Below are 52,443 nucleotides of genomic sequence, written 5' to 3'. Positions count from 1 at the left end.
ACAACGGCAACCTCGGCGCCGGAGCCTCCACGAGCTTCGGCTTCCAGGTCAGCCGCCCCAACGGCAACACCGCCACCCCGTCCGGCTACACCTGCGCCTCACCGTGACGGGCGCGGGGCCGCGCGCCGGTGCGGCGCGCGGCCCCGCCGCCGGGGTCGGCGCTCGATCAGCGCTCGATCGCGACCACGTCGTACGGCGTGTCGGGCGCCGGCGTGGTGGTGAAGCGGGCGTTGGGCAGGTACAGCCGGTCGCCGAACGCGGCGACGGTGGTGGGCACGTCGAAGCGCGGGTCCGTCAGCCGCTCGGTCACCCGGCCGGAGCGCCCGTCGCGGCTCATCTTGATCACGGCCACGGTGTTGAGCCGGTTCTGCACCACGTAGAGCGTGCGGCCGAGCAGCAGCAGCCCGTCGCCGTTGACCAGCGTCTCGCCGCCGAGGTCCACCTTGGCGGCGGCGCCGGTGTCCGGGTCCACCCGGAACAGGGCGCCGGTGTTGGACTGCACGATCAGCAGCGCCCGGCCGTCCGGGGTCTCGGCGATGCCGTTGGCGTTGATGCCGGCGCCGTACGCGATCTCGCCGGTGAGCGGGGTCTGCACCGGCGCGGCCGGCAGCGTCCCCTTGCTGCCGAGCGGCAGCTTGGACAGCACCGGGTTGGTGGAGTCGGTGAAGTAGGCCGCGTCCTTGGTCAGCACCACGTCGTTGACGAACGCCGCACCGGTGGCCAGCCGGTACGTCGCCAGCACGGCCCCGGTGCGCGCGTCCAGCACCCGCGCGTCGCCGCCGCTGCCGCCCGCGACGAACAGCCGTCCCCGGGCGTCGGTCTTCATGCCCAGCGAGGGGGTGCCCGGCCCGGGGTTGACGATCCGCCCCGCACCGGTGCGCAGGTCGGCCCGGTAGACGGCCCCGGTGGCGCGCGAGCCGAAGTACGCGTACGGGCCGGGCCCGATCGCGATGCCCTCGGGCTGGAACCCGGCGGGCAGCGGGAAGCTACCGGGGAAGGGCGCGGACTGGGACGCCTGCGCGGGGGCGGCGGCGAACACGGAGATCAGTGACAGCAGGACGATCGTGATGAACGTTCTGGATCGTGGTCTCATGCCGTTCACGATCGCGCGGAAAGCCCTCGGAGCGGAAGACCCACCGCAAAGTGCCCGTAAATCCCAAAACACCACATTGGTTCGCCACGCTCTGGGTATGACGCGCGCGAGCGACGGACCGGGGGCGCACGAGAGCCGGATCGACGGACGGCGAGCCCAGCGCCCGGAGGGCTCCGGGGACGACGCACGCGAGCGACGGACCGGGAGCGCACGAAACCGGGATCGACGGACGGCGAGACCGGCACCCGGAGGGCTCCGGGGACGACGCACGCGAGCGACGGACCGGGAGCGCACGAAACCGGGATCGACGGACGGCGAGACCGGCGCCCGGAGGGCTCCGGGGACGACGCGCGCGAGCGACGGCGAGAGCACGTGAGAACGGGATGACGAACGGCAAGCGGGGCGGGCGGAGGCTGGCGCGGCTGCGGGCGGGCGCGCGCGAGCGGTGGCAGCGGCTGGTCTACGTCGCGCCCACCATCGTGCAGACCGCCGTGGCGGCGGGGCTGGCCTGGGTGGTGGCGCGCGAGGTGGTCGGCCACCCGCGGCCCTTCTTCGCGCCGATCGCCGCGGTGATCTGCGTCGGCGTGGCCACGGGCCGCCGGCTGCGCCGCCTGGCGGAGCTGATGGCCGGGGTGACCGTGGGCGTGGGCGTGGGCGACCTGCTGATCTCGATGATCGGCTCGGGGGCGTGGCAGATCGCGCTGGTGGTGGCGCTCGCGATGGGCACCGCCGCGCTGCTGGACGGCGCCCCCCTGATCTCGCTCCAGGCCGGCTCCTCGGCCGTGCTGGTGGCCACGCTGCTGCCGCCGTCGGGGACCGGCGGGCTGGACCGCATGGTGGACACGCTGGTCGGCGGGGTGCTCGGCATCGCCATGGTCGCCCTGCTGCCCACCAGCCCGGCCGCGCTGGCGCACCGGCACGCCTCGGCGGTGCTGGAGGCGTTGGCCGACGCCCTGGAGCGTACGGCCGACGCCATCGAGGACGGCGACCCGGAACTCGCCGAACTGGCCCTGCGCGAGGTCCGCAAGACCCAGGGCGTGATCGACGAGTTCGAGGAGGCCGTGCGCACCGGCCGCGAGATCGCCACCATCTCCCCGCTGCGCTGGCGCCGCCGGGCGCAACTGCTGCGCTACGACGCCACCCGCGTCCCCCTGGACCACGCGCTGCGCAACACCCGGGTCCTGGCCCGCCGCACCACCGCCGCGCTCAAGGGCGGCTCCGACGTCCCCGGCCCGCTCGTGGACGCCCTGCACGCCCTGGCCCGCGCCTCCCTGCTGCTCCGCGACGAGCTGGCCACCGGCCGCGACCCGGAGACCGCCCGCCAGGCCGTGCTGAACGTGATCCCCCGCCTGCGGGAGATCCCCACCGGCCCCACCAGCTTCTCCGTCAACGTCATGACCGCCCTGCTCCGCTCCCTGATCGTGGACCTGCTGACCGCCACCGGCGCCGACCGCGAGACCGCCGCCGAGTCGCTGCCTCCCCTCGCCCCCTGACCGGCACATGCCCGCTGACCGGCACATGCTCCCTGACCGGCACATGCTCCCTGACCGGCACATGGCCCCTGACCGGCACATGGCCCCACTGACCGGACCCCCTGACCGGCACATGCCGCCCGGGCGGCCGGGATTGGCCGGATGGCACTACTGGCGTGACCCGGGCGGCGCCTAGCGTCTGGGGCTGTCCGGCAGGTCAGCAAGGAAGGCGGCGTGAGATGACGGCGTGGCTGGTGCGGTTCGGGGCGGTGTGCGGGTTCGTGCTGGGGTTGTGCATCGGGGTGCCGGGGGTGGTGGAGGCGTTCACCGGAGAGACGACGGCGACGAGCCTGGTGATCGGGATCGGCGGGACTCTGGGCGCGCCGGTCGTCACCGCGCTGTATCTGGCGCAGGGCGGCGGCCGGGGGTTCCACACCCTCGCGTTCGCGGTCAACATGATCGGGCTGTCGCTGTTCGGCGGCGTGGGGTTCATGCTGAACGTGGCGCTGTTCCACCTCGATCCCGCCGTGGCGGCCGAGGTGCTGGCCGGGCCCGCGCGGATCGCGGTCTACGGCGGCATGGGGGTGTTCGTGGCCGGGACGATCCTGTTCTGCGTGTCCATGGCGCGCGCCCGGGTGCTGCCGGCCGTGCCGGTGCTGGGCTACGGGGTGGCGCTGGTGCTGCTCGCCGCGCTCGCGCCGCTGCCCGACACCCCGCTGACCAGCCTGGTGCACCTGCTGGTGTGCGTGTCGCTGGTCTGGCTGTCGGCCGCGGCGCTGCGCGGCCCGGCCGCCGCCCCGGCGGTGCGCCCGGCCACGGCCGCGGCCGGGGATGCCCGGTAGCGGGCGGGCACGCCGGGAGGGGCGCGGCGCGCGTACGCTGGCGGTCGTGTCCCTCTCCCGGCCCGTCCCGTGGGTGTCGGCCGTGCTGTACGGCGCGGTGCTGGCCGCGGGGCTGTACGCGTGGTCGCGCGGGCTCGGCGCGACCAGCCTGCCGCTGTTCGCGGGCGGCCTGGCCGCGCTGCTCGCGCTCGACCTGGCCGAGTGGCGCCGCCACCCCGAGGGCGCGCCGCGCGCCACGGCGGCGGCGCTGCTCGCCGCCCGGGTGGCGCTGTACGTCGTGGTGGCGACGGCCGACGGGTCGGGGCTGGCGCGGGCGCTGTTCGTGCTGGTCCCGTTCACGGCGTACTTCGCCTTCGGCCGCGCGGCCGCCGTCGCGCTGGCCGTGGCCACGCTCGGCCTGGTCTTCGCGGGCTACGAGCTGGGCGCGCCGCGCTGGTACGCCGACATCGAACGGGTCTCCGACCTGCTGATGTTCGCGATCGGGCTGGTGCTGACCATGGCGATGGCCGCGGTCGCCGTCGAGGAGCGCCGCGCCCGCGCCCGGCTGCGCGAGTCGGGCGAGCGGCTGGCCGAGTACGCGGGGCGGGTGGCCGAGCTGTCGGCCGCGGCCGAGCGCAACCGGGTGGCCCGCGACATCCACGACGACCTCGGGCACGACCTGACCGCCATCGCCGTCCTGCTGGAGAAGGCCACCGCCTTCCGGGGCCGCGACCCCGGCACCGCCGACGCCGCGGTCGCCGAGGCCCACCGCGCGGCGCGGCGGGCGCTGGAGGGCGTGCGCCGCTCGGTGCGCATGCTGCGCGCCGGCGCCGAGGCCGAGCGGGTCCCCGAGGACCGCTTCGAGCTGGCCGCCGCGCTGCGCGACCTCGTCTCCCGCCAGGTGGACGACGGCAGGCTGACCGTGACGCTGGACTTCTCCGGCGACGAGCACGGCTACCCCGCGCCCGCGCTGGCCGCGCTCTACCGCGCCGCGCAGGAGGGGATCACCAACAGCAGGCGGCACGCGGCGGCCACGAAGGTGGTGGTGTCCGCGCACCTCGGCGATGACGCGGCCCGGCTGGTGGTGGCCGACGACGGGCGCGGCTTCCCGCCCGGAAGCGAGGGCTTCGGGCTGCTCGGCATGCGCGAGCGGGTGCGGCTCGCGGGCGGCCGGGTGGAGATCACCAGCGGGAGCGGCGAGGGCACCCGGCTGACGGTGACGATCCCGCGGGGGGCCAAGTGAGCGAGGCGGAGGTCCGGGTGCTGGTCGTGGACGACCAGCGGCTGATCAGAGAGAGCATCGCCTCGCTGCTGGACATCCAGCCCGGCATCGCCGTGGCGGGCACGGCCGGCGACGGGCGCGAGGCCGTGGAGCGGGCGCTGGAGCTCGACCCCGACGTGGTGCTGATGGACGTGCGGATGCCCGGCATGGACGGCGTCGAGGCGGTGGCGGTGCTGCGCGAGCGGGCGCCGCGGTGCCGGGTGGTCATGCTGACCACCTTCGACGACGAGGAGTACGTCGTGCGGGCGCTGCGCGCGGGCGCGGCGGGCTACCTGCTGAAGGACCTGCCGGCCCGCGAGCTGGCCGCGGCGGTGCGGCTGGCGCACGCGGGCGTGGCCCAGTTCGACCCCGCCGCGACGGCCCGCCTCGCCGCCGCGCTCGCCCGCCCCGCCCCGGCCACGGCCACGACCCCGCCCACGGCGACGGCCTCCCCCGACGGCGTGCTGACCGCGAGGGAGGCCGAGGTGCTCCGGCTGGTCGCGGGCGGCGCGACGAACCGGGAGATCGCCGCCAGGCTCCACCTGAGCGAGGGCACGGTCAAGAACCACATCTCCCGCATCCTCACCCGGCTGGACCTGCGCGACCGCACCCAGGCCGCCGTGTACGCCCGCGACCGCGGGCTCATCTAACCGGTCACGCCGCCGCCTTCTCCTCGCCGGCCACGGTCACCTCGCGCCGCTCGGTGACCCCGTTGACGGTGACCGCGATCGTCACCTGGCCGGGGCGCAGAGCGGTGAGCGTACCGGTGGCCGGGTCGAGGACCGCCGCGTGGCGCGCCTTGGCCCCGCTCCGCGAGCCGATGTGCAGGTTCGGCGAGCCGGACCAGCCGGCCGAGACCGGGTACGCCGCCGGCACCGTCCTGCTTCCCTGCGTGATGGTCGCGGCGACCCGGGCCGAGGCGCCGGGCCGGAGCGAGGCGGGGGCGTCCAGGGCGAGCCCGTCCACGTGCGGGCGCAGCTCGGCGGAGATCCACGGGGACGCGGCGCCGAAGCGGTCGCGCCGCACCCGCTCGGCCTCCCTTGCCGTGACCGGGTCCACGCCCCACAGCGACCAGCCGGTGAACCCGCCGTCGTCCGCGGGGGTGGACGGGGTCTTGGCCGAGTTGCCGTTGATCACGTACGGGACGGCGTCCACGCGGGAGGCGTGGAAGGTGCCGACGTGCGCGCCCACGAACGCGGCGCCCTTGCCCGTCTCGCGGCGGAACTCCGCGAGCCAGTCCTCCACCAGCGCCGCCTCCTTGCGGTCGCCTAGCCGGCTGGCCTTGGCCGGCGTCGGGTCGCGCGGCGGCACGTGGAAGACGACGACCACCGAGCCGACCCGGGGGTCCTTCTCGGCCGCGTCCAGCCGGTCGCGGAGCATGGCGACCTGGTCGAAGCCGCCGCCGCGCAGGTTCAGCCTGGAGGTGTCCAGGGTGATGAACCGGGTGCCCTTGTGGTCGAACGTCCCGTACGTCGCGCCGAAGGCCGCCTTGAAGTTGTCGATCGCGCCGCCCATGACCTCGTGGTTGCCCGGCACGTAGTGCACCGGGAAGGCGTCGCCGACCTCCTCCTCGATCACCCGCTTGGCCAGCGCGAAGTCCTCGGGGGACGCCTCGTCCACCAGGTCGCCGTTGATCAGCAGGAAGTCGGGGCGGGCGGCCTTGATCTCGCGCAGCGTGCGCCGGGCGCCCGCGACCAGGTCGCTGTCGGGGGCCCTGGCAACGAACTGGGCGTCCGACATCACCGCGAACCGCCACGGCATCGCGGCCACGTCCGCGCCGTCCGCCACCACCGGGTCGCTCACCCGGGGCCCGGCCGGGGCGGTGATCGAGGGCGCCACCTTGGCGGTCAGGCCGTCGATCACGATCTCGTTGGTGTAGGAGGCGGCGGCCTTGGTCTCGGCGACGTAGAACCGGCGCAGCCGCAGCGGGTAGGACACGCCCGCCGGGACGGTGAACTCGACCTGCCGCCAGCCGGTCCAGGTCAGGTAGGGGCCGCGCAGGATCTGCGACTGGCCCTGCCCGTCGTAGAACTCCAGGCTCGGCCACTCCCCCTTGCCGGTGGAGTTGATCCACAGCGAGAACGCCTGCGGCTGGCCGGGCACGGTGATCTGCTGCGGCGGGCTCGCGTACGCGGCGCGGGTGGCCGTGGACTGGGTGAAGTCGTAGGACAGCTTCAGCCCGCCGCCGCTCTGCCCGGGGACGGCCGACAGCGAGCCGGTCGCGCGGGCGGCGGCGAACCTCCAGGACGCGGCGTCGTCGAAGGCGGCGACCGGCACGTCCTCGTACCCGACCGTGACCGGCACCGACACGCTCGCCCGGCCGACCTTCGCGGTCACCAGCCCGGAGCCCACCGCCTTCTTGGCGGTGACGGTGAAGTGGCCCTGCGCGGAGGCGGTGACGTCGAGCAGCGTCTCGTCGTAGTCGAGCGTCACGTCGGCGGGCTCGATCGGCGCGGTGTTGCCCTCGCGGTCGTAGCCGACCACGCCGAAGGTGCCGCGCGCTCCCGCGCCGCCCAGGCCGACCCGGTCGGTGGTGGCGCCGATCCTGGTCAGGGGCTGCAGCACGGTGAGGCCGATCTCGCCCTTGGCGGCGCCGCGGAAGGCGGTGGCGGTGACCGTGCCGGGCGTCAGGGCCCGGAAGGTGCCGTCGGCGGCGACCTTGCCGCGGGCGGCGCTGCTGGTGCGCCACTTCGCCGCGCCGGACGCCGGGCCGTACGTCTCGTCGTAGCCGGCGGCGGTCAGCTTGCGGGTCAGGCCGGGGAAGACGCGGTCGGTGCGCCCGCCGGTGACCGGGCCCGCGCCCGGCGCCTTGACCGGGTCGATCGCGGTCTCCACCCAGTAGCCCTTGAGCCTGCCGCTGCCCTCGGGGGCGTACAGGGCCAGGCCGTTGGGCACGTGCCGCTCGCCGCCGTCGGACGGGCTGTTCTCCACCTGGGCCGTGCCGGAGCCGGGCTCGCGGGCCAGCATGGTGGAGGAGCCGCCGCCATCCAGGTTGAGCGCGTTGTGCGCGCCCAGCTCGGCCATCATCCGGCCCAGCTCGGTCAGGGTGACGCCGCGGCTGTCCACCTGACGGCCGTCCACGGTGAGCATGTACATCTTGCGGCCGTCCTTGGAGAAGCCGACCGCGGTGCGGGGGTGGGCGGCGGTGTCGGAGGAGACCTGCGGCACGCCGTCCCTGACCACGACCTGCGCGCCGCCGACGGCCGCGTGCACCGCGCCGCCGTCGGACGCCTTGGGCGCGTACGCGATCTCCACCCGGTCGCCGGTCTTGAGCGCGGCGAGCGCGGCGGCCCCGGCGTCGCGGCCGAGCAGCACGGTGGTGCCGGCCGGGATCGGCCCGGTGCCCGCCGTGGTGGCGACGCCGGTCACCTTCCCGTCGGTCAGCGTGACCTCGGTGACCGCGGACGCGCCCTCGACGGCGCGGGCCCGGGTGTAGGAGCCCCACAGCGAGGTGAACAGGCCGACGCCGCCGGACTGGACGATCTGGTTGAACTGGGTGAGCTTGATCGGGGCGCCGCCCTCGGGGGTGGCGGTGCCGTCGAAGGCCATGGACACCACGCGGCCCACGCCGTCAGGGGAGATCGCCACCGCGTTGGGGTGCCCGGCGACGGGCGACTGCACCAGGTTGCCGCTCTGGATGCCGATGCCCTGCGCGGCGCCTGAGTTGTTGATGTCGAAGAAGTCGCCGTTGACGGCCGCGACGGCCCGGGTGCGCCCGGCGGGGCCCGACAGCGGCTCGGTGCGGGACACCTCGCCGGAGAAGACGTAGTCGGCGCGCACTCCGTCCTCGCCGCCGCCGAGGTCGGCGGTGACGGCGTCGGCGCGCAGCCAGCCGGCGGCGTCGTAGCGGTCGAAGGAGGTGAGGGTGACGCCGGGCGCGACCGGCCGGGTCCGCCTCGCGGTGTCGAGGTGGGTCGCGCCGGGCGCGACGAGCAGCGTGGAGGGCTCGCGCAGCGACGACTCGGGCGGCGCGTCCTCGGCGACGGCGGTGGGCGCCGGGGTGGGCGCGGGCTCGGCGCGTACGGGCCCGGCGACACCGGCCGCGAGCACGAAGGCGAGCGAGACCACGCCCAGGGGGCGAAGTGCAGAGATCACGCCCGAACTCAACCGCGCCCTGGTTACTCCTTTCAATCTACAAAGATGTAGTGAAAGGAAATTTCACCTGTCCGCCACATGACCATCGGCAGGGTACATGCCCATTCCGCTATATACTTCTTAAGGCATACAAAGGAGGCCAGGATGCTGGGAGACCTCGTCGCCACCGACGACGGCCGGTTCGCGGTACGGTTCGAGCGGGTGCTCGACCACCCGCCGCAGAAGGTCTGGCGCGCGCTCACCGAGCCCGGCCACCTCGCCGCCTGGTTCCCCGTGCTGGTGGAGTTCCACGCCGTGGCGGGCGCCGCGCTCCGCTTCGAGCTCAAACCCGAGGCCAAACGGCGCTTCGACATCGCCGAGGACGAGGACACCGCGTCGTACGGCGAGGTGATCGCCGCCGACCCGCCCCGCCTGCTGGAGTACACCTGGGGCAACGAGATCCTGCGCTGGGAACTCCAACCGCACGGCGACACCGCCTGCCGCCTCGTCTTCACCAACGTCTTCGACGAGCGCGACACCGGCGCCCCCGCCGCGGCCGGCTGGCACGTCGCCCTCGACCTCCTCACCGCCGCCCTGGACGGCCGCGAGGTCCCCTGGTCCCCCTGGGACCGCGCCGACGAACTCACCGCCCAGTACGCCGCAACGCCCTACCGCTGACCGTCCCACCCGGTGTCCTCCCCGCAGGGATCGCCAGACACGGCCGGGCAGCACCCGCGCCAGGGCCGGAGATCAGACCGGGCGGAGTGCGGCGAGGGTGAGCGCCAGGTGGGCGCGCATCCGGCCGGCGGGCGAGGACAGCGAGAACCCGAGCGCGTCCTCGGCTCGCGCGATCCGGGCGGCGAGCGAGCTGTGGTGCAGGTGCACGGAAGCCGCGGCGCGCCGCACCGTGCCCTCCTCGCACAGCGCCCGTACGGCCTCCAGCGCCTCGGCGCCGTGCGGCCGTCGCGCCAGCTCCCGCACCGCCCGCACGTCGGGGAGGGCGGCGATGGCCTCGTCCGGCACGTGCTCGGCGATCAGCGCGAGGGCCCCGAGGTCGGCCCAGCGCACCACCTGAGCGCCGGGGCTCGCGCCCGCGAAGCGCAGCGCCGTACGCGCCCGTTCCCAGGACTCCGCCAACCCCGCCCCTGAAGCCACGACAGGACCCACCCCGGCCCGCCACCCGCCCGGCGCGCCGCACCGATCGGAGGAGACGCCCCCGGCCTCGGAGCCGGCGGCCGTGAGCACGGCCACGACACCGTCGATCCGGGCCGTACGGGTGTGGTGCCCCGCCGCCCGCAGCCGCCCCGCCAGCGCCGCGCCGTCCTCCCCGCTCCCCGCCACCGCGAGAACCTGAAGGCGCGCCCCCGGCCCGAACCCGAGCAGGCGCAGCGCCCGAGCGCGCTCGGCCTCCCCCGCCCCCGCGGACAGGGCCAGCTCCACCAAGGCCGGATCGCCACCCGCGAGCACCTGCGCCGCGGCCCGCTCCAACGTCACCGCGGCCGCCGCCGCGAACCGCTCCAGGACGATCGCGTCCAACGGGCGCGCCGGCCCCTCGCGCTCCAGCCACACCGTCCCCGCCCCGGCCCCGACCTCCCGCACGGCCGCCCCCTTGGGCGGCACCGCCTCCTCGACCGGCCCACCGGGCACGGCCCGCGGCCCCCGCCCGCTCGCGGCCTCCACCAGCCCCGCCGGACATTCGGCAAGCCGCGCAGTGGCCTGCACCAGCGCGGCGGCACTCGCGTGCCCGGCCACCAGCGCATCGAAATACGCGATGACCCGCACAGCGCTTTCAGCATCGGCGTCGAGCGCCGACAACCGCAGCAGCAGTCCCAGCACGGCCCCAGCGTACGCCGTACGCCTCCAGCGCGCGCCCAAGACGCGCACCACCCCACCAGATGTCCCCTCCGTGACCCGCGCCTGCCCCGGCACCGAAGCTTGATCTTTTTGGTGCCCAAGTGCAGCACCATCCCGAGCCCGATAGGCACAGTGTGTTGAGGGTGAGGCGCGACGACCACAGCATCCGCGCCGAGAAACCGCGAGAGCGTCCAACCACAGGACAATCACCGCACACCCCGGCAACAGTCATCGCCCGGCGAGACATCACATATTTTTGCCATTGCACTCAGCAGTGCCATTATGCCGTTTTCAACCTCACCTCAATCGGACGGAAGTCCTATGTCACCAAGCAGCCATGACACCATAGCCATTCCGATTCCTGCTCGGCACATCAGCCTTGCCATACCGTCCTGGCATGACGCGGGTCAAAGGTCACTGGCGAAGAAGTTCAAAGGGAACGCTTCACTGGGTGCGCCCTCACAGTCGACGGACTGCCATCGCCGGAGCAGGAGGCGGCATCACGTTAGCCATCCTCATCTATATCCTCGTGGCGAGCCTTCAAGCCGGGCCCAGCAGCTCCAGCGTCTCTACTCCTTCATCGATGGCTCCGGAATCGACTCTTTCCGTGCCCACCGGAAAGTACGTACAGCTGGCGCAGGCACTGCAAGCGGCCCGGCACAGAATAGGACTCTCACTGGAGGAAGTCAGCCGACAGACAGGAATACCACGTTCACAGCTATCCGATGCGGAGGCGGGAGCACTTATGCCAACCGCCGAACAGTTAGACACTCTTGGCAGGACCTACCAGTTGACCAGCAAAGAACGGAGCGACTTATTAGATCATCGCCTCAGAGCTGAAATCGGCATCAACTAACGGGTGTTGACGGCTGAGGTTACGGCGGTGAACGTCGGCTATACCGTCGCCGTACGCATCCGGCGGCCCGGAGCCGGGGCGGCACCTGGGGCATTACGCCATGGCCCGCAGAATCTCGATCAGCGCGGTGGTGGCCGGGGGTCTGGTGGGTCGCCGTATGTGACGGCATAGATCTGACGAGCGTTGTTGGGGATTTTTGTGGCGTGGATCCCGGGCGCCCGTTGCGCCGTGAGCGCGAGTCCGGGAAGCGTGCGCCCCCCATTCCCGACGCCACCAGCGACTGGATGACGACCATGTCGTCACTGGAGTAGGCGATTCGAGGCGAGAAACCGGCACGCCCGCATGCCGCGATCAAGGCTTCTCGGCAGCGTTCGCATCCGCCGCCCCAGGCTGAGCCGCGATGATCCTCAAGGCGTTGGCCGGGTTGGAGGCTGACGAGGTAGAGCGGATCGTCCAGTAGGTGCGTGAGCCGGAACCGGCGAATCCCCGGCGTTCACCCGTGCGTCCGCGGTGCCGCCGCATGCGGTAGATCAGCCGCGGCCGCGCACCTGGCTGGTCGGGGCGGGTGGCGATCAGGCCCGCGATCGATACGCGCCCGGTGCCCTTGACCGGCGGCGACACGATCGGGGTGCGCCCCCGCCAGCCCCAGGTGCGGCCCCTGGGGGGTCTCAGGGGTTGGCCGGCCTCGTCCTCGAAGCACACCCACGCACCCTGCTGCGCCACCGGCCTTTTATCATCGGCCACTGCTCGTCTACCTGCACCGGCACACCTGGGGGGACGCCGCCACTCCCGCGCGCGTTTGGTTCCACCAGCGAATCCGCCTCACCCGGCGATGACGGAGTCGCCGTCTCCGCCTGGTTCATAGGTGGGCCAGCAGCATGTCCAGTGGCCGCGGCACGCGATCGAGATCGAGTGCCGCGACGAACAGGCCGGCGTAGCGGATCTTGCGGCCACCGCCCGATCCCATGAAGCGGCGCAGTTGGTCGTGGGTGGTCCTTTCGCGCCATGCGGGTTGCTTCTGGAGCGTGCGAAACGAGCCGAGCTCGCCCTCGGCGTCGACAACGCGCTCAACGGTGGCGGTGCCGAGGGCGCGGATCAGCTCGTCCTCCAGGTCGGCGACGCACACGAAGAATCCGAGCGCCTCCAGATCGCTTCGGTCGAGGTCGGAGCCGAGGCCGCCGCGCTCCAGCCCTCTCCGGAAGTCGCCTTCCTCCCCGACGTCGCACAGACCCGCCAGCCGGAGGTTGCGACCGAGGGGGCCGAACCTGCGGATGTACGTTCCGATGTTCGTGGCACCGCCCATCGCCACAAGGGAGATGCCCTCGGCCGCCAGGTTCCGGCCACGGCGCTCGGCCAACGCTTCGATAACCGACTTGTCACTGGCGCCCTCGACCAGGACCACGGTCTGCGTGTCGCTCACGAGGCCAGCCTTGCACCGAACCTGGAGAGGTTCGACCCGTTTTACGCGCTGGGAGGTGACCAGATCACGCCCCTCAGGGTGAGGGAGACACCTCGGGGAGAGCCATCGGTGGCATGGTCCGAAGCCTCCACCCATGGACGCGCTGGCATATGCCGGCAAGCGTGTGCGCCGGCCCCGTCAACATGATCTGCGGTGCACAGCCTCAGCCGCGGGCACCGTTGCCGCTGAGTGCCGGAATGAAGATCGTGAAGACTTGTCAACATGCTCGTACGTTGGCAATGGGCGGATTGGCGCGGAGCGCGGGGGCGGGTGGGCGCCAGGCGGGTCACCACCTTGGCGGGCGGCGGGTGGGTCCGTGTGGGCGCTAGCGTCGGGCGGAGCCCGACACTGGAAGAGAGCGTCCGAGCGTAGCGAGGGCCTTTTCCCCCCGCGCGGAGCGCGGGGGGCGGGTGGGCGCCAGGCGGGTGGCCGCCACCTCCGTGGTGGCGGGTGGGCCCGCGTTACTTGGGGGTGTTGAGGGCGCGGTTCAGGACGGCGATGCGTTCGGCGGCGGCGCGGCGGCTGAGGGGGGCGGTGGGGATCAGGCCGTCGAAGCCGTGGAAGGCGCCGGGGTAGAGGTGGAACTCGGTGGAGACGCCGGCGGCGGTCAGGCGCAGGGCGTACTCGGCGCACTCGTCGCGGAAGACCTCCAGTTCGCCCACGTCGATGTACGCCGGGGGCAGGCCGGACAGGTCGGTGGCGCGGGCGGGGGCGGCGTACGGGGGCACGTCGTCGGTGCCGGCGCGGTCGCCGAGCAGGGCCTTCCAGCCGAACTCGTTGTTGGCGCGGCTCCACACGATCGCCTCGGTGAACTCGCGGCTGGAGGCGGTGATGTTGCGGTCGTCGAGCATCGGGCAGACGAGGAGCTGGAAGGCCACGGCGGGGCCGCCGCGGTCGCGGGCCAGGAGCACCGTGCCGGCGGCCAGGCCGCCGCCGGCGCTGATGCCGCCCACGGCGATGCGGTCGGGGTCGATGCCCAGCTCGGCGGCGTTCTTGGCGGTCCACACCAGGCCGGCGTAGCAGTCCTCCACGGGGGCGGGGTGGGGGTTCTCCGGGGCGAGCCGGTAGTCCACGGAGACCGCCACGCAGCCGACCTCCAGCACGTACGAGGCCAGCCGCGCGTCGTCCATCTCCGGCTCACCGATGATCATGCCGCCGCCGTGGATCCAGTACAGGCCGGGCAGCACGCCCTCGCGGCCCGCCTCGCGGTAGATCCGCACCCGTACGTCCGGCGCCCCCTCGGGGCCGGGGATGCGGCGGTCCTCGATCGTCACCCTCTCGTCCACGGCGGGGGCCATGGCCGCGCGCATCGCCGCGATCTGGAGCCGGATGTCCGGCAGGTCGTCGAAGCTCGCGGTGGAGAAGTCGGCGGCGGGCAGCGGGATGTCGGCGAGGGCGGCGGCCAGGCCGGGGTCGAGGTTCGGATGGAACGCCATCGGTCTCCCCTCTCGGAAGGGCGGGTGGGTCGGTCTGCCTTTGGGCGTCGGGGCTGTCTGGTGGTCGGGGCTGGTGATCGAGTCTGTCGGCTGCGGTCGGTCTGTCGGCTGCGCCCCGTCTGTCGGCTGCGGTCGGTCTGTCGGCTGCGCCCCGTCTGTCGTCTGCGGTCTGTCGGCTGTCCTCTGCGCTCGGTCTGTCGGCTGTCCTTTGCCTTGCGCGTCGGGCTGTCTTGTCCGCCGCAGGCGTGGGGCTGCTGGAGCGTCTGACAGAAGGATCGTCTGCGGCGTTGCCGTGCACAACCGCAACATGGCCGCGATGAGGACGGGCCCGTCCGCCATGTGGCGCGTCAGGTGTACGACCAGCCCGACCAGTGCTCCACCTGGACGACGATGACCGGGCCCTCGGGCGTGCGCTCGCGGTACTGGGGGTACTTCGCGGCCAGCGCCTCCAGTGCGGCCGGTTCGCGCGGCACGACCTCGGCCCGGCCGTCGGCCCTGACCCACCACAGCGCGCTCCAGTCGTCGTCGTAGTGGTCGGTGAGCAGGCACACGCGCGGGTTCTCGCGTATGTTCGCCAGCCTGCGCAGGCCCGTGGCGGTGGTCTTGGGTTTGTGGTCCACGGCCACGTAGACGGTCTCGCCGCGCATGGCGAAGGTGACCGGGACCAGGTGCGGCGTGGCGTCCGCGGCCGCGGTGGCGAGCCCGGCCACCCGCGCGTCGTGGAACAGGCGCCGCGCCCGGTCCGGTTCGATCCTCATCGTCCCAGCGTATGACCTGCTCTACGCCGGGGTGAGCCGGAGGGTGACGATCTCGAAGGGGCGCAGCGCGAGGGTGATCTCGCCCGGGTCGGGGGTGCGTCCTGCGGGTAGCGGGCGCTCCAGCAGGTCGCACTCCTGTACGCCCGACACCGGCAGGTGGCAGGTCAGCCGGGCCGCCGCCCGCCCGCCCAGCGACTCGTACAGCCGCACCACGATGTCGCCGGAGCGGTCGTCGGCCAGTTTGACCGCCTCCACCACCACGGCGGGGTCGTCCACCGCGACCAGCGGCGGCACCGCCCGTCCGCCGGGCACGGCGCGCGGGGGCAGGTTGGCGTGGTAGCCCTCGCGCACCGCGTCGCCGATCGCGGCGCCGGGGACGAGCGCGTACCCGAAACGGTGGAGGCCCTGGTCGGTCTCGGGGTCGGGGAAGCGCGGGGCGCGCAGCAGCGACAGCCGGACGGTGGTGGCGGTGCCGCCGCCCGTCCGGGGCTGCCGGGTGACGTCGTGGCCGTAGGTGGAGTCGTTGACGACCGCGACGCCGTAGCCGGGCTCGCCGACGTGGATCCAGCGGTGGGCGCAGATCTCGAACCGGGCGGCGTCCCAGGAGGTGTTGGTGTGCGCGGGGCGGTGCACGTGGCCGTACTGGATCTCGGAGGAGGACCTGTCGGCCTGTACGTCGAGCGGGAACGCGGCCTTGAGGATCTTCTCGGTCTCGTGCCAGTCCACCTGGGTCTCGATGTCGAGGCGGCGGGCGCCGGGGCGCAGCCGCAGCGTCTGGCGTACGGAGGAGGAGCCGAAGGCGCGCACGACCCGGATCGCGCCGGGGCCGGCGGGGGCGACCTCCTCGGCGTCCACCAGGTCGGTGACGGTGTTGCGGTAGAACGGGTCGATGTCCCAGGCGTCCCAGTGGTTCGGCAGGTCCGGGTGGATCTGCAGCAGGTTGCCGGCGGCGCCGGGCGGCAGCACCTCGCGTCCGGCGACCAGGTCGAGCAGGGAGACGACGAGGCCGCGCCGGTCCACCGTCACCCGCAGCAGGCCGTTGTCCAGCACGTACGTCCCGTCGTGCTCGGCCGCGGGCGGGGACGGCGGCGCCTCGCCGGTGAGCGCGGCGCCGAGCGCGGGCACCCCGTCGCGGGGGTGCGGCGCGGCGTTGAAGGTGACGGTGCCGCCGCCCTCCCCCGCCAGGGCCCGCAGCGCGCCGTCGATGATCTCCTCCAGCTCGGCGGCGATCTCGGCGTACGCGCGCTCGGCCTCGCGGTGCACCCAGGCGATCGAGCTGCCCGGCAGCACGTCGTGGAACTGGTGCAGCAGCACCCGCTTCCACAGCCGGTCCAGCCGGTCGTAGGGGTAGCCGGCCAGGCCGTGGGCCGCCGCCGTGGCGCACCACAGCTCGGCCTCGCGCAGCAGGTGCTCGCTGCGCCGGTTGCCCTGCTTGGTACGGGCCTGGCTGGTGTAGGTGCCGCGGTGCAGTTCCAGGTACAGCTCGCCGGACCACACCGGCGGGTCGGGGTAGTCGGCCTCGGCGGCGCGGAAGAACTCCTCCGGGGTGTGCAGCTCGACCCGGGGGGAGCCCTCCAGGTCGGCGGTACGGGCGGCGCGGGCCAGCATCTCGCGGGTGGGCCCGCCGCCGCCGTCGCCGTAGCCGAACGGGACCAGCGACCGTGTGGCGCGGCCCTTCTCGGCGAAGTTGTCCGAGGCGTGCGCCAGCTCGGTGCCGGACAGGTCGGAGTTGTAGGTGTCCACCGGCGGGAAGTGGGTGAACACGCGGGTGCCGTCGATGCCCTCCCACAGGAAGGTGTGGTGCGGGAACCGGTTGACCTGGTTCCAGGAGATCTTCTGGGTGAGGAACCAGCGCGAGCCGGCCAGCGTGACGATCTGCGGCAGCGCCGCGGAGTAGCCGAAGGAGTCGGGCAGCCAGACCTCGGCGGGCTCGACGCCGAACTCCTCGATGAAGAACCGCTTGCCGTGCACGAACTGGCGGGCCATCGCCTCGCCGCCGGGCATGTTGGTGTCCGACTCCACCCACATGCCGCCCGCGGGCACGAACCGGCCGGCGGCGACGTGCTTCTTGACCCGCTCGTACACGCCGGGGTGGTGCTCCTTGATCCAGGCGAGCTGCTGCGCCTGGGACATGGCGAAGCGGAAGCCGGGGTGGTCCTCCATCAGCGCGGTCACGTTGGCGGCGGTCCTGGCCACCTTGCGCACGGTCTCGCGCATCGGCCACAGCCAGGCGGAGTCGATGTGCGCGTGGCCGACGGCGGAGATCCGGTGCGCGCTGGCGTGGGCGGGGCTGGCCAGGACGCCGGCGAGCCGTTCGCGGGCGCGGGCCGCGGTGCCGGGGACGTCCTGGAGGTCCAGCGCGTCCAGGGCCCGCTCCAGCGCGCGCAGGATCTCGAAGCGGCGCGGCTCGTGCGTGCCCAGGCGGCGCATGAGGTGGTCGAGCACCTCCACGTCGCGGGCCAGCTCCCACACCTCGCGCTCGAAGACGGCCAGGTCGGCGCGGGCCAGCCGGTACATGGGGGCGGTGCCGGCGGTGCGCGGGTCGCCCAGGGGGGTGACGTAGCCGCGGTAGTCGATCAGCGGGTTCGCGGCGGCCTCGACCAGCACCTCGTACGGCTCGCCGGGGCGCGCCGCGACCGGCAGCCAGGCGTTGCGCGGGTTGAGGCCCTTGACCGGGGCGCCGTCGGGCGTGTAGGCGAGCCCTTCGCACTGGAAGCCGGGCCGGTCGGCGTCGAAGCCCAGGTCCACCACGGCCTCGACGGTCTCGCCCGCCCACTCGGCCGGCACCGTGCCGGTCAGGCGGAACCAGGTCGTGCCCCACGGCGGGCCCCACGGCTCGCCGGCGGCCGTGGGCGCGTACTCCTGCCCGGCGGCCTCGGCGAAGGGCACGGGCTCGCCGGGCGCGTGCCAGGCGGCGACCGTGAGCGGGACCGACCTGGCGTACACGGCGGGCCGGATGCGCTCCCGGAGCGCGCGGGCCAGGCGCGCCTCGACGAGGGCGCGGTCGTCATGCATCTGGGCTCCCGAGGGGATGGTGCCGATGGTCATCTCACCTTAAATATGGTTCTCGGTCATGAAATAGCCGTTGTTACTGCCACGAAGCGGTGGGACCATGCCCGCATGGCGTCATTCGCCGGCGGGAAGATCGAGGCGTACGCGGGCCCCGCGGAGCTGGGCGCGCCCGACGACCTCGAAGCCGTGATCGTCGAGTTCGTGCACGGGGCGCGGCAATCGCTGGACATCGCGATCCAGGAGCTGGACTCCGAGCCGATCGCCCAGGCCGTGCTGGACGCGCGGTTCCGCGGGGTGAGCGTGCGCATGGTGCTGGAGCAGGACTACCTGCTCACGGCCAAGGTGCCGAAGATCGTGGTCCGGGAGGGCGAGGACGAGGCGGCGGCCCGGCGCCGGGTGCAGTGGAGCGACGAGCCGGGCGCGCGCAGCCTGGAGGCGAACCGGCGCATCCTGGCCGCGCTGCTGCGCTGCGGCGTGGACGTCAAGGCGGACTACAACCCGGCGATCTTCCACCAGAAGTTCATCGTGCGCGACTTCCGGGAGAAGGCGACGCCTACCTCGGCGATCCTGTCGGGCTCGGCGAACTTCACCGGGACCGACTGCCACCGCAATCTCAATCACGTCGTGATATTTCATGATGTGTCGGTGTGCCGGGAGTACGCCGGGGAGTTCGAACGCATCCGGGCGGGCCGGTTCGGCCGCGGCGAGCACGGCAAGGTGCCCGCGGCGTACAACGTGGGCGGGGTGCCGGTGAAGGTGCTGTTCGCGCCCGACCACGCCCCCGAGCTGGAGATCATGAAGCAGATGCTCAAGGCGAGGCGGCAGGTGGACTTCGCCATCTTCACCTTCGCCGGGTCCTCCGGCATCGACGACGCGATGATCGCGCTGGCCGAGGCCGGGCGCACGGTGTCGGGGGCCATGGACCCCGGCCAGGGCGCGCAGAAGTGGGCGGCCACCCACGACCTGGACCGGGCGCGCATCGAGATCTTCTTCCCCAAGCGGGCGCCGGGGTTCGGCAAGCTGCACCACAAGCTGATGGTCATCGACGACTCGGTGGTGATCGCCGGGTCGTTCAACTACACGGCCCCGGCCAACAACTACAACGACGAGAACATCTTCGTGCTGGGCAGCCCGTACCCCGACCTGCCCCGCCGCGAGGGCGGCCCGCGCGACGCCGAGGCGTGCGCCGCGCTGGCGGGCTTCTTCCGTCAGGAGATCCGGCGCATCCAGGGGGCGGGCGAGCGCTTCACCGCCTGATCCCGGCCGGCGCACCGGGCCCCGGGCGCCGTGCGGCGCCCGGGGCCCGGGGATCGCGTCCCGTCAGGGGCGGGAGGTCACCGGGCGACCTTCAGGGCGTCCACGATGCCGGAGCCGTAGAAGCCGTTGCGGAACTTGCCGCCCTCGCACACGTGCGTGGCGGTCGCGGTCGTGCCGTTGGGCAGGTGCCGGGTGTAGGTGAAGGCGGGCGGGTTCGGGCAGGCCGTCTTGGTGGCGGTCGCCTTCAGCACCGTCTCCACGAACGCCGGGCTCAGCGTCTTGCCGCCGTGCTCGCGGTCGCGCACGCCGTACTTGCTGACGATGAGCGCGGCCACGCCCGCGGCGCGCGGGGAGGCCATGGACGTGCCCTGGAGGTACTGGTAGTACGCGCAGGTGTCGCCCTTGCAGCTCCGCACCACGTAGTCCACGTTGGGCGTGCCGTCGGGGTTCAGCTCACCGTTCGCCTCGGCGAGGTACTTGGGGTACGCCGACAGCGTCGCCTTGGTGACGTCCCGGGTGTTGTCCGGGGTGTCGTACACGTCGCCGCCCGGGGACGCGACGTCGACGTAGCCGTTGCCGTAGTCGGAGAAGTACGACTTGCGCTTGCTGATGCCCAGCGACGACACCGAGATCACGTGGTTGCCCTCGCTCGGCAGGGAGACGCAGCTCGGCGGGATGGTGCGGCTGTACGGCGCCTCGCCCGGCTCGCTGGCGAAGTCGGGGCTGGTGGCGTCCACGACCTCCTTGGTGTAGTCGAGGGCCTGGTTGCCCGCCGCCGCCACCAGCGTGACGCCGTTGCGGTGGGCGTAGTCGAGCGCGCGCTGGGTGGCGGCGATGATGGTGGCCTGCTCCTGCCGGTCGGCGGGCGAGTCCTTGGGGTTGTCGGTGCAGTTGAACAGCCAGGGGTCGATGTAGTAGCTCATGTTGGCCACGTCCACGCCGATGTCGGCGGCGTAGGTGAGCGCGTCCACCGAGGCCTGCAGGAAGAAGTAGCCCGAGTCCTGGCCGGCCCGCAGGTTCACGATCGACACCTTGGGCGCCACGCCGGCGATGCCCAGGCCGTTGATCGGGGAGGCGATGGAGGAGGCGACGTGCGTGCCGTGGCCGTTCTCGTCCACGTTCGCCGGGTCCTGGCAGGACTGGTCGGGCTCGGCCTCGCACGGGCCGTCCACCTCGTTGCCGTCGGCGTCCACCGGGATGTCCACGGTGAAGTTGCGGCTCAGCTCGTTGTTGAAGTTGGGCGCGATGTCGGGGTGGGTGCCGTCCACGCCGGTGTCGAGGATGGCGACGAGCACGCCCCGGTCGCCCTGGAGGTACTTGTGGGAGCCGTCGGCGGTCGCGTTGATCTGCTTCATGTCCCACTGGAGCTCGGCCAGCGGCTCCGCCTTGGGCTTGGGCTTGCCGAAGGTGCCCCGGGCGGGCGCGCCGTGCCCGGCCTTCTCGACCGCGGCCGCCTCGATGGCCTTGCGGATGCCCGCGGAGGTCCGGGCGTTGGCCGGCGCGTGGCCGATGGAGCGGTTGCGCGCCACGCCGGCGATGGCCTCCTGGTCCTGCGCCGCCGCCGCGAAGTCGGCGTTGGTGGTGGATACGGTGGCGACACCTACGGCGGCGTTCTCCTTCACGATCGTGCCGCCGGCGGCCTCGACGGCCTTCTTGGCCTCGGCGAGGTTCACGCCCTCCTCGTACAGCACGACGTACTCGGTCTCGGCGGCCGGCGCGGTTCGCGCGGGCCCGGCCGCCTGAGCCGGGCTGATCAGCGTTGTCATCGCGAGCGCGGCAACGGCGCCAATGACGATGCTGCGTTTCACACGTACCTCCGTGGGTTACGGGATATCCCTGTAAATCTGGGGTCAGGACCGCTGCAAGGCCAGTTGATCCACAAATTGGAATCAAGGCGTGATTTATCGGAAGTTTCGGGATTTCGGGGCGTTAACCAGCCGCCATTTCGGTCCCCCGCCGTCGCTCCGCTTCCGGCACCCTGTCACCCACCAGGACGCGCCGCCCAGGTCAGGGCCGGTAACGTTGCCCCGTCAAGGATTGATCGTGCAAAGGGGGTGGGGTGAGGTTCCGGGTGCTCGGCCCCCTGTCCGTGGTCGCGGACGGGCGGGAGGTCCCCATCGGGGGCAACAAGCTGCGCGTCGTGCTGGCCGGGCTGCTGCTGCGCGCGGGCGAGACCGTGCCCGTCTCCCGGCTGGCCGGGTGGCTGTGGCCGGACGACGGCGGCGGCGACCCCGACCGGGCCAGGGCCACGGTGCACAGCTACGTCAACCGGCTGCGCGGGCGGCTCGGGCCGGGCGGCGCCGTCGTGGTCACCGCGCACGACGGCTACCGCGCCGAACCCGGCGCGGGCGCGCTGGACCTGCTGCGCTTTCGCGAGCTGGCCGCCGCGGGCGGGCGGGCGGCGGCGTCCGGCGACCTGGAGGCCGCCTCCCGGGCGCTGTCGGAGGCGATGGCGCTGTGGCGGGGCGGCCCGCTGCTGGCCAACGTCGACTCGCCCGCGCTGCACGCCGAGGAGGTCGAGCCGCTGGCCGAGGAGTGGCTGCGCGCCCAGGAGCGCTGGCTCGACGTCGGGCTGCGCACCGGCAGGCACGCCGAGCTGATCGGGGTGCTGCGCGAGCTGACCCGGGCCCATCCGCTGCGCGAGCCGTTGTGGGAGCGGCTGATGCTGGCGCTGCACGGGGCCGGACGCCACGCCGAGGCGCTGCGCGCGTACCACACGCTGCGCGAGCTGCTGGCCGAGGAGCTGGGGGTCGATCCGGGCGAGGCGGTGCGCGCGACGTACCAGGCGATCCTGACCGAGGACCCGTCCGTGCGCGAGCCCGCCGCGCCCCCGCCGCCGGTCGTGGCCGCGGCCCCGGACGCCGGGTCGCGCCCCGGTCCCCCGGTGCCGCGGCAGCTCCGGCCCGACATCCCCGGCTTCGCCGGCCGCGCCGCCGAGCTGGCCACGCTGGACCGGCTGCTGGACGAGCACACCGGCCGCGGCGGCGCCGGGCTGCCGACGATCGTCTCACTGCAGGGCACCGCGGGCTCGGGCAAGACCGCGCTGGCGGTGCACTGGGCGCACCGCGTACGCGAGCGGTTCCCCGGCGGCCAGCTCTATCTCGACCTGCACGGGTACGGCCCCGAGCGCCCGGTCGGCCCGGCCGCCGCGCTGGAGACCCTGCTGCGCGCGCTCGGCGCGCCCCCCGACCGCATCCCGGCCGGCCTGGAGGAGCGGGCGGCGCTGTACCGCACGCTGCTGTCGGGCCGCAGGGTGCTGGTGCTGCTGGACAACGCCGCCGGCAGCGACCAGGTCAGGCCGCTGGTGCCGGGCTCCGACGGCATGGTGCTGGTCACCAGCCGCAACCAGCTCCGCGGCCTGGTCGTGCAGTACGGCGCGCGCCGGATCGTGCTGGACCAGATGAGCCCGGCCGAGGCGGGCGAGCTGCTGGCCGGGGTGATCGGCCCGGAGCGGGTCGCCGCCGAGCCCGAGGCCGCCGCGGAGATCGTCGAACGCTGTGCCCGGCTGCCGCTGGCCCTGCGCATCTTCGCCGAGCGCGCGGCGCGGTTCCCGCGCACGCCGCTGCGCAGGCTCGCCGCCGACCTGCGCGACGAGCGCACGCGGCTGGCGGCGCTCGACGCGGGCGACGGCGACGACACCGACCTGCGCATGGTCTTCTCCTGGACGTACGGCGCGCTGGAGCCGGAGGCGGCGCGGCTGTTCCGGCTGCTCGGCCTGCATCCGGGCCCGGAGGTGAGCACCGGCGCGGCCGGCGCGCTGCTCGGGGAGCCCGACGCGGGGCGGGTCACCCGGCTGCTCGACCGGCTCACCGCCGACCATCTGCTGCGCTCGCGCTCCCCCGGCCGCTACGACTTCCACGACCTGCTGCGCGCGTACGCCGCCGAGCGGGCGCGCGCGGAGGGCGACGCGGAGCGCGACGGCGAGGCCGCCCTGCGCCGCGTGCTGGACTGGTACCTGCACAGCGCCCTGGACGCGGCCGAGCACCTGCCCTCGGGCGGGCGCCCCTTCGCCGCCGGGCCGGTGCCCGACGGCCTGGCCCCGCACGACCTGCACGACGCCGAGGGCGCGGTGTGCTGGTACGAGGAGGAGCTGGCGAACCTGATGGCGGCCACCCACGCGGCGGCGGCGCGCGGCTGGCACGACCTGGCCTGGCGGCTGCCCCGGGCGCTGGCGCGCTTCTTCGACTTCCACGTGCCCGGCCGGGCCTGGGTGCAGGTGTACCAGGTGGCGGTGAACGCGGCGCGGGCGGCGGGAGAGCCGCTGGAGGAGGGCGTCGCGCTGAACCACCTGGCCCGCGCGCTGGCGCTGCTGGGCCGCCCGCGCGAGGCCGCGCGCCGGTTCGAGGACGCCCTCGCGGTCGCGCGCCGCGCGGGCGAGCGGGACCTGGAGGGGGCGGTGCTGGTCAACCTGGGCACGGCGTACGCCCGGCTGGGCCGCTCCGCCGACTCCACCGGCTGCTTCGCCGCCGCGCTCGCCCTGGCCCGCGAGACCGGTGACCGCCGCCTTGAGGCGGAGGCGCTGGACGACATGGCGCAGAACCACAACGCGCTGGGCCGGTACGAGGACGCGGCCTCCGCCGCGCGCTCGGCGGCCGAGGCGGCCACAGCGGCGGGCGACCGCTACCGCCGGGGCGAGGCCCTGCGCACCCTCGGCACCGCGTACGCCGGGCTGGGCCGGCACGAGGAGGCGGTGACGGCCTTCCTGGCCGCCCTGGAGGTGAAGCGCGCGTTCGAGGACCGCCGCGGCGAGGCCGACGTGCTGCACCGCCTCGGCCGCGCCCTCGTCGAGTCGGGCGACCCCGACGGGGCCCGCTCGCGCTGGCGCGAGTCGCTGGCCATCTTCGCCGAGCTGGACGACCCGCGCGCCGCGGACGTCCGCCGGAGCCTGGCGGAGACCGGCCCCCGTCCGGCCGCCGATCCCCGCCAGGAGACCCCCGTCACGTGAGGTCAGGTGATGCGTACGCTCATGGCGTCCATCTCCGTTCGCTCGCACCTTCGCGCGTTTCCCCGCGCGATCACGAAGCTACGGAGTGGCGCTGACAGTTCGCTCACAAAGCGCTCATAACCCGCACACGTGTACGACTGTCATATCTCATCGTCCAGATCGTCGGCCTCGTCGTCGGGAAGGTCGTACCAGTGGACGTCGCCGGGGTACTCCCCGGCGGCGGCCGGGGCCTGCTCGGGCCTGGTGCGCACCTGCATCACGGTCGCCGCCTCTCGTTCCGGGGCCTGGGCTGGTACACAATAATACCTACCTGCTTTACAGGGAATCCCTCAGGCCCCGGCGCACACGTCCCGGTACGGGATGCTCCCCAGGTGCTCGCGCCACTCGGCGCGGGTGAGGGTGCGGCCCGCGCGGGCGCACACCGCCTGGGCCGCGCGGGCCGGATCGACGGGCAGGTCCCACACCGTCCCGGTGTCGTTGGAGACCCGCAGCGTGCGCCCGTCGGGGGTGAAGGCCACCTCCCAGCTCCTGCCGTCGCCGATGCGCCCGAAGACGACCCCGGTGACGATCGGGCGGCGGGTGGCGACGTCCCACAGGCTCAGCCGCTCCCGTCCGTCGATCATCGCCAGCATGTCGCCCTTCGGGGAGAAGACCAGCTCACCGGCCTCTCGCCCGATGGCGGGCAGGTCCAGCGCGACCGGCGTCCGATCCGCCGCCTGCCACAGCGTCACGCCGCCGTCGGCCTTGCCGACGGCCAGCCACCGCCCGGTGGGGTCCACCGCGACCGCCGCCGTCACGCTCCCGGCCGGGGTGCGACCGGGGCCGATCGTCTTCCCCGTCGTCACGTCCACCTGCCGGCCCAGCTCCGAGACGATGTGGCGGCCGTCGGGCAGGAACGCGAACTTCCGCATAGGGGCCTCCAGCTTGGCGACCCCGAGCTGCCTGCCGGTCCGCGCGTCGAAGCGGTGCAGCCAGTAGTCCACCTGGCGCTGGGAGTTCTGCGAGTACACCGCGGCGTACGTCCTGCCGTCGGGCGAGAACGCCTCCCCCGTCGTGATCAGCCCGTGGGGGTGCCGGAAGTGCCACAGCCTGCGCCGGGTCGCGACGTCGTAGACGTCCACGGTCTCGTTCACGTGCGAGAGCGCCAGCAGGCGCGCGGCCGGGTCGAACCGGGCCTCCAGCACGGTGTTCTCCTGTGCCGGGACCGAGCCCAGCACCCGTCCCGCCGCGACGTCCCACAGCTCCACCCGCGGCTCGCCCTCGAACGGCTGGTACGCCAGCAGCCGGGCGTCGCCGCTGAGGACCACGAAGTTCGCGTCCGGCGGCGCGGGCCTGGGCCGTACCGGGAAGGCCAGGTCGATCGCGACCACCTCGTCGTCGATCCGGTAGCGCAGGATGCGCCCGCCGGGGTCGAACCAGGCGTCGGAGACCCGGCCGCGCGCGGTGTAGTCCAGCACCCGCTCGTGCCGCTCCACGTCCCACACGCGGATGACCGCGTCCCGGTGCGCGACGGCGAGCCCGCGGTCCCGGCTGAGCCGGAACCCGGCCGGCGCGCCGCCCGGCTCGTCGTCGTCGAGCCCGTCCCAGCTCCACCGGTACGTCCCGTAGTCGTAGTCGTCCTCCACGGCCTGCCTGATCCGCTTCCCCGTCCCGGCGTCCCACAGCTCGAACCGCTCACCGGCGCAGAACACCGCGCCGCCGTCGGGGCTGAAGCCGATCACCGGGTCCTCGCCGCCGCAGCCGGAGGGGAAGCGGGTGTCCCGCCGGAAGCCGGGCAACCGCCACACGCTCACCTCGCCGTCGGTCTCGGTGACCACCAGGTCGCCGGTGGGCCCGGGAACGACCCGTTGCGGATAGCCCCAGCGGGGACGCTCGACGCGGTCGCGGCCGAGGTCCCACACCCCGAACGACGCCTCGGCCACCGTGATGTTCAGCATCGTGTCGGAGCCGCCGAACTCCAGCACGGTCACGGCCGGGTTGTCGTCGATGGCCTCCTCGCCGACGAGCCTGCCGGTGCGGGTCTCGTAGACGGCCACGCTCTCCCCGGCGACCACGGCCAGCAGCCGCCCGGTGCCGCTCAGGTCGGTGGAGGCGACGCCGCGGGCCAGTTCGGGGGCGGTCCAGGACGCGACCTGCCTTCCGGTGGCGGCGTCGAAGACCCGTACCGTGCGCTCGGTCACCGCGGCGATCAGGCGGCCGTCGCCGCTGGTCGTGTTGACGGCCGCGCCCGGGGCGGGCGGCGGCCGGAACGCGGCGACCTCGCGCTGGAAGAGCGAGCCGGTCAGCGCGGCGCGGCCCTCGATGCCGGGGTTGAGCCGCCAGGCCGCCACGCTGAGCAGCATCGCCTTGACGGGATCCACCGTGCGCAGCCCCGCCACCTCTCCGGCCAGCTCGCGCGCCCGGCCCTTGTCGCGCTCGTCCGCCACCCGGTCGCGCTGCTCGGCGACCTGCCCGGCCTGGTGCACGGCGATGCCGCCGCCCGCCAGCGACAGGGCGAGCAGCCCGGCCAGCGCCATGGTGAGCAGGCGGCGCCGGTTGGACCGCCGCCGCACCAGCCTGCCGGCCTCGGCGAGGTAGTCGCGTTCGAGCGGCGTGAGCGTGAGGTGCCGCCGACCGGCGGCGGCCCAGTCGCGCGCGGCCTCCAGCCGGCTGCCCTGCAGCAGGTCGGCGTCGCGGCGGCCGTTGGCCTCCCACTCCCGCGCCGCCCGGCTCAGCCCGGCCAGCACGGGCAGGCCGTCGCGCTCGGCCTCCACCCACGAGCGCAGCCGGGGCCAGGCCCGCAACAGGGCGGGGCGGGCGAGGCGCACCTCACCGTCGCGCTCGGCCAGCATGTAGCCGAACACCTCCAGGATGCGCCGCCGCGCCTCCGGGTGCTCGGGCAGCAGCTCGGCCACCGGCGCGGGGCGTACCGTCTCCAGGCCGTCGGGGCCGATCGCGACCAGGCGCAGCAGCAGCTCGGGCACCAGCTCACGCTCGGCCGGGGAGAGCAGCGCGTACGCGTCCTCGGCCAGCGCGCCCAGCGCGGGCTCGGCCTCCTCGCCGCCGCCCAGCGCGGCGAAGCCGCGGGGCGGCGCGCCGCCCGCCAGCGCCAGCAGCAGCTCGCGCGCGGTGGGCCGCCCGGAGGGGTCCTTGCTCAGCGCGGCGGCGACCAGCGGGCGCACGGTGGGCGGCAGCGCGCCGAGGTCGGGGTCGTGGGAGAGCACGCGGTGCATCACCGCGCCCAGCGTCTCGGCCTGGAACGGGTCCTCGCCGGTGGCCGCGAACACCATGACCGCGCCCCAGGCGAACACGTCGGCGGGCGGGCCGGCCCGCCCGCCGGTCAGCACCTCCGGCGCCATGTACATCGGCGTGCCCGGGATGTGGCCGGTCGCCGACAGCGACATCTCGGCGGTGCGCGCGATGCCGAAGTCGATCACGCGCGGCCCGTCGCGGCCGAGCAGCACGTTGTCGGGCTTCAGGTCGCGGTGGACCACCCCGGCCTCGTGGATCGCGGTCAGCGCGGTCGCCACGGCCGCCGCCAGGCGATGCAGGTCGTCGCCGGTGAACCGGCGTCCGGCGCGGCGCAGGTCGGGGCCCTCGACGAACTCGCTGACGATGTACGGCGGCGTCGCGTCGGGGTCGGCGTCCACGACCCTGGCCGTGCAGAAGGAGGCCACCCGGCGGGCGGCGGCGACCTCCTTGGCGAAGCGCGCGCGCAGCCCGCCGTCGCCGCCGGCCGCGCGCAGCACCTTCAGCGCGTACCTGCCGCCCTCGGCGTCGTACGCCTCGTACACGACGCCCTGCCCGCCCGCGCCGATGCGCCCGGCCAGCCAGTAGCCGCCGATGCGCTCCGGGTCGCCCGCCGCCAACGCCTCCATCGCGCCCTCCTCCGCACGTTGGACGCGGGGCGGCGGGCGAAGGTTCTCGGCTAGACCGGGGGCGGGGTGACGCCGCCGTAGGAGACGGCGGCCTCGCGCTCCTCGGCCTTGATGATGTGGATGATGGCGTTGATCAGGGCCAGGTGGGTGAACGCCTGCGGGAAGTTGCCCAGGTGACGGCCGTTGACCGGGTTGATCTCCTCGGCGTACAGGCCGAGCGGGCTGGCGAAGGACAGCAGCTTCTCGCACAGCCTGCGAGCCCGGGGCAGCTCACCGATCTCGACCAGCGCCGACACCAGCCAGAACGAGCAGATCGTGAAGCTGCCCTCCTCGCCGCTCAGGCCGTCGTCGGTCTCCTTGACGATGTAGCGCAGCACCAGGTCCTCCACCGTCAGCTCCTCGGCGATGGCCAGCACCGTGGCGCGCACGCGCGGGTCGTCGGCCGGCAGGAACCGGAACAGCGGGATCAGCAGCAGCGAGGCGTCCAGCGCGTCGGTCTCGTAGTGCTGGGTGAACACCCCGCGCTCGGACACGCCGTTGGCGCACACGTCGGCGTGGATCTCGTCGGCCACCGCCTGCCACCGCGCGGCCAGCTCGGGCTCCTCGCGCAGCCGGGCCAGGCGCGCGCCCCGGTCGGCCGCCACCCAGCACATCACCTTGGAGGAGGTGAAGTGCTTCGGCTCGCCGCGCACCTCCCAGATGCCGCGGTCGGGCTCGCGCCAGTGCGCGATGGCCGACTCCACCAGGCGGCGCAGGATCGGCCAGATCCGCTCGTCGAGGCCGTCGCGCGACTTGACGTGGATGTAGAAGGAGTCGAGCACCGCGCCCCACACGTCGTTCTGACGGTGGTCGTAGGCGCCGTTGCCGACCCGCACCGGGCGGGCGCCGTCGTAGCCGTGCAGGTGGTCCAGGGTCTGCTCGGTCAGGTCGCGCTCGCCGTCCACGCCGTACATGATCTGCAGGTCCTCGTCGCGCTCGGCGACGTCGGCGACGAACCAGAAGAAGTCGTCGGCCTCCCAGTCGAAGCCCAGCGTGTACAGGCCCCACAGCGCGAAGGTGGAGTCTCTGATCCAGGTGTAGCGGTAGTCCCAGTTGCGCACGCCGCCCGGCGTCTCCGGCAGCGAGGTGGTGGCCGCCGCGACCAGGGCGCCGGTGGGGGCGAAGGTGAGCCCCTTGAGGGTGAGCGCGCTGCGCTCCAGGAAGCCGCGCCAGGGGTGGTCGGGGAACTCGCCCCGGGCCAGCCAGTGCTGCCAGTGGTGCGCGGTCCACACCAGCCTTCTGTAGGCGTCCTCGTAGGTGTACGGGGGCTCGTGCTCGGTCCACGACAGCGCGCAGAAGCGGGTCTCGCCCTGCTTGAGCAGCGTGCGGGCCATGGCCCGGCCGCCCTCGAAGCCCAGGCGCATGTCGGTGGTGAGCCGCAGCTCCACGCCGACGTCGGCGCCGTCCGCCGTGGCCACGCCCTGGTGATAGCCGCGGTCGGTGTAGCTCCACCGCGCGTGGTGGCGGCCGTAGTCGAACATCGGCTCGCAGTCCAGCGTCACCTGCACCTCGCCGCTCACGCAGCGGACGGTGCGCAGCAGCACGTGGTCGGCGTCGTAGTCGGTGGGCGCCCGGCGGTGCGTGCGCGACAGCTCGTCGGTGTGGTGCCAGGGCCCGATCAGCAGCACGTCGCGGACGATGATCCAGCCCGTCGGGGTGTGCCAGCTCGTCTCCAGCACCATCGTGCCGGGCAGGTAGCGCCGGGCGGCGGGCACCCTGACCCCGGCCGGCCCGAGGCGGAAGCGCCCCGCGCCGCGGTCCAATATGGCGCCGAACACGCTGGGCGAGTCCAGGCGCGGCACGCACAGCCACTCCACGTCGCCGCTCGGCGCCACCAGGGCGGTCACCTCGCAGTCGGACAGGAACCCGTAGTCCGCGATGGGCGGAAAGGGCGAGGCTCCGTTGAGGCTGTCCAAGCGGATATCCCCCATCATCATCCCCTCACGGTAGCGGCCCAAGATCGGCGCCGCATGCCGGACTCGCCATACAACGTGGCGCTCCTCCCGTTTCACCTAATCATGCGCCGGTCCTGGCGCAAGGCCGGCTCTGTCACAGGGTCAGCCGGTACATCGTCAGGGGCCGGCCGCTGGTGCCGCTGGTCAGGTTGCCGGTCCGCTCGGCCAGGCCCGCCAGTTCCAGTCGGTGCAGCATGCGCCGGGCGGTGCGCTGCTGGACGGCCAGCCGCCCGGCGATCTCGCGGGTGGTCACCGGCTCGCCGCCCACCGCCTCCCGGGCCTCGATCAGCTTCTCCAGGGTGGACACCGACAGCCCGACCCGGCGCGCGATCAGGTTCAGGCTCCGCGCGGGCGCGGGCGCGGCGGTGGAGTCGAGCACGATGTCGGTGCCGGCGTGCAGCGACAGCACCGCCACCACGCCGCCGATGCGCCGGGCGCGGGCCAGCGCCCGGCGGGCCAGGCTCTCGGCCTCGGCCGCGGTGCGGCCCAGCCCGAAGCCCGCCCGCGCGTACGCGTTGCGCGTGGCCAGGCGCGTCAGCATGGGCAGCGAGGCGAACCCGCCGGTGGCCTCGCGCAGCGGCCCGCGGGTGGTCACCACCATGTGCAGCCCGCCGCGGTAGGCCACCAGGGTGCCGCCCAGCGCGGCGCTCTCGCGCAGCAGGCCCTCCTCCACCTCGGTCTCCACCAGCCCGATCGCGACCTGGGCGTCCTCCCGGGCCCGGCACCCGGCCTCCGTCACCACCCGGCGCAGGGCCTCGCGCACCGAGTGGGAGGAGGGCACCAGGCGCAGCACCGGCATCTCGCCGTGCAGCGCCTCGCGCACCGACGGCAGGCAGGTGATGGCCGGGTGCCGGGCGCCGCGCCGGTGGAAGGCCAGCGCCGTCCCGGGCGTCATGCCGCTGCGGTACGGCAGCGTGCGCACCCCGCCGACCGGCAGCCCGGCCTCGGCGAAGGTGGCGGTGACGGCGGCGGCGGGCAGCGTGTCCACGGTGACCCTGGTCACGTCGTGCCCGGCGTGCTGCAACCGCACCAGCGCGCCGAGCAGCGTGGCCCCGGCGTAGTCCACGTACGCGGCGGGGAGGGACAGCAGGCCGGCCTCCCGCGCCGGCGTGTGCGGCACGGCGCCGGTGAACAGCCAGCCCTCGACCGCGCCCGCGTGGGCCTCCACGATCGCGGGCGCCTCCGCCTCGCGCTCGTAGTCCAGCCGCAGCGCCCGCACCCCCGGGCGCTCCTCGCACGTGGCGGCCACGTCGTCCACGAGATCATGGGGGCCGACGACCCCGATGACGATGTCCACCCACGCCTCCCGTCGGAACCGTAGGTCCTGTATGGGGAAACCCGGCCCCGAGGGACCGTGGCCCCATCCTGACGCAGAAGGCCGCCCGCGTCTTGGGCCCGCGAGGCGCCGGTATGCGGGCTCGGCCCACGCCCGGCCGGCCCGCACCCGGCCGGCCCGCACCCCACTCAGCCCGAGCCCGGTCAGCCCGAGCCCGGTCAGCCCGTGCCCAGGAGGAGGCGGGCGCGGGCGAGGTTGGCGGCCTCCTGCGCCGGGCCGCCGCCCTCGTGCCCGTTGTACGGCCACACGCGGATCTCCTTGGGCCCGGCGTAGTGGTTGTAGGCGGCGAAGACCGTGGAGGGCGGGCAGACCTGGTCCATCAGCCCCACCGAGAACCAGGCGGGCACGGTGGCGCGTGGGGCGAAGTTGACGCCGTCGAAGAAGCCGAGCACCCCGAAGACCTCCTCGACGCTCGCGCGGTGGGTGCGCAGGTACTCCGCGATCTCGGCGCGCGAGCCGGTGTTGCTGATCTCGGTGGCCCGGCGGAACAGCACCAGCGAGGGCACGTCGAGGAAGACCGCGCGCAGCGCCTCGGGGATCAGCCCGGCCACGGCCAGCCCGACGCCGCCGCCCTGGCTGCCCGCGGCCACCATGATCCGGCCGGGATCGACCCCGGGCAGCGCCGCCGCGGCCTCGACGGCGCGCACGGCGTCAACGTACACGCGGCGGTAGTAGTAGTCGTACGGGGAGCTCAGGCCGCGGGTGAGGAAGCCGGGCACCTCGGCGGTGGTGCCGCCGTACGGGTCGGGGGTGCGGCCCGGCACCCCCGAGCCGCCGCCCTGCCCCCGGGTGTCCATGACCAGGGTGGCGAAGCCCGCGGCCGGGTAGTCGAGCCACTGGTGCGGGTAGCCGCGGCCCATCTGGTAGCCCAGGTAGCGCACCACGCACGGCAGCGGCCCGGCGTCGGCGGGGCGGCGGGGGACGATGAACCAGCCGCCGATCCGGTGCCCGCCGAACCCCGAGAACGCGATCTCCGCCACGTCCACCAGGTCGAACGGGACGTCCTGCGGGGTGAGCACGGGGTCGAGGTCGTGCGCCCGTGCCTCGGCGAGCGTCTCGCTCCAGAACGCGTCGAACCCGGCGGGCTCCTCGCGCGGCGGCGCGTACGCGCGCAGGTCGTCGATCGGCAGGTCGAACAGGGCCACGGTGCCTCCCGAAGGTGCGGTACGGGCCTCCGGCGGGCCCGCCGCGGGGAAGCCTAGGGCCGCGCGCGGCCGGCCGTGCCGGGCGATCCGAGGACCCGCACCCGTCGCAGACGCTCGTGGCCCTGGCGCCGGCCGCGGTCAGTCCGCCGTACGCCGCTCCGGCTCCAGGCCGGGCTGCAGACCGGGCTCCAAACCGGGGCCGATCTCGACCCAGCCGCGGCGTACGGCCTCGACGCCGCCCTGGAAGCGCGTGGTGGCGCCCAGGTGGTCCAGCAGCTCGGCCACGCGCCTGCTGAACGTGCGCTGCGACATGCTCAGCCGCCGGCACGCGATCGTGTCGGGTGCGCCGTCGAGCAACTGCTGCAACGGGCCCACCAGGTGCCCGGGCACCTCGTCCCGCCGCACCCTGGGGGTGGTGGCGGCGACCTGGCAGGCGTGCTGCCGTCCGGCGGCGGTCATGGTCCTCCTCGCGCTCGTTCAGTCCACGTGCAGAACCAACCGCCTTAGAGATCACCATCGCCCGCCGCCGAGCGTCAAGTCAGAACCCCCCGACGGTCGGTCAGGGGGAGGTGTCAGCGCCGCGACCTCGGCGCCGACCCTCAGCGCCGCGATCTCAGCGCCGGGGCCGGATGCTGCCGCGGACGTGCACCGGGTCGCCGATCTGCGCGATCCGGTAGAAGCGGTCGGCGACGTGCAGCGGCATGCGTACGCACCCGTGCGAGGCGGGGCGCAGCGGCACCCTGGTGGAGCCGTGCACGGCCATGCCGCCGCTGAAGTACAGCGAGTTGTACATCGAGCCGAGCGGGCCGGTCGTCCAGCCGGCGGCGCGCCGGTAGAAGCGGAAGTCGCCGGTCGGGGTGACCGCGTCGCCGCAGTGCCCGTTGTGGCAGTACCTGACCTCGGCGCCGCTGGAGATATGCGAGATCAGCACCGGCTTGCGGCCCTGGTAGAGGGTCAGGATCTGGCGGGTCAGGTCGATCTCCACCCGGCGCCCTGAGGTGGCGCGGGCGAGGACGCGGGGCGGCCTCGGCCGTTCCAGCGCGGCCCACACCTCGGGCCGCACGTCGTTGCGGGGCATCAGGCCCTGGGTCTTCTGGAAGGCCCACAGCGCGAACCTGGTCTCGTCGCCGTACACGCCGTTGATCCGGCCCGGGTCGTAGCCGAGCCGGCTCAGCCGGGCCTGGAGGCGGCGCACCGCCTGGCCGCGGTCGCCGGGGCGCAGCACGGCGGGCACGTCCTGCTCGCGCCCCTCGTGCCGGTCACGCCGGTCGCCCTGGTCGTGGCGTTTGTGCTGCTTGTGCGACTCGGGACGCCGCTTGTCCCCCTCGGCCGCCTGCGGCAGCGGGCGGGGCGCGACGGGCACGGACTTGAGCACGGTTTCGGGCACAGGCTTGGGCACGGGTACGCGCACCGGCGCGGGAAGCGGCTCGACGTCCGGCGCGACGTCCACCTCGACGTCCGGCTCGGCGGCCAGATCCGGTTCCGGGATGGGGACGAGGTCGTCGTACCGGGTGCCGTCGCCTTTCGCGCCGCCTTTCGCGCCGCTCTTCGCATCCCCCTTCGCACCGCCCTTCCCGCCGCTCTTCGCGCCGCCTTCGGCGCGTTCGCCGGAGTCGTACAGGTCATCCGGGTCGTACGGGTAGCCGGAGTCGTACAGGTCGCCCGAGTCGTACAGGTCACCGGAGTCGTACAGGTCGTCGGGGTCCCGGTGCGGGCCGGAGTCCCGGCCGGGCGGTGCCGGGGCGGCGTGGGCGGGGCGCGATTCGGCGGCCGCGGTGATGCCCGCCAGGGCGAGGAGGAGGACGAGGGTGGGCTGCAGGTTCCTGATCACATCCGGATGGTTACCCCTATTGCGACCGGAATCCGATCAACCGCCGTTTCGCCACATCGCAAAAAATTCATCCGCCCCGACAAACCCCCCAAACCTCCCTTCATCGCCATTTGCGAAAAGTCCGATTCGAGCTAATAAACGGGCGTTTCCAATTGCATTCGGTTCCATTGCCAATTGTAAACGGATTGCTCGCGTCACCCCATGTGAAACCGGGTATCCCCTGTTCCGCTCCGCCATTGCGGGGCGGAAACCAGAGTCCGGTCCCCCGGGATCGCGATTGACACGGGAATCAGATGACTTCTCTCACCAAGGGATGGACGCGCCGCTCCGGTAGGCGCGTTCTGGCCCTGGCCGTCACCACGATGGCCGGAGCCGCTCTCGCAATGTCATATCCGGAGGCGGCCACCGCCAACGCTCCACGCGCGGAGACCGTCAACTCCCATTCTCTCGCCCCGGCCGGCGAGAAGCCGGTCCTCGGCGGCTGGCGCGGCTGCAGGGGCTGGGGCGGTCGCTGGTGGGGTGGCCGGTGCTGGGGTCACCGCCACCACTGCCACGGCTTCGGCCACCACCACGGCTGGGGCCGCTGGGACCGTCACCACTGCGGGCGTCACCACCACCACGACGACTTCGACGACGACTTCCACGACGACAGGCACGACAAGGGCAACAAGGGCGTCAAGCACAAGAACCGCCCGCAGCCCCCGGCCGAGTCCGAGACCCAGCCGAAGCCGCCGGCCAAGGACCCGCACGAGGACAAGGACTGGCACGACGACAAGGACTGGGACCACAACAAGGACTGGGACAAGAACAAGGACTGGGACCAGAACAAGGACTGGGGCCACGACGAGGACTCGAACGACGAGGACTCGAACAACGACGCCTGGTACTGGGACAAGAACGACGACTCCGACCACCCCTGGCACAAGTGGGACGACGACGACAAGGACGAGTCCCACAAGTCCGCCATCTGGCCGTGGAAGGACGGCGACCAGTGGTGGGAGAAGAAGAACTTCTGGCCCTTCAACGACGGGGACGAGCGCCGCGCCAGCGCGGCCCCGCTCAACGCCGCCAAGCCGATGACCGCGGCCAAGCCGATGACCGACGCCAAGCCGGTCAAGGCCCGCGCGGCCAAGCGCTGAGGACGCCGCGCCGCTTCACCAGGTGACCGAGTGCCGTGCCCGTCTCACGGGCACGGCACTCGTCGTGGGAGCGTCCGGGCGAGGGTGGATCTCCGGCGGGGCGGGATGGAGCGGGTGCGGCAACCCGCGCGGGCGTGACGCCCTCCCGCCCCTTCCTCCCCGGACGCGGCCCCATGAGCCCCACGCCCACTCGGCCCCATCAGCCCTATCCCCCTTGAGCCCCCTCGGCCCCCTCGGCCCCTCGTCCCCCTCGGCCCCTCGTCGTTGGCGGCGGGGCGTTGGCGGCGGGGCGAGTCGCGGACGGGTCAGATGAGCCAGGCGGCGGTGTCGGGGGGCAGGGCGCCGGCGTCCAGGGGGCCGCTGGCGAGCAGGACGCGGTCGTGCGGGGGAAGCGGGACCGCGGCCGGTCCCAGGTTGACGACGCAGGTCAGGCCGCTGTCGCGGGTGAAGGCCAGGACCTCGGGGGCGGAGGGCAGCCAGCTCATGGACCCGTCGCCCAGGCGCTCGCGCCGGATGCGCAGCGCGTCGCGGTAAAGGTTGAGCATGGAGTCCAGGTCCACCGCCTGGGCCTCGGCGGTGAGCTTGCGCCAGTTCTCCGGCTGTGGCAGCCAGGGCTCGCCGGTGCTGTAGCCGAACGGGGGCTCCTCGCCCGACCACGGGATCGGCACGCGGCAGCCGTCGCGGCCGGGGTTGGTGTGGCCCGAGCGGGTCCACATCGGGTCCTGGCGCAGCTCGTCCGGCAGGTCCTCGACCTCGGGCAGGCCCAGCTCCTCGCCCTGGTAGACGTAGACGCCGCCGGGCAGGGCCATGGCGAGCAGGGCGGCGGCGCGGGCGCGGCGGTAGCCGACCTCCAGGTCGGAGAAGACGCCGTGCTTGCGGTCGCGGTCGCCGTGGTCGAAGGACGTGTCGGCGCGGCCGTACCTGGTGACGGGGCGGGTGACGTCGTGGTTGGACAGCACCCAGGTCGGCGGGGCGCCCAGCGGCACGTGCGTGGCCATGGTGCGGTCGATGACCCGGCGCAGCGCGCCCGCCTCCCAGGGGCAGGCCAGGAACTCGAAGTTGAAGGCGGTGTGCATCTCGTCGGGGCGCAGGTAGCGGGCGAAGCGCTCCTGGTCGGGCAGCCACACCTCGCCGATCAGGATGCGATCGTCGTACTCCTCGGCGACCCGCCGCCAGGCACGGTAGATCTCGTGCACGCCGTCGCGGTCGGTGTAGGGGTCCTGCCCGTCGGGCTCGGCGTCCGGGTCCTTGACCAGCAGGGCGGCGGAGTCGATGCGGATGCCGTCCACGCCCCGGTCGAACCAGAATCGCAGCACGTCGTGGAACTCGGCCACGACCTCCGGGTTGTTCCAGTTGAAGTCGGGCTGCTCGGGCGCGAACAGGTGGAGGTACCACTCGCCGTCGGGCACCCTGGTCCAGGCCGGCCCGCCGAAGATCGACTGCCAGTCGTTGGGCGGGCCGTCGCCCACGCCGGGGCGGAACCAGAAGCGCTCGCGGGCCGCCGAGCCCGGCCCGGCGGCCAGGGCCTCCTTGAACCACGCCTGCTCGGTGGAGCCGTGGTTGGGCACCACGTCGATGATGATCCGGATGCCGAGGTCGTGCGCCTCCCTGATGAAGGTCTCCGCCTCGGCGAGCGTGCCGAACTCGGGGTGGATGTCGCGGTAGTCGGCCACGTCGTAGCCGCCGTCGGCCATCGGCGACGGGTACCACGGGTTGAGCCAGATCGCGTTGATCCCCAGATCCGCGAGGTACGGCAGTCGCGCCCGCGCCCCGGCCAGGTCGCCGACGCCGTCGCCGTTCCCGTCGGCGAAACTGCGCAGGTAGACCTGGTAGATCGCGGCTCCCCGCCACCACGTCTCGGGCATGCTGAACTCTCACTTTCTCTGGTAGGTGCGCGATCGGGACGGCGGGTCAGCCCTTGAGGCTGCCGGCCGTGAGCCCGGCCATGATGCTGCGCTGGAAGACGAAGAACACGACGATCGCCGGGATGCTGGCGATGACCAGGGCGGCGATGAGCACGTTCTGCGGCAGTTGCGCCGACAGCGACGCGATGCCCACGCTGAGCGGCATCTTCTCCTGGTCGGGCAGCACGAGCAGCGGCCAGACGAAGTCCTTCCAGGCCGTGACCACCGACAGGATCGACACCACGCCGATGATCGGCCGGGAGACCGGCAGCACGATCGACCACAGGATGCGCCACGGTGAGGCGCCGTCGATCTGCGCGGCCTCCAGCAGCTCGCGCGGGATGGAGTCGAAGAACCGCTTCAGCAGGAAGATGAAGAATCCGTTCGCGGCGGCCGGCAGCCAGATCGCCCACGGGGTGTTGAGCAGGTCCAGGTGGAAGATCGGCAGGTCCTTGACCGTGAGGTAGGCCGGCAGCAGGATCACCATCGGCGGGATCATCAGCGTGGCCAGCATCCCGCCGAGCACCAGCTTGCCGAGCACGGGCCGCAGCTTGGACAGCGCGTACGCCGCCGTCACGTCCACGGCCAGGGTGAACAGCCACGCGCCGCCGGCGTACAGGGCGGTGTTGCGCAGGAACAGGCCGAGGTCGAGCAGTTCCCACGCCTCGGCGTACACCCCCCAGTCGGGCGACTCGGGCAGCACGCCGGGCGGGATCTGGGCGAGTTCCTGCGGCGACTTCAGCGCGCCGGTGACCATCCAGAAGAACGGGAAGACGAAGGCCAGCGTGAAGCCGACGACGACCAGGATCAGCACGGCCCAGTACGCCGCCCGGCCGCGCCGGGTGGTGAGCGTGTGCGGCGAGACCAGGGTGCGCACGCCGTGGGAGGAGTACAGCCTGCCGCGCCGCCGTGGGCGCCCGCGTCGCGCGCGCGAGTGCTGCGCCGGCGCGGCGGGGGCCGGGCGCGGCCGGACGGTGAGGTTCGACATCGGTGCCGCTCCTAGGGCTGGGGGTCGCGGGAGACGCGCAGGTAGATCGCGGAGAACACCATCAGCACGATCATGAGCATCAGGCCCAGCGCGCCGCCGCCGCCCCACTGGCCGTAGTTGAAGGCGTACTGGTACATCAGGTACGCGACGGTGACGGTGGCGTCCTCGGGGCCGCCGCCGGTGAGCAGGTACGGCTCGATGAACACCTGCATGGTCGCCACGATCTGCAGCAGCAGCATCACCAGCAGGATCAGCCGGGTCTGCGGGATCGTGACGTGCCAGATCCGCTTGAACAGGCCGGCGCCGTCCAGCTCGGCGGCCTCGTACAGCTCGCCGGGGATGCTCTGCAGCGCGGCCAGGTAGATCAGGGTGCCGGTGCCCAGGTTCATCCAGGTGGACACGATCACCAGCGAGACGAGCGCGGTGGAGGTGGAGTCGAGCCAGGCCAGCGGCGGGATGCCGAAGACGCCGAGCACCTGGTTGAACAGGCCGGAGCCGGGGTCGTAGAACCACTTGAACAGCAGCACCGCGACCGCGGGCGGCAGCATCACCGGCAGGTAGACGATGAAGCGCAGGTACGCCTTGCAGTGCCGCAGCTCGTTGAGCACGATCGCGGCGGCGAACGGCACGGCGTACCCGATGACGAGCGCCAGCCCGGTGAAGGCGAGCGTGTTGACCCACGCCTTGACGAAGACCGGGTCCTCGATCACCGTGGCGAAGTTGTCCAGTCCCACCCAGGTGGGCGGGTCGATGAAGTTGGTCTGCTGCAGGGCGAGCACGACCTCCCGGACCATGGGGTACCAGGAGAAGAACCCGAAGCAGATCAGCGCGCCGCACAGGAACCCGTACGCGGTGAGGTTGCGCCGCAGGCCGCGGCGCAGGGCCCCCGGGTCGCGCCGCCGTGTCGCCCCGGCGGTCAATGTGGTCATGCGGTGAAACTCCCGATCTCCCGGGCGGGGTCCCGGCGCGGCGGCCGGGACCCCGCGGCGCTCAGCCCTGCTTGGCCAGGACCTTGTTGGCCTTGGCCTCGGCGTCGGCCAGCAACTGGTCGATGTTCGCGTCCTTGCGGGTCAGCACCGCCGACATCGGGGTGTCCAGGATCGCGTACAGCTCCTGCGCCTTGGGCGGCTCCAGCTTGCCGGTGATCGTGCCGGCCTTGGCGACGTACGCGGCGTAGTTCTGGGTCGGCACGGTCGCCGACTCCTCGCGCAGCTTCAGGATCTCCTTGCCGGGGGCGGTGTCGCCGTACAGGTCGGGGTACGGCAGGCCGACGGGACGGCCGATCTGCTTGGCCCGCGCGTAGTCGAACTGGCCCTTGCCGGGGGTGAGGAACTTGAACTCCAGCCAGGCGAGGCCGGCCTTGATCTTCTCGGGGGACGCCTTGGGGTTGAACATGTAGCCGTCGCCGCCCGACAGCGACACGGTGGACTCGGGCACCGGGGCCACGCCGTAGTCCTCGAAGTTGCCCTTGAAGTCGTTGTTGACCGCCTGCACCACGTCGGGGGCGCCGAGCATCATGCCGAGCTTGCCGCCGCCCATCATGCGCATCAGGTCCTCCCACTGCAGGAGCTGCTTGCTGCCCATGGAGTTGTCCACCCAGCGCATGTCGTGCAGGTTCTGCAGCACCGCCTTGCCCTGCGGGCTGTTGAAGGCGGCCTGCTTGCCGTCGGGGGTGACCATCTCGCCGCCGCGGGCGTACAGGGAGGCGGTGAAGTGCCAGCCGCCGGTGTTGCCGGCGGAGTACTCCCCGAAGCCGACGTAGCCGGGGCCGAGCGCGGCGATCTTCTTGGCGGCCTCGCGGACCTCGGCCCAGGTCGCCGGCGGCTTGTCCGGGTCGAGCCCGGCCTGGGTGAACAGCTTGCGGTTGTAGACCAGCCCCATGGAGTAGTTGTTGCGCGGCAGCCCGTACACCTTGCCGTTGGAGGAGAAGACGCTCATGACGTCCTGGCGCAGGTCGGAGTAGCCCTTGACGTCCTTGACGTACGGCGTGATGTCGGCCGCCTGGCCCGCGGCGATGATCTTGGCGACGTCGGTGAAGTAGACGTAGAAGACGTCCTCCATCGTGCCGCCCGCCAGCTTGGCCTGGAAGGTGTCGGGGTTGATGCACGGGAACGCGTCTTTGCCCTCGACGACGATGTTCGGGTGCAGCTTCTGGAAGGCCGCCACGTCCTCGTCCCACTCGCGCCGCTCGATCGCGTTCGTCTTGGGCGGCTGGCAGCCGACGGTGATGGTGACCTTCGCCCCTGCCCCCTGCGCGGGCGCGGTGGCGGACTCACCGCCGCCGCCGTCGCTGCCGCAGGCGGCCGCCAGGGACAGCCCGCCAGCCAGCAGCAGGCTCAGGCTGACGCGGTACCCGGTTCTCATAGGCCCTCCCAGGTGATGGCGGTGATGCCGTGTGCCCCACACCCTAAACAGGCCGAACAAGTTTCTGCAATGTTTCGACAGACTATTGCAAGATAACGACTCAATCACGCTGAGCGAGCAGCCGGGCCCGTGCCGGCCCGGTCGAGGCCCGCACCACGAGTTCGGGCTCGAACAGCAGCTCGTCGGCCGGGACCACGGCCTTGTCGATCTGCGCCACCAGCAGATCGACGGCCGCCCGGCCCATGGCGTCGATGGGCTGGCGCACGGTGGTCAGCGGCGGGTCGGTGCAGTTCATCAGCGCCGAGTCGTCGTAGCCGATCACCGACAGCTCGCCGGGAACGCTCACCCCGGCCCGGCGCGCGGCCCGGATCGCGCCGAGCGCGAGCAGGTCGCTGGCGCACACGATCCCGGTCACGCCCCTGCCGATCAGCCGGGCCGCCGCCGCGTGCCCGCCCTCCAGGGAGAACATCGTCCGCTCGACCAGCGCGCCGTCCAGGGGCACGCCCAGCGCCTCGGCCCGCGCCGAGAACGCCTCCAGCTTGCGCGCCGAGGGCGCGTGGTCGGCGGGCCCCAGCACCATGCCGATCCGCTCGTGGCCCAGCGAGACGAGGTGCCCCAGGGCCATCTCGGCGGCGACGGCGTCGTCGCAGGAGACCTGGGGGAAGCCCAGCCGCTCCACGGCCGCGTTCACCAGGACCGTCGGCAGGCCCCGCTCGCTCAGGCGCTCGTAGTGCTCGTGGGAGGCGTCGCCCTGGGCATACAGGCCGCCCGCGAACAGCACGCCGGAGACCTGCTGGGCCAGCAGCAGGTCCACGTAGTCGGCCTCGGGCACCCCGCCGACCGTGCGGGTGCACAGCAGGGAGGTGAACCCCTGCTGCGCCAGCGCGCCCCCGACCACCTCCGCGAAGGCGGGGAAGATCGGGTTGCCCAGCTCGGGCAGCACCAGCCCCACCAGCCGGGCCCGGTCGCCGCGCAGTTGCGTCGGCCGCTCGTAGCCCAGCACGTCCAGCGCGGTCAGCACCGCCTCGCGGGTCGCCTCGGAGACCCCGGGCTTGCCGTTGAGCACCCGGCTCACCGTCGCCTCGGAGACCCCGACCTTCTTCGCCACTTCTGCAAGCCGCCGCGTCATACCGCAAACTATACGCGGAGATTACGCAAATGATTGCGGTGTATCGACCGTTTTCTTGCGGCGACGTCGTCGTCGAGCGACCCGTTTACGCCTTCGCCGCCCCGAAGTACCATGCGCTCATGGGAGCGCTCCCACACGCTGCGTGGCACTGCGTGCACGTCTACTACCACGCCCCGGACAAGGACGGCCTGCTGCTGGACGCGGTGCGCCCGCTGTTCCGGGAGATACGGGCGCATGTGGAGGCCGCCTACGTGCTGCGGCACTGGCGGCAGGGGCCGCACCTGCGGCTGAACGTGCGCACCGACCGGCAGACCTGGGAGGGGTTCGTCCGGCCCCGCATCGACCAGGTGATCGGGGACTATCTGCGCCGGCACCCCTCCACCACCGTGCTGGACCAGCGGGAGAGCCTGGCCTGGCACCGCCTGCTGGCGATCAGGGAGCAGGAGCGGGGCCCGCTCACCCCCTGGCACCCGGACAACTCGATCCGCGACGCGCCGTTCGACCCGCGCGGGCATGTGCTGGGCGGCGACGCCGCGGTGGAGCTGCTGACGACCTTCTACTCCGACAGCACGCCGCTGCTGTTCGCGATGCTGGACCACGCCCGCGCCGGCCGGGACTCCAAGCGCGACCTGGCGGTGAACCTGCTGCTCACCGCCGCGTACGCGGGCCGCCCGCTCGCCGAGGGGCTGGCCTCCTGCCGCGCGCACGCGGAGGCGTACATCACCTGGTCGGCCGACCCCGGCGGCACCCTGGCCGCCTTCGACCGCGAGTACCGGCTGCGCCGCACCCGCCTGGTGCAGCGGGTCCGCCACGTCCTCCGCACCCTCGACGGCACGGCGCCGGGGCCGCACGAGAGGGGGACGCAGGAGGCGGCGGCGTTCGTACGCGAGTGGGCGGCGCTGCTGGCCCGGTACGCCCGCCGCCCCGAGGTCCCGGCCCCGCGCCCGCCCTCCTCCCGGCCGCTCCCCCGCCCGGTCACCCGCGCCGGGGACGCCGCGCTCGACTACACCTACCTGCACCTGGAGCGCCTCGGGCTGACCTCGCTGCAGCGGTTCTCGGCGCTGTACCAGGTCGCCAGGGCCGCCGGCGCCGTCGCTGCCGCCGCTGCCGCCGGAGAGGAATATGTCCCGGAAGAGCGGGCAGGACACGGCTCGTGGGGATGGGGGACCTGATCGGGCGCTGGCCGGTGTACCGGCAGCTCCGGGCCGCCCTGGGCGGCGCGCCCGGCGACGCCGACGGGCGCGGGGCCGCCGCGCGGTCACGGCGCACCGACGCCCTGGTCCCCCGCACCGGCGAGGCCGACTCGGTGGCGCGCTCGGTGTGCCCCTTCTGCGCGGTCGGGTGCGGCCAGCTCGTCTACGTCAAGGACGGCGCGGTCACCCAGATCGAGGGCGACCCCGACTCGCCGATCTCCCGGGGACGGCTGTGCCCGAAGGGAGCCGCGAGCAAGCAGCTCGTCACCCGGCCCGAACGGCCCACGAAGGTGCTGTACCGGCGGCCGTACGCCACCGACTGGGAGGAGCTGGACCTCGACGCGGCGATGGAGATGATCGCCGACCGGGTCGTGGCCACGAGAAGGGAGACCTGGCAGGAGCGCGACGGCGGCGCTGTCGTGCGGCGCACCCTGGGCATCGCGAGCCTGGGCGGGGCGACGCTCGACAACGAAGAGAACTACCTGATGAAGAAGCTCTACACCGCTCTGGGCGCGATCCAGATCGAGAACCAGGCCCGTATTTGACACTCCTCCACCGTCCCCGGTCTGGGGACCAGCTTCGGGCGCGGCGGCGCGACGACCTTCCAGCAGGACCTGGTCAACAGCGACTGCATCGTCATCCAGGGCTCCAACATGGCCGAGTGCCATCCGGTGGGGTTCCAGTGGGTGATGGAGGCCAAGGAGCGCGGCGCGAAGGTGTTCCACATCGACCCGCGCTACACGCGTACGAGCGCGATGGCCGACGTGCACCTGCCGATCCGGGCGGGCAGCGACATCGTCCTGCTCGGCGCGCTGATCAACCACGTGCTGCAGGGTGAGCACGACTTCCGCGAGTACGTCGTCGCCTACACCAACGCCGCCGCGATCGTCTCGGAGGACTTCCGCGACACCGAGGACCTCGACGGGCTGTTCTCCGGGTTCGACCCCGAGCGGGGCGCGTACGACCCGGCGAGCTGGGCGTACGCCGGGAGCGAGCGGCCGGAGCGGGCAGAGCGGGCCCATGGCGGGCGGGTGCACGCCGAGGCGGCGCGGCCCGACCAGTACGGCTCCGGCGGCGCGAGCGCGCCCGCCGAGCCCGAGCGGGACGAGACGCTGCGCCACCCGCGCTGCGTGTACCAGGTGCTCAAGCGGCACTTCTCCCGCTACACGCCGGAGGTGGTCGAGGAGCTGTGCGGCATCTCCCCGGAGGACTTCCGGCGCCTGGCCGAGGCCGTCGTGGCCAACAGCGGCAGGGAGCGCACCACGGCCTGGGTGTACTCGGTGGGCTGGACGCAGCACACGGTCGGCGTGCAGTACATCCGCACGGCCTCGATCCTGCAGCTCCTGCTGGGCAACATCGGCAGGCCGGGCGGCGGGATCCTGGCGCTGCGCGGGCACGCGAGCATCCAGGGCTCGACCGACATCCCGACGTTGTTCAACATCCTGCCGGGCTACCTGCCGATGCCGCACGCGCAGGTGAACCTGGACCTGGAGTCCTACCTCCGGCACGCGGGCGCGGAGACCGGGTTCTGGGGCAACAAGCGGTCCTACGTGGTCAGCCTGCTCAAGGCGTGGTGGGGCGAGGCCGCCACCGCGGACAACGACTACTGCTTCGACTACCTGCCGCGGCTGACCGGCGACCACGGCACGTACACCACCGTGCTCGGCCAGATCGACGGCACGGTCAAGGGGTACTTCGTGGTGGGCGAGAACCCCGCGATCGGCTCCTCGGGCGGGCGCACCCAGCGGCTGGGCCTGGCCAACCTGGACTGGCTCGTCGTGCGCGACCTGACGCTGGTGGAGACCGCGACGTTCTGGAAGGACGGGCCGGAGATCGCCACCGGCGAGATGCGCCCGCAGGACATCGGCACCGAGGTGTTCTTCCTGCCCGCCGCCAGTCACGTGGAGAAGGAGGGCACCTTCACCCAGACGCAGCGGCTGCTGCAGTGGCGCGAGAAGGCCGTGGAGCCGCCCGGCGACTGCCGCAGCGACCTGTGGTTCTTCTACCACCTGGGCCGGCTGATCAGGCGGCGGCTGCTCAACGACGAGATCGACCGGCCGCTCCGCGACCTGACCTGGACCTACCCGGAGATCGGGCCCACGCGGGAGCCGTCGGCCGAGGCGGTGCTGCGCGAGATCAACGGGGTCGGGCCCGACGGGAAGGCGCTGTCGTCGTACCTGGAGCTGAAGGACGACGGCTCCACGCGGTGCGGCTGCTGGATCTACTGCGGCGTGTACGCCGAGGACGTCAACCAGGCGGCGCGGCGCAAGCCGGGGCGCGAGCAGTCGCTGGTCGCCCCGGAGTGGGGCTGGGCGTGGCCGCTGAACCGGCGCATCCTGTACAACCGCGCCTCCGCCGACCCGCAGGGACGGCCGTGGAGCGCGCGCAAGGCGTACATAAGCTGGGACCCCGAGGCGGGGGCCTGGGTCGGCGACGACGTGCCCGACTTCGAGCGGGACAAGCCGCCCGGCTACCGGCCGCCGCCGGGCGCGACCGCCCAGGACGCCATCGCCGGCGACTCGCCGTTCGTGATGCAGGCCGACGGCAAGGGCTGGCTGTACGCGCCGTCGGGGCTGGTGGACGGCCCGATGCCCACGCACTACGAGCCGCACGAGTCGCCGGTGCGCAACACGCTGTACGGCGTGGGCTCCAACCCGGCCCGGCGGACGTACCACCGGCCCGAGACGCCCTACAACGACGGCGTGGAGCGCTTCCCGTACGTGCTGACGACGTACCGGCTGACCGAGCACCACACCGCGGGCGGCATGAGCCGGACCCTGCCCTACCTGGCCGAACTGCAGCCGGAGATGTTCTGCGAGGTCTCGCCGGAGCTGGCCGGGCTGACCGGGCTGGAGAACGGCGGCTGGGCCACCATCGTCACCAGCCGCACCGCGATCGAGGCGCGGGTGCTGGTCAGCCCCCGGATCAGGCCGCTGCGGCTGGCCGGGCGGACGATCCACCAGGTCGGCGTGCCCTACCACTGGGGCTGGGCGGGCGGCGGCGTGGTGACCGGCGACGCGGCCAACGACCTGATGCCGATCGTGCTGGACCCGAACGTCTTCATCCAGGAGAGCAAGGCGACGACCTGCGACATCCTTCCCGGCAGGCGGCCGCGGGGCAGGTCGCTGCTCGAACTGATCGAGGAGTACCGGCGTGAGTGAGCGCATGGGGTTCTTCACCGACACCAGCGTCTGCATCGGGTGCAAGGCGTGCGAGGTGGCGTGCAAGGAGTGGAACCAGATCCCCGACGACGGGTTCGTCTTCAACGCCACGTCGTACGACAACACCGGCGCGCTGGGGGCGAGCACGTGGCGGCACGTCGCCTTCATCGAGACGTTCACCGGCGACGGCGAGGGCGGCTGGCTGATGGCCTCCGACGTGTGCAAGCACTGCACGCACGCCGCCTGCCTGGACGTCTGCCCGACCGGGGCGCTGTTCCGCACCGAGTTCGACACCGTGGTGGTGCAGGCGGACATCTGCAACGGGTGCGGCTACTGCGTCCCGGCGTGCCCGTACGGGGTGATCGACCGGCGCGAGCGCGACGGCCGGGCCTGGAAGTGCACCATGTGCTACGACCGGCTGCGCGGCGGCCTGGAGCCCGCCTGCGCCAAGGCGTGCCCCACCGACTCGATCCAGTTCGGGCCTTTGGACGAGCTGCGCGAGCGGGCGGAGCGGCGGGTGGAGACCCTGCACGCGGCGGGCCGGGAGGACGCCCGCCTGTACGGCGCCGACCCCGGCGACGGCGTGGGCGGCGACGGCGCGTTCTTCCTGCTCATGGACGAGCCGGAGGTGTACGGCCTGCCCCCCGACCCGGTCGTGACGACCCGCGACCTGCCCTCGATGTGGCGCTGGGCGGCGGGCGCGGCGGCGGCGATGCTGGCGACGGCGGCGCTCTCGTTCACCAGGCGGGGTGGCCGATGAACCGGCGCGGGGACGGGAACTCCCGGGGGGACGCTGACACACGGGGAGAGGCCGGCGCACGGGGGGACGCGACCCCGCGGGGGGACGGGTCCCGGCGGGGCGGGGAGCGGGCGATGGTGCCGGAGGCCGACTTCCGTTCGTACTACGGCAGGCCGGTCATCAAATCGCCGATCTGGCATGAACCCCACATGCCGACATATCTCTATCTGGGCGGTGTGTCCGGTGCGTCGGCGCTGCTGGCCGCCGGTGCGCACCTGTCCGGGAGCCACCGGCTGGCGCTCACCGCCAAGCTCACCGCCGCGGCCTCGGCCGCCGCGGGGGCGGGCTTCCTGATCGCCGAGCTGGGCCGCCCCGACCGCTTCCTGAACATGCTGCGCGTCCTGAAGCCCACCTCACCCATGAGCATCGGCTCCTGGATCCTGGCCGCCCACGGCACGATCACGGCCGCCGCCGCGGGCTCGGCGATCACCGGCCTCCTCCCCCGCCTCGGCGCCGCCGCCACGCTCGCGGGCGCCGTCACGGGGCCGGCGATGGCGACGTACACCGGCGTCCTGGTCGCCGACACGGCCGTGCCCGCCTGGCACGAGGGCCGCCGCGAGCTGCCGTTCCTGTTCGCCGGCAGCGCGCTGGCGGGAGCGGGCGCGCTGGCCATGCTCGCCACCCCGTACGCCGAGGCGTCCCCGGCCCGGCGCGCGGCGGTGCTGGGCGCGGTGGCGGAGACGGCCGCGATGGAGATCATGCTGCGCCGGCTGGGCATGCACGCCGAGACGTATCAGCGGGGAAGCGCGGGCCGTCTCGTCCGTGCCTCCCGCGCCCTGGCCCTCGCGGGCGGCGCGGCAGCGGCGGCGGCGGAGGCGGCCAAGGCTGTGCCCCGGGCGCGCAGGGCCGGCAGGGCGGGCAGGGCAGGCAGGGCAGGCAGGGCGCTGAGCACGGTGGCGGGACTGGCGCTGACCGCGGGCGCGCTCTGCACCCGCTTCGCCGTGCTGCGCGCCGGAAAGGCGTCCGCCGAGGACCCCAAGTACACCGTGGTCCCCCAGCGCGAGCGGGTCACCGCACGAGCAGCGTCGCCTCACCGGGAGGGCGCGGAACCAGCTCCCCGATGACCGCGGCCCCCGGCACCTCCCCGGCCACCAGCAGCCCGCCCGACGTCTGCGCGTCGGCGAGCAGCAGCAGCTCCTCCTCGCCGGCGGCGGTGTCGAGGTGCGGCGCCACCCAGGCCAGGTTGCGCCGCGTCCCGCCGCTCACGTAGCCGTCGCGCACCGCCTCGCGCGCCCCCGCGACGTACGGGACGGCGGACGCGTCCACGACCGCCCGCACGCCCGAGGCGCGGGCCAGCTTGAACAGGTGCCCGAGCAGCCCGAACCCGGTCACGTCGGTCGCGCAGCGCGCCCCCGCCGCCAGCGCCGCCCGCGCGGCGTCGCGGTTGAGCGCGCACATCACCGCGACCGCCTCGGGGAACACCTCCCCGGTGGCCTTGTGCCGGTTGTTCAGCACGCCCAGGCCGAGCGGCTTGGTCAGCGACAGCGGCTGCCCGGCCCGCCCGGCCCCGATCCGCAGCAGCCGCCCGGGATCGGCGGTGCCCGTGACGGCCATGCCGTACTTCGGCTCGGCGTCGTCCACGCTGTGCCCGCCCGCGACATGGCACCCGGCCTCGCGCGCCGTCTCGGCGCCGCCCCGCAGCACCTCGGCCGCCACCTCCATCGGCAGCGTCTCCCGCGGCCACCCCAGCAGGTTCACCGCGAGCAGCGGCTCGCCGCCGACGGCGTACACGTCGGACAGGGCGTTGGCGGCCGCGATCCGCCCGAACGTGTACGCGTCGTCCACCACCGGTGAGAAGAAGTCGGCCGTGGCCACGACCGCCCGCTCCCCGTCCAGCCGCACCACCGCGGCGTCGTCGCCGTCGTCGAGCCCGATGAGCAGATCGTCGTCCGGCTTGACCAGCCCGGACACCATCGCCTCCAGCTCCCCCGGCGGAATCTTGCACGCGCAGCCGCCACCGCGCGCGTACTGCGTCAACCTGATTGTCATGGGGGTACCCTTCCCCGCTGGAGGCGTATTGCCCTGGCCGCCCTCCGCGGTGTCCCCACGGCCGTGGTCCGTCAGCCCGCCGCCGGTTCCACGTCCAGGACCGCCTTGCCCGCGATGCGCCGGTCCAGCAGCGCTCGGGCGGCCTCGGCGACGCGTTCCCAAGGCCCGCGCCAGCCGACCTCCGGCGAGAGCCGCCCGGCGGCCACGAACCCCAGCAGGGTGGCCAGATCCGGGCCGGCCTCGTGGACGTCGCCGAACGTGCTCATCGTCTTGGCCGGGCCGATGGAGAACATCGAGTACGGCGCGAACACCGCCGGCTCGTCCGACGCCCAGCCGATGTTCTTCACACCCCCGCCCGGGGCGAGGAGTTCCCAGGCCGCGGCCAACTGCGGCCCGCCCACGGTGTCGAGGATGAGGTCCACCGGCCGGTCGATGCCCTGCAGACCGACCACCACCTCGTGGGCGCCGAGGCCGGTCAAGCCGGCGGCGCGGGCCGGCGATCCCACCGAGGCGATCACATGGGCGCCGCCCAGGGCCGCCAACTGGACCGCGTAGCGGCCGACGCCCCCGGCCGCTCCGGTGATCAGGACCCGCCGGCCCAGGATGGGGCGGGAGCGCAGGGTGCGCAGGGCGGTGATCCCGGCCATCGGCAGCGCGGCGGCGTCGGCGAGGCCGACCTCGGCGGGGACCTCGGCCACCGCGGTGGTGTCCACGGCCATCCGCTGCGCCCACGCCCCGGTGCCGAAGGCCGCGACTCTGGCGCCCACGGCGGGTCCGGTGCCGTCGGCGGCGGCGCGTACGACGACACCGGCGGCGTCGTAGCCGTGCACGGTTCCGGCCGGACGGCGGCCGGCGAAGGCCACCTCGCCGCGGTTGAGCGATATGTGCCGGACATCGAGCACCACCTGGCCGGAGGCGGGCCGGGGTTCGGGGGCCGTGCCGAGCCGGAGGGAGCCGGGGGCGGCGGGATCGACGACGAGGGCGCGCATGTCCATACGAGGCTCCTTCGGAGACGACGTCATCCGGACCAGCAGTCCGGTTGACGCACGGTAGCATATGCGGACTGACAGTCCGTCTTGGTGGGGGATGCCGATGGCCCAGCAGCGAGCCGAACGCGCCGACGCGGCCCGCAACCGCCGCGCCGTGCTCCAGGCGACCGAGCGGCTTCTGGCCGAAGGCGGGGGCGACCACGTGTCGCTGGATCGCGTCGCCGCCCTGGCCGGGGTCGGGAAGGGCACCGTGTTCCGCCGCTTCGGCAGCCGCGCCGGGCTGTTGCAGGCGCTGCTGGAGGAAAGATCGCGCGAGCTGCGCGACGCGGTCCGGAACGGGCCCCCGCCGCTGGGTCCCGGAGCCCCCGCCCGGGACCGGATGCTCGCCTTCCTCGACCGGCTCGGCGCCATCGCCGAAGGCAACGCCGTGCTGCTGTCCGCGCACGAGCAGGCGTGCGCGGAGGACAAGTACGACGATCCCAGCTACCGGTTCTGGCACGGCCACCTCAGCGGCCTGTTCGCCGAGGGACGCCCCGATCTCGACTCCGGCTTCCTGGCCCACGCCCTGCTCGCCGTCTTCGACGGCGACCTGATCCGCCACATGACACCGCCCGGCGACCCCCGCCGCTTCACCCGCTCCATCCAGCAGATGGCCACGGCGCTGCTCGGATGACGATCCGGAAGGGCGCCCGAACCGGTCAGGAATCGAGAAGCGCCGCTCCCGAAGCCGCGGCTAGCGTCGTCTTCGTCGTTCGATCAGGACGTACCGAGCCACGACTTCAGGAGTGACCATGACCGGCTCTGCCACCCAGGGGATCAAGACCGTGCTGCACCCCGTGTCCGATCTGGAGAAGGCGAAGGCGGTGTACTCCGCCCTGCTCGGCGTGCAGCCGCAGGCCGACGGGCCCTACTACGTCGGCTTCGAGGCCGAGGGCCAGCACATCGGGCTGGTGCCGGGCGGCGGTCCGCAGGGCATGACCTCGCCGGTCGCCTACTGGCACGTGCCGGACATCGAGGCGAAGCTGGCCGAGGTCACCGCGGCCGGCGCCACCGTGAAGGAGCCCGTGCACGACGTCGGCGGCGGCCGCCTGGTGGCCACCTTCACCGACCCCGACGGCAACGTCCTGGGGCTGCTTCAGGACCGATGAGCACGGCTCCATCGCTCCCGCCCCGGGCCTTGACGGAGGCTCCACGGGCCAAAGCGACGGAAAAACCAGACATACTGCTCAAAGCCCGGCAGACCACGCCGGGCTTCGGATGCCGCGACGGCGGCCCGCGTACGACGGAGAAGGAGACAGGATGAGCACGGCCTCGAGTACGGACACGCGGTCGCCCGCGCTGCCCGCCGCCGACAGCCACGATTGGATCCGCGTGCACGGCGCGCGCGAGAACAATCTCAAGGACGTCAGCGTCGAGATCCCCAAGCGCAGGCTGACGGTGTTCACCGGCGTCTCCGGCTCGGGCAAGAGCTCACTGGTGTTCGACACGATCGCGGCGGAGTCGCAGCGGCTGATCAACGAGACCTACAGCGCCTTCGTGCAGGGCTTCATGCCCACGCTGGCGCGGCCCGAGGTCGATGTGCTCGAAGGGCTGACGACCGCGATCATCGTGGACCAGCAGCGGATGGGGGCCGATCCCCGCTCCACGGTGGGCACCGCCACCGACGCCAACGCGATGCTGCGCATCCTGTTCAGCCGGCTCGGGCAGCCGCACATCGGCCCGCCGAGCGCGTTCGCCTTCAACGTCGCCTCGGTGCGGGCCAGCGGTGCGATCACGGTCGAACGCGGCGGCGCGAGCAAGGCCGTGAAGCAGACCTACACCCGCACCGGCGGCATGTGCACCCGCTGCGAGGGCCGGGGCACGGTCACCGACATCGACCTCACCCAGCTCTACGACGACTCCAAGTCGATCGCCGAGGGCGCGTTCACCATCCCCGGCTGGAAGTCGGACAGCTGGTGGACGGTCCGGGTCTACGCCGAGTCGGGCTTCCTGGACCCGAACAAGCCGATCCGCGACTTCACCAAGAAGGAGATGCACGACTTCCTCTACCGGGAGCCGACCAAGGTGAAGGTCGAGGGCGTGAACCTCACCTACGAGGGGCTGATCCCCAAGATCCAGAAGTCGTTCCTGTCGAAGGACAAGGAGGCGATGCAACCGCACATCCGGGCGTTCGTGGAACGCGCGGTCACCTTCACCACCTGCCCCGACTGCGACGGCACCCGGCTCAGCGAAACCGCCCGCTCCTCCCGCATCAACGGCCTCAACATCGCCGAGGCATGCGCCATGCAGATCAGCGACCTGGCCGAATGGGTCCGCGGCCTGGACGA

37 protein-coding genes and 1 pseudogene are annotated in these 52,443 nt (G+C 73.3%); 16 read left to right on the top strand and 22 right to left on the bottom strand.

What is annotated here, in order from left to right; all coding sequences use genetic code 11:
- Positions 1-166: 166 nt before the first annotated feature.
- Positions 167-1,093: an SMP-30/gluconolactonase/LRE family protein gene (locus HNP84_RS49725; protein WP_185057159.1), complete on the bottom strand. Its 927-nt coding sequence runs from the start codon at positions 1,091-1,093 to the stop codon at positions 167-169.
- Between the two features lie 383 nt (positions 1,094-1,476).
- Between HNP84_RS49725 and HNP84_RS49720 the strand changes: the two genes are divergently transcribed.
- The 4 genes from HNP84_RS49720 to HNP84_RS49705 all read left to right on the top strand — a co-directional run bounded on the left by HNP84_RS49720 (position 1,477) and on the right by HNP84_RS49705 (position 5,297).
- Positions 1,477-2,586: an FUSC family protein gene (locus HNP84_RS49720; RefSeq protein WP_185057158.1), complete on the top strand. Its 1,110-nt coding sequence runs from the start codon at positions 1,477-1,479 to the stop codon at positions 2,584-2,586.
- Positions 2,587-2,804: 218 nt separating this feature from the next.
- Complete coding sequence (locus HNP84_RS49715; RefSeq protein WP_185057157.1) at positions 2,805-3,407, top strand: hypothetical protein; 603 nt, start codon at positions 2,805-2,807, stop codon at positions 3,405-3,407.
- 46 nt (positions 3,408-3,453) lie between these two features.
- Positions 3,454-4,629 (top strand): sensor histidine kinase, encoded by a 1,176-nt coding sequence (locus tag HNP84_RS56620; RefSeq protein WP_221337738.1) that lies wholly within the window; start codon positions 3,454-3,456, stop codon positions 4,627-4,629.
- On the top strand, positions 4,626-5,297 hold the full coding sequence (locus HNP84_RS49705) for a response regulator (RefSeq protein ID WP_185057155.1): 672 nt from the start codon (positions 4,626-4,628) through the stop codon (positions 5,295-5,297). Before HNP84_RS56620 ends, HNP84_RS49705 begins: the two co-directional genes overlap by 4 nt.
- 4 nt (positions 5,298-5,301) lie before the next feature.
- Here HNP84_RS49705 and HNP84_RS49700 read toward each other — a convergent pair whose 3' ends face one another.
- On the bottom strand, positions 5,302-8,742 hold the full coding sequence (locus tag HNP84_RS49700; protein ID WP_312927440.1) for a phosphodiester glycosidase family protein: 3,441 nt from the start codon (positions 8,740-8,742) through the stop codon (positions 5,302-5,304).
- Between the two features lie 144 nt (positions 8,743-8,886).
- On the opposite strand from HNP84_RS49700, the gene HNP84_RS49695 reads away from it, so the two are divergent.
- The gene (locus tag HNP84_RS49695; protein ID WP_185057154.1) at positions 8,887-9,399 is read left to right on the top strand and encodes an SRPBCC family protein; all 513 of its coding nucleotides are present in this window, start codon (positions 8,887-8,889) and stop codon (positions 9,397-9,399) included.
- 72 nt (positions 9,400-9,471) lie between these two features.
- Here the strand turns inward: HNP84_RS49695 and HNP84_RS49690 are convergent, their stop codons facing one another.
- Positions 9,472-10,557, bottom strand: a complete 1,086-nt coding sequence (locus HNP84_RS49690) for a helix-turn-helix domain-containing protein (protein ID WP_185057153.1) — start codon at positions 10,555-10,557, stop codon at positions 9,472-9,474.
- Positions 10,558-10,972: 415 nt separating this feature from the next.
- Between HNP84_RS49690 and HNP84_RS57010 the strand changes: the two genes are divergently transcribed.
- A complete protein-coding gene (locus HNP84_RS57010) occupies positions 10,973-11,431 on the top strand; it encodes a helix-turn-helix domain-containing protein (RefSeq protein ID WP_185057152.1) in 459 nt (152 codons plus the stop codon).
- Between the two features lie 19 nt (positions 11,432-11,450).
- Here the strand turns inward: HNP84_RS57010 and HNP84_RS57005 are convergent, their stop codons facing one another.
- From HNP84_RS57005 to HNP84_RS49660, 5 genes are all read right to left on the bottom strand, one after another.
- Positions 11,451-11,915: a LysR substrate-binding domain-containing protein gene (locus tag HNP84_RS57005; protein WP_376772045.1), complete on the bottom strand. Its 465-nt coding sequence runs from the start codon at positions 11,913-11,915 to the stop codon at positions 11,451-11,453.
- A gap of 375 nt (positions 11,916-12,290) precedes the next feature.
- Positions 12,291-12,851, bottom strand: a complete 561-nt coding sequence (locus HNP84_RS49675) for a TOPRIM nucleotidyl transferase/hydrolase domain-containing protein (RefSeq protein ID WP_185057151.1) — start codon at positions 12,849-12,851, stop codon at positions 12,291-12,293.
- Between the two features lie 500 nt (positions 12,852-13,351).
- Positions 13,352-14,326, bottom strand: coding sequence for an alpha/beta hydrolase (locus HNP84_RS49670; protein ID WP_185057150.1), 975 nt, complete (start codon positions 14,324-14,326; stop codon positions 13,352-13,354).
- A 347-nt stretch (positions 14,327-14,673) separates the two neighbouring features.
- A complete protein-coding gene (locus tag HNP84_RS49665; protein WP_185057149.1) occupies positions 14,674-15,084 on the bottom strand; it encodes a TIGR03668 family PPOX class F420-dependent oxidoreductase in 411 nt (136 codons plus the stop codon).
- 21 nt (positions 15,085-15,105) lie between these two features.
- The gene (locus HNP84_RS49660; RefSeq protein WP_185057166.1) at positions 15,106-18,099 is read right to left on the bottom strand and encodes an alpha-mannosidase; all 2,994 of its coding nucleotides are present in this window, start codon (positions 18,097-18,099) and stop codon (positions 15,106-15,108) included.
- A 105-nt stretch (positions 18,100-18,204) separates the two neighbouring features.
- Here HNP84_RS49660 and HNP84_RS49655 point away from each other — a divergent pair, with 105 nt between their 5' ends.
- A complete protein-coding gene (locus HNP84_RS49655) occupies positions 18,205-19,353 on the top strand; it encodes a phospholipase D-like domain-containing protein (RefSeq protein ID WP_185057148.1) in 1,149 nt (382 codons plus the stop codon).
- Positions 19,354-19,430: 77 nt separating this feature from the next.
- On the opposite strand, the gene HNP84_RS49650 is transcribed toward HNP84_RS49655, so the two are convergent.
- Positions 19,431-21,161 (bottom strand): S8 family serine peptidase, encoded by a 1,731-nt coding sequence (locus HNP84_RS49650; RefSeq protein WP_312927437.1) that lies wholly within the window; start codon positions 21,159-21,161, stop codon positions 19,431-19,433.
- A gap of 251 nt (positions 21,162-21,412) precedes the next feature.
- On the opposite strand from HNP84_RS49650, the gene HNP84_RS49645 reads away from it, so the two are divergent.
- Positions 21,413-24,298: an AfsR/SARP family transcriptional regulator gene (locus HNP84_RS49645; RefSeq protein ID WP_185057147.1), complete on the top strand. Its 2,886-nt coding sequence runs from the start codon at positions 21,413-21,415 to the stop codon at positions 24,296-24,298.
- Between the two features lie 329 nt (positions 24,299-24,627).
- Here the strand turns inward: HNP84_RS49645 and HNP84_RS49640 are convergent, their stop codons facing one another.
- From HNP84_RS49640 to HNP84_RS56615, 6 genes are all read right to left on the bottom strand, one after another.
- Positions 24,628-28,155 carry a serine/threonine-protein kinase gene (locus HNP84_RS49640; protein ID WP_185057146.1) on the bottom strand — a complete coding sequence of 1,176 codons (3,528 nt, stop codon included), beginning with the start codon at positions 28,153-28,155 and terminating at the stop codon, positions 24,628-24,630.
- 50 nt (positions 28,156-28,205) lie between these two features.
- On the bottom strand, positions 28,206-30,110 hold the full coding sequence (locus HNP84_RS49635; protein WP_246519623.1) for a glycoside hydrolase family 15 protein: 1,905 nt from the start codon (positions 30,108-30,110) through the stop codon (positions 28,206-28,208).
- A gap of 133 nt (positions 30,111-30,243) precedes the next feature.
- On the bottom strand, positions 30,244-31,446 hold the full coding sequence (locus HNP84_RS49630; protein ID WP_185057145.1) for a response regulator: 1,203 nt from the start codon (positions 31,444-31,446) through the stop codon (positions 30,244-30,246).
- 197 nt (positions 31,447-31,643) lie between these two features.
- Positions 31,644-32,630: an acetylxylan esterase gene (locus tag HNP84_RS49625; RefSeq protein WP_185057144.1), complete on the bottom strand. Its 987-nt coding sequence runs from the start codon at positions 32,628-32,630 to the stop codon at positions 31,644-31,646.
- Between the two features lie 138 nt (positions 32,631-32,768).
- Positions 32,769-33,089: a hypothetical protein gene (locus tag HNP84_RS49620; protein WP_185057168.1), complete on the bottom strand. Its 321-nt coding sequence runs from the start codon at positions 33,087-33,089 to the stop codon at positions 32,769-32,771.
- A gap of 154 nt (positions 33,090-33,243) precedes the next feature.
- A complete protein-coding gene (locus tag HNP84_RS56615; protein ID WP_185057143.1) occupies positions 33,244-34,461 on the bottom strand; it encodes a L,D-transpeptidase family protein in 1,218 nt (405 codons plus the stop codon).
- 383 nt (positions 34,462-34,844) lie between these two features.
- Between HNP84_RS56615 and HNP84_RS49610 the strand changes: the two genes are divergently transcribed.
- Positions 34,845-35,600, top strand: coding sequence for a hypothetical protein (locus HNP84_RS49610; protein WP_185057142.1), 756 nt, complete (start codon positions 34,845-34,847; stop codon positions 35,598-35,600).
- A gap of 305 nt (positions 35,601-35,905) precedes the next feature.
- Here HNP84_RS49610 and HNP84_RS49605 read toward each other — a convergent pair whose 3' ends face one another.
- The 5 genes from HNP84_RS49605 to HNP84_RS49585 form a co-directional block, all read right to left on the bottom strand.
- Positions 35,906-37,465: a glycoside hydrolase family 13 protein gene (locus HNP84_RS49605; RefSeq protein WP_185057141.1), complete on the bottom strand. Its 1,560-nt coding sequence runs from the start codon at positions 37,463-37,465 to the stop codon at positions 35,906-35,908.
- Positions 37,466-37,511: 46 nt separating this feature from the next.
- Positions 37,512-38,492 carry a carbohydrate ABC transporter permease gene (locus HNP84_RS49600; protein ID WP_185057140.1) on the bottom strand — a complete coding sequence of 327 codons (981 nt, stop codon included), beginning with the start codon at positions 38,490-38,492 and terminating at the stop codon, positions 37,512-37,514.
- Between the two features lie 11 nt (positions 38,493-38,503).
- A complete protein-coding gene (locus tag HNP84_RS49595) occupies positions 38,504-39,421 on the bottom strand; it encodes a carbohydrate ABC transporter permease (RefSeq protein WP_185057139.1) in 918 nt (305 codons plus the stop codon).
- Between the two features lie 61 nt (positions 39,422-39,482).
- Positions 39,483-40,856 carry an ABC transporter substrate-binding protein gene (locus HNP84_RS49590; RefSeq protein ID WP_185057138.1) on the bottom strand — a complete coding sequence of 458 codons (1,374 nt, stop codon included), beginning with the start codon at positions 40,854-40,856 and terminating at the stop codon, positions 39,483-39,485.
- 100 nt (positions 40,857-40,956) lie between these two features.
- Positions 40,957-41,985 carry a LacI family DNA-binding transcriptional regulator gene (locus HNP84_RS49585; protein WP_185057137.1) on the bottom strand — a complete coding sequence of 343 codons (1,029 nt, stop codon included), beginning with the start codon at positions 41,983-41,985 and terminating at the stop codon, positions 40,957-40,959.
- 119 nt (positions 41,986-42,104) lie between these two features.
- On the opposite strand from HNP84_RS49585, the gene HNP84_RS49580 reads away from it, so the two are divergent.
- The 4 genes from HNP84_RS49580 to nrfD all read left to right on the top strand — a co-directional run bounded on the left by HNP84_RS49580 (position 42,105) and on the right by nrfD (position 48,202).
- The gene (locus tag HNP84_RS49580; protein WP_185057136.1) at positions 42,105-43,157 is read left to right on the top strand and encodes a thiopeptide maturation pyridine synthase; all 1,053 of its coding nucleotides are present in this window, start codon (positions 42,105-42,107) and stop codon (positions 43,155-43,157) included.
- Complete coding sequence (gene fdh, locus HNP84_RS49570; RefSeq protein WP_312927432.1) at positions 43,139-46,339, top strand: formate dehydrogenase; 3,201 nt, start codon at positions 43,139-43,141, stop codon at positions 46,337-46,339. Before HNP84_RS49580 ends, fdh begins: the two co-directional genes overlap by 19 nt.
- Positions 46,340-46,343: 4 nt before the next feature.
- Entirely contained in the window at positions 46,344-47,099 is a 756-nt protein-coding gene (locus tag HNP84_RS49565; RefSeq protein WP_185057161.1) for a 4Fe-4S dicluster domain-containing protein, read from the top strand.
- Positions 47,100-47,212: 113 nt separating this feature from the next.
- Positions 47,213-48,202, top strand: coding sequence for an NrfD/PsrC family molybdoenzyme membrane anchor subunit (gene nrfD, locus HNP84_RS49560; RefSeq protein ID WP_185057135.1), 990 nt, complete (start codon positions 47,213-47,215; stop codon positions 48,200-48,202).
- Here nrfD and selD read toward each other — a convergent pair.
- The gene (gene selD, locus HNP84_RS49555) at positions 48,147-49,127 is read right to left on the bottom strand and encodes a selenide, water dikinase SelD (RefSeq protein WP_185057134.1); all 981 of its coding nucleotides are present in this window, start codon (positions 49,125-49,127) and stop codon (positions 48,147-48,149) included. The two genes, nrfD and selD, sit on opposite strands and share 56 nt — an antisense overlap.
- A gap of 71 nt (positions 49,128-49,198) precedes the next feature.
- Positions 49,199-50,122, bottom strand: a complete 924-nt coding sequence (locus HNP84_RS49550) for a zinc-binding dehydrogenase (protein ID WP_246519622.1) — start codon at positions 50,120-50,122, stop codon at positions 49,199-49,201.
- A 97-nt stretch (positions 50,123-50,219) separates the two neighbouring features.
- On the opposite strand from HNP84_RS49550, the gene HNP84_RS49545 reads away from it, so the two are divergent.
- From HNP84_RS49545 to HNP84_RS49535, 3 genes and pseudogenes are all read left to right on the top strand, one after another.
- Positions 50,220-50,789 carry a TetR/AcrR family transcriptional regulator gene (locus HNP84_RS49545; protein WP_185057133.1) on the top strand — a complete coding sequence of 190 codons (570 nt, stop codon included), beginning with the start codon at positions 50,220-50,222 and terminating at the stop codon, positions 50,787-50,789.
- Between the two features lie 118 nt (positions 50,790-50,907).
- Positions 50,908-51,264: a VOC family protein gene (locus HNP84_RS49540; RefSeq protein WP_185057132.1), complete on the top strand. Its 357-nt coding sequence runs from the start codon at positions 50,908-50,910 to the stop codon at positions 51,262-51,264.
- Positions 51,265-51,415: 151 nt separating this feature from the next.
- Positions 51,416-52,443: pseudogene (locus HNP84_RS49535) on the top strand (excinuclease ABC subunit UvrA); the annotation flags it as partial.

This window comes from Thermocatellispora tengchongensis, from assembly GCF_014202315.1.
Classification (GTDB): Bacteria; Actinomycetota; Actinomycetes; order Streptosporangiales; family Streptosporangiaceae; genus Thermocatellispora; species Thermocatellispora tengchongensis.
Note: the sequence above shows the minus strand (reverse complement) of the source record. Positions and strands in the feature narration are given on the sequence as shown.

Coding starts and splice junctions, on each gene's coding strand:
- HNP84_RS49725 (WP_185057159.1), bottom strand. CDS start 1,093: ATGAGACCACGATCCAGAACGTTCATCACGATCGTCCTGCTGTCACTG.
- HNP84_RS49720 (WP_185057158.1), top strand. CDS start 1,477: ATGACGAACGGCAAGCGGGGCGGGCGGAGGCTGGCGCGGCTGCGGGCG.
- HNP84_RS49715 (WP_185057157.1), top strand. CDS start 2,805: ATGACGGCGTGGCTGGTGCGGTTCGGGGCGGTGTGCGGGTTCGTGCTG.
- HNP84_RS49695 (WP_185057154.1), top strand. CDS start 8,887: ATGCTGGGAGACCTCGTCGCCACCGACGACGGCCGGTTCGCGGTACGG.
- HNP84_RS57010 (WP_185057152.1), top strand. CDS start 10,973: ATGACGCGGGTCAAAGGTCACTGGCGAAGAAGTTCAAAGGGAACGCTT.
- HNP84_RS49670 (WP_185057150.1), bottom strand. CDS start 14,326: ATGGCGTTCCATCCGAACCTCGACCCCGGCCTGGCCGCCGCCCTCGCC.
- HNP84_RS49665 (WP_185057149.1), bottom strand. CDS start 15,084: ATGAGGATCGAACCGGACCGGGCGCGGCGCCTGTTCCACGACGCGCGG.
- HNP84_RS49660 (WP_185057166.1), bottom strand. CDS start 18,099: ATGCATGACGACCGCGCCCTCGTCGAGGCGCGCCTGGCCCGCGCGCTC.
- HNP84_RS49655 (WP_185057148.1), top strand. CDS start 18,205: ATGGCGTCATTCGCCGGCGGGAAGATCGAGGCGTACGCGGGCCCCGCG.
- HNP84_RS49640 (WP_185057146.1), bottom strand. CDS start 28,155: ATGGAGGCGTTGGCGGCGGGCGACCCGGAGCGCATCGGCGGCTACTGG.
- HNP84_RS49620 (WP_185057168.1), bottom strand. CDS start 33,089: ATGACCGCCGCCGGACGGCAGCACGCCTGCCAGGTCGCCGCCACCACC.
- HNP84_RS49610 (WP_185057142.1), top strand. CDS start 34,845: ATGTCATATCCGGAGGCGGCCACCGCCAACGCTCCACGCGCGGAGACC.
- HNP84_RS49605 (WP_185057141.1), bottom strand. CDS start 37,465: ATGCCCGAGACGTGGTGGCGGGGAGCCGCGATCTACCAGGTCTACCTG.
- HNP84_RS49600 (WP_185057140.1), bottom strand. CDS start 38,492: ATGTCGAACCTCACCGTCCGGCCGCGCCCGGCCCCCGCCGCGCCGGCG.
- HNP84_RS49595 (WP_185057139.1), bottom strand. CDS start 39,421: ATGACCACATTGACCGCCGGGGCGACACGGCGGCGCGACCCGGGGGCC.
- HNP84_RS49590 (WP_185057138.1), bottom strand. CDS start 40,856: ATGAGAACCGGGTACCGCGTCAGCCTGAGCCTGCTGCTGGCTGGCGGG.
- HNP84_RS49585 (WP_185057137.1), bottom strand. CDS start 41,985: ATGACGCGGCGGCTTGCAGAAGTGGCGAAGAAGGTCGGGGTCTCCGAG.
- HNP84_RS49580 (WP_185057136.1), top strand. CDS start 42,105: ATGGGAGCGCTCCCACACGCTGCGTGGCACTGCGTGCACGTCTACTAC.
- HNP84_RS49565 (WP_185057161.1), top strand. CDS start 46,344: ATGGGGTTCTTCACCGACACCAGCGTCTGCATCGGGTGCAAGGCGTGC.
- nrfD (WP_185057135.1), top strand. CDS start 47,213: ATGGTGCCGGAGGCCGACTTCCGTTCGTACTACGGCAGGCCGGTCATC.
- selD (WP_185057134.1), bottom strand. CDS start 49,127: ATGACAATCAGGTTGACGCAGTACGCGCGCGGTGGCGGCTGCGCGTGC.
- HNP84_RS49550 (WP_246519622.1), bottom strand. CDS start 50,122: ATGGACATGCGCGCCCTCGTCGTCGATCCCGCCGCCCCCGGCTCCCTC.
- HNP84_RS49545 (WP_185057133.1), top strand. CDS start 50,220: ATGGCCCAGCAGCGAGCCGAACGCGCCGACGCGGCCCGCAACCGCCGC.
- HNP84_RS49540 (WP_185057132.1), top strand. CDS start 50,908: ATGACCGGCTCTGCCACCCAGGGGATCAAGACCGTGCTGCACCCCGTG.